54 protein-coding genes (2 of these 54 cut by a window edge) are annotated in these 56,225 nt (G+C 64.2%); 26 read left to right on the forward strand and 28 right to left on the reverse strand.

Annotation, left to right across the window (positions count from 1 at the left end; all coding sequences use genetic code 11):
- Positions 1-14, forward strand: the 3' portion of a protein-coding gene (locus EGJ86_RS03705) for a MetQ/NlpA family ABC transporter substrate-binding protein (RefSeq protein ID WP_100546623.1). The gene continues 757 nt to the left of window position 1, outside the view; 14 of the gene's 771 nt are visible here — the last part of the coding sequence; its start codon lies beyond the left edge, outside the window; it ends in the stop codon at positions 12-14.
- A gap of 86 nt (positions 15-100) precedes the next feature.
- On the opposite strand, the gene EGJ86_RS03710 is transcribed toward EGJ86_RS03705, so the two are convergent.
- Positions 101-529 carry a GFA family protein gene (locus EGJ86_RS03710; RefSeq protein WP_125834102.1) on the reverse strand — a complete coding sequence of 143 codons (429 nt, stop codon included), beginning with the start codon at positions 527-529 and terminating at the stop codon, positions 101-103.
- A gap of 3 nt (positions 530-532) precedes the next feature.
- Entirely contained in the window at positions 533-1,423 is an 891-nt protein-coding gene (locus EGJ86_RS03715; RefSeq protein ID WP_125834103.1) for a LysR substrate-binding domain-containing protein, read from the reverse strand.
- A gap of 112 nt (positions 1,424-1,535) precedes the next feature.
- Here EGJ86_RS03715 and EGJ86_RS03720 point away from each other — a divergent pair, with 112 nt between their 5' ends.
- On the forward strand, positions 1,536-1,961 hold the full coding sequence (locus EGJ86_RS03720; protein ID WP_084341967.1) for a VOC family protein: 426 nt from the start codon (positions 1,536-1,538) through the stop codon (positions 1,959-1,961).
- 33 nt (positions 1,962-1,994) lie between these two features.
- Here the strand turns inward: EGJ86_RS03720 and EGJ86_RS03725 are convergent, their stop codons facing one another.
- Entirely contained in the window at positions 1,995-4,877 is a 2,883-nt protein-coding gene (locus tag EGJ86_RS03725; RefSeq protein WP_125834104.1) for a GGDEF and EAL domain-containing protein, read from the reverse strand.
- A 291-nt stretch (positions 4,878-5,168) separates the two neighbouring features.
- On the opposite strand from EGJ86_RS03725, the gene uvrD reads away from it, so the two are divergent.
- The 5 genes from uvrD (at position 5,169) to EGJ86_RS03750 (ending at position 11,368) form a co-directional block, all read left to right on the forward strand.
- Positions 5,169-7,352 carry a DNA helicase II gene (gene uvrD, locus EGJ86_RS03730; RefSeq protein ID WP_125834105.1) on the forward strand — a complete coding sequence of 728 codons (2,184 nt, stop codon included), beginning with the start codon at positions 5,169-5,171 and terminating at the stop codon, positions 7,350-7,352.
- Positions 7,353-7,375: 23 nt separating this feature from the next.
- Entirely contained in the window at positions 7,376-8,470 is a 1,095-nt protein-coding gene (locus tag EGJ86_RS03735) for a TRAP transporter substrate-binding protein (RefSeq protein WP_125834106.1), read from the forward strand.
- A gap of 49 nt (positions 8,471-8,519) precedes the next feature.
- Positions 8,520-9,602, forward strand: a complete 1,083-nt coding sequence (locus EGJ86_RS03740; protein ID WP_125834107.1) for a TRAP transporter substrate-binding protein — start codon at positions 8,520-8,522, stop codon at positions 9,600-9,602.
- Positions 9,603-9,775: 173 nt separating this feature from the next.
- Positions 9,776-10,357 (forward strand): TetR/AcrR family transcriptional regulator, encoded by a 582-nt coding sequence (locus tag EGJ86_RS03745; protein ID WP_125834108.1) that lies wholly within the window; start codon positions 9,776-9,778, stop codon positions 10,355-10,357.
- Between the two features lie 156 nt (positions 10,358-10,513).
- Entirely contained in the window at positions 10,514-11,368 is an 855-nt protein-coding gene (locus EGJ86_RS03750; protein WP_074855775.1) for a Tim44 domain-containing protein, read from the forward strand.
- Between the two features lie 122 nt (positions 11,369-11,490).
- Here the strand turns inward: EGJ86_RS03750 and EGJ86_RS03755 are convergent, their stop codons facing one another.
- Positions 11,491-11,961 (reverse strand): GNAT family N-acetyltransferase, encoded by a 471-nt coding sequence (locus EGJ86_RS03755; protein WP_125834109.1) that lies wholly within the window; start codon positions 11,959-11,961, stop codon positions 11,491-11,493.
- 104 nt (positions 11,962-12,065) lie between these two features.
- Here EGJ86_RS03755 and EGJ86_RS03760 point away from each other — a divergent pair, with 104 nt between their 5' ends.
- Positions 12,066-12,473 carry an SMI1/KNR4 family protein gene (locus EGJ86_RS03760; RefSeq protein WP_037005543.1) on the forward strand — a complete coding sequence of 136 codons (408 nt, stop codon included), beginning with the start codon at positions 12,066-12,068 and terminating at the stop codon, positions 12,471-12,473.
- 153 nt (positions 12,474-12,626) lie between these two features.
- On the opposite strand, the gene EGJ86_RS03765 is transcribed toward EGJ86_RS03760, so the two are convergent.
- Complete coding sequence (locus tag EGJ86_RS03765; protein WP_106734143.1) at positions 12,627-13,280, reverse strand: GntR family transcriptional regulator; 654 nt, start codon at positions 13,278-13,280, stop codon at positions 12,627-12,629.
- Between the two features lie 247 nt (positions 13,281-13,527).
- On the opposite strand from EGJ86_RS03765, the gene EGJ86_RS03770 reads away from it, so the two are divergent.
- Both EGJ86_RS03770 and EGJ86_RS03775 read left to right on the forward strand, forming a co-directional pair.
- Positions 13,528-14,922 (forward strand): aspartate aminotransferase family protein, encoded by a 1,395-nt coding sequence (locus EGJ86_RS03770; RefSeq protein ID WP_125834110.1) that lies wholly within the window; start codon positions 13,528-13,530, stop codon positions 14,920-14,922.
- 90 nt (positions 14,923-15,012) lie between these two features.
- Positions 15,013-16,380, forward strand: a complete 1,368-nt coding sequence (locus tag EGJ86_RS03775) for a glutamine synthetase family protein (protein ID WP_125834111.1) — start codon at positions 15,013-15,015, stop codon at positions 16,378-16,380.
- A 47-nt stretch (positions 16,381-16,427) separates the two neighbouring features.
- Here EGJ86_RS03775 and EGJ86_RS03780 read toward each other — a convergent pair whose 3' ends face one another.
- Both EGJ86_RS03780 and EGJ86_RS03785 read right to left on the reverse strand, forming a co-directional pair.
- Positions 16,428-17,690 (reverse strand): hypothetical protein, encoded by a 1,263-nt coding sequence (locus tag EGJ86_RS03780; RefSeq protein ID WP_125834112.1) that lies wholly within the window; start codon positions 17,688-17,690, stop codon positions 16,428-16,430.
- Positions 17,687-18,394 (reverse strand): tetratricopeptide repeat protein, encoded by a 708-nt coding sequence (locus tag EGJ86_RS03785; protein ID WP_125834113.1) that lies wholly within the window; start codon positions 18,392-18,394, stop codon positions 17,687-17,689. Before EGJ86_RS03785 ends, EGJ86_RS03780 begins: the two co-directional genes overlap by 4 nt.
- Positions 18,395-18,482: 88 nt before the next feature.
- Here EGJ86_RS03785 and EGJ86_RS03790 point away from each other — a divergent pair, with 88 nt between their 5' ends.
- Positions 18,483-18,977: an acyl-CoA thioesterase gene (locus tag EGJ86_RS03790; RefSeq protein WP_092378887.1), complete on the forward strand. Its 495-nt coding sequence runs from the start codon at positions 18,483-18,485 to the stop codon at positions 18,975-18,977.
- A 35-nt stretch (positions 18,978-19,012) separates the two neighbouring features.
- Here EGJ86_RS03790 and EGJ86_RS03795 read toward each other — a convergent pair whose 3' ends face one another.
- Positions 19,013-19,546, reverse strand: a complete 534-nt coding sequence (locus EGJ86_RS03795; RefSeq protein ID WP_125834114.1) for a zf-TFIIB domain-containing protein — start codon at positions 19,544-19,546, stop codon at positions 19,013-19,015.
- A 122-nt stretch (positions 19,547-19,668) separates the two neighbouring features.
- Here EGJ86_RS03795 and EGJ86_RS03800 point away from each other — a divergent pair, with 122 nt between their 5' ends.
- Positions 19,669-20,064, forward strand: coding sequence for a DUF3301 domain-containing protein (locus tag EGJ86_RS03800; RefSeq protein WP_099525138.1), 396 nt, complete (start codon positions 19,669-19,671; stop codon positions 20,062-20,064).
- A gap of 12 nt (positions 20,065-20,076) precedes the next feature.
- Here the strand turns inward: EGJ86_RS03800 and EGJ86_RS03805 are convergent, their stop codons facing one another.
- Complete coding sequence (locus tag EGJ86_RS03805; protein WP_125834115.1) at positions 20,077-20,955, reverse strand: alpha/beta fold hydrolase; 879 nt, start codon at positions 20,953-20,955, stop codon at positions 20,077-20,079.
- Positions 20,956-20,992: 37 nt separating this feature from the next.
- Positions 20,993-21,970, reverse strand: a complete 978-nt coding sequence (locus tag EGJ86_RS03810) for a GTP-binding protein (RefSeq protein ID WP_125834116.1) — start codon at positions 21,968-21,970, stop codon at positions 20,993-20,995.
- A gap of 95 nt (positions 21,971-22,065) precedes the next feature.
- On the opposite strand from EGJ86_RS03810, the gene EGJ86_RS03815 reads away from it, so the two are divergent.
- On the forward strand, positions 22,066-22,416 hold the full coding sequence (locus EGJ86_RS03815) for an NADH:ubiquinone oxidoreductase (RefSeq protein WP_125834117.1): 351 nt from the start codon (positions 22,066-22,068) through the stop codon (positions 22,414-22,416).
- A gap of 204 nt (positions 22,417-22,620) precedes the next feature.
- Here EGJ86_RS03815 and EGJ86_RS03820 read toward each other — a convergent pair whose 3' ends face one another.
- From EGJ86_RS03820 to dksA, 3 genes are read right to left on the reverse strand one after another with little or no spacing between them, the layout of a single operon-like run.
- Positions 22,621-23,265 carry a DUF1826 domain-containing protein gene (locus EGJ86_RS03820; RefSeq protein ID WP_125834118.1) on the reverse strand — a complete coding sequence of 215 codons (645 nt, stop codon included), beginning with the start codon at positions 23,263-23,265 and terminating at the stop codon, positions 22,621-22,623.
- Entirely contained in the window at positions 23,265-24,470 is a 1,206-nt protein-coding gene (zigA, locus tag EGJ86_RS03825) for a zinc metallochaperone GTPase ZigA (RefSeq protein ID WP_125834119.1), read from the reverse strand. Before zigA ends, EGJ86_RS03820 begins: the two co-directional genes overlap by 1 nt.
- Before the next feature lie 14 nt (positions 24,471-24,484).
- Complete coding sequence (dksA, locus tag EGJ86_RS03830) at positions 24,485-24,907, reverse strand: RNA polymerase-binding protein DksA (RefSeq protein WP_099525132.1); 423 nt, start codon at positions 24,905-24,907, stop codon at positions 24,485-24,487.
- 71 nt (positions 24,908-24,978) lie between these two features.
- On the opposite strand from dksA, the gene folE2 reads away from it, so the two are divergent.
- From folE2 to EGJ86_RS03855, 5 genes are read left to right on the forward strand one after another with little or no spacing between them, the layout of a single operon-like run.
- Positions 24,979-25,869, forward strand: coding sequence for a GTP cyclohydrolase FolE2 (folE2, locus tag EGJ86_RS03835; RefSeq protein WP_125834120.1), 891 nt, complete (start codon positions 24,979-24,981; stop codon positions 25,867-25,869).
- A 3-nt stretch (positions 25,870-25,872) separates the two neighbouring features.
- Positions 25,873-26,292: a phosphoribosyl-AMP cyclohydrolase gene (gene hisI / locus EGJ86_RS03840; RefSeq protein ID WP_099525130.1), complete on the forward strand. Its 420-nt coding sequence runs from the start codon at positions 25,873-25,875 to the stop codon at positions 26,290-26,292.
- Entirely contained in the window at positions 26,289-26,522 is a 234-nt protein-coding gene (gene yidD, locus EGJ86_RS03845) for a membrane protein insertion efficiency factor YidD (protein ID WP_125834121.1), read from the forward strand. Before hisI ends, yidD begins: the two co-directional genes overlap by 4 nt.
- Positions 26,519-27,079 carry a carbonate dehydratase gene (locus tag EGJ86_RS03850; RefSeq protein ID WP_074938559.1) on the forward strand — a complete coding sequence of 187 codons (561 nt, stop codon included), beginning with the start codon at positions 26,519-26,521 and terminating at the stop codon, positions 27,077-27,079. The genes yidD and EGJ86_RS03850 overlap by 4 nt, the downstream gene beginning before the upstream one ends.
- Positions 27,076-28,413: a dihydroorotase gene (locus EGJ86_RS03855; protein WP_125834122.1), complete on the forward strand. Its 1,338-nt coding sequence runs from the start codon at positions 27,076-27,078 to the stop codon at positions 28,411-28,413. Before EGJ86_RS03850 ends, EGJ86_RS03855 begins: the two co-directional genes overlap by 4 nt.
- Positions 28,414-28,420: 7 nt before the next feature.
- Here the strand turns inward: EGJ86_RS03855 and EGJ86_RS03860 are convergent, their stop codons facing one another.
- Together EGJ86_RS03860 and EGJ86_RS03865 are read right to left on the reverse strand one after the other, a co-directional pair.
- A complete protein-coding gene (locus EGJ86_RS03860) occupies positions 28,421-30,358 on the reverse strand; it encodes a DUF2207 domain-containing protein (RefSeq protein ID WP_125834123.1) in 1,938 nt (645 codons plus the stop codon).
- Between the two features lie 2 nt (positions 30,359-30,360).
- Positions 30,361-30,927: a LemA family protein gene (locus EGJ86_RS03865; protein ID WP_125834124.1), complete on the reverse strand. Its 567-nt coding sequence runs from the start codon at positions 30,925-30,927 to the stop codon at positions 30,361-30,363.
- 91 nt (positions 30,928-31,018) lie between these two features.
- Here EGJ86_RS03865 and EGJ86_RS03870 point away from each other — a divergent pair, with 91 nt between their 5' ends.
- The 5 genes from EGJ86_RS03870 to EGJ86_RS03890 all read left to right on the forward strand — a co-directional run bounded on the left by EGJ86_RS03870 (position 31,019) and on the right by EGJ86_RS03890 (position 35,151).
- On the forward strand, positions 31,019-32,938 hold the full coding sequence (locus EGJ86_RS03870; RefSeq protein ID WP_125834125.1) for a DUF294 nucleotidyltransferase-like domain-containing protein: 1,920 nt from the start codon (positions 31,019-31,021) through the stop codon (positions 32,936-32,938).
- A complete protein-coding gene (locus EGJ86_RS03875; RefSeq protein WP_125834126.1) occupies positions 32,935-33,642 on the forward strand; it encodes a 3'-5' exonuclease in 708 nt (235 codons plus the stop codon). The genes EGJ86_RS03870 and EGJ86_RS03875 overlap by 4 nt, the downstream gene beginning before the upstream one ends.
- Before the next feature lie 168 nt (positions 33,643-33,810).
- Entirely contained in the window at positions 33,811-34,260 is a 450-nt protein-coding gene (locus EGJ86_RS03880; RefSeq protein ID WP_125834127.1) for a hypothetical protein, read from the forward strand.
- Between the two features lie 104 nt (positions 34,261-34,364).
- Positions 34,365-34,949, forward strand: coding sequence for a DUF3267 domain-containing protein (locus EGJ86_RS03885; RefSeq protein WP_125834128.1), 585 nt, complete (start codon positions 34,365-34,367; stop codon positions 34,947-34,949).
- Positions 34,950-34,989: 40 nt separating this feature from the next.
- Entirely contained in the window at positions 34,990-35,151 is a 162-nt protein-coding gene (locus EGJ86_RS03890; protein WP_125834129.1) for a DUF2986 domain-containing protein, read from the forward strand.
- A 91-nt stretch (positions 35,152-35,242) separates the two neighbouring features.
- Here EGJ86_RS03890 and EGJ86_RS03895 read toward each other — a convergent pair whose 3' ends face one another.
- The gene (locus tag EGJ86_RS03895; protein WP_125834130.1) at positions 35,243-36,145 is read right to left on the reverse strand and encodes a LysR family transcriptional regulator; all 903 of its coding nucleotides are present in this window, start codon (positions 36,143-36,145) and stop codon (positions 35,243-35,245) included.
- 183 nt (positions 36,146-36,328) lie between these two features.
- On the opposite strand from EGJ86_RS03895, the gene EGJ86_RS03900 reads away from it, so the two are divergent.
- Complete coding sequence (locus tag EGJ86_RS03900) at positions 36,329-37,717, forward strand: L-serine ammonia-lyase (protein ID WP_125834131.1); 1,389 nt, start codon at positions 36,329-36,331, stop codon at positions 37,715-37,717.
- A gap of 109 nt (positions 37,718-37,826) precedes the next feature.
- Here the strand turns inward: EGJ86_RS03900 and EGJ86_RS03905 are convergent, their stop codons facing one another.
- Positions 37,827-39,494: a BCCT family transporter gene (locus EGJ86_RS03905; protein ID WP_125834132.1), complete on the reverse strand. Its 1,668-nt coding sequence runs from the start codon at positions 39,492-39,494 to the stop codon at positions 37,827-37,829.
- A 282-nt stretch (positions 39,495-39,776) separates the two neighbouring features.
- Between EGJ86_RS03905 and cls the strand changes: the two genes are divergently transcribed.
- Positions 39,777-41,222, forward strand: coding sequence for a cardiolipin synthase (cls, locus tag EGJ86_RS03910; RefSeq protein ID WP_125834133.1), 1,446 nt, complete (start codon positions 39,777-39,779; stop codon positions 41,220-41,222).
- Between the two features lie 58 nt (positions 41,223-41,280).
- On the forward strand, positions 41,281-42,006 hold the full coding sequence (locus EGJ86_RS03915; RefSeq protein ID WP_125834134.1) for an ABC transporter substrate-binding protein: 726 nt from the start codon (positions 41,281-41,283) through the stop codon (positions 42,004-42,006).
- Here the strand turns inward: EGJ86_RS03915 and EGJ86_RS03920 are convergent.
- The 11 genes from EGJ86_RS03920 to EGJ86_RS03970 all read right to left on the reverse strand — a co-directional run.
- Positions 41,989-43,200, reverse strand: a complete 1,212-nt coding sequence (locus tag EGJ86_RS03920) for a PepSY domain-containing protein (protein ID WP_125834135.1) — start codon at positions 43,198-43,200, stop codon at positions 41,989-41,991. The genes EGJ86_RS03915 and EGJ86_RS03920 overlap by 18 nt on opposite strands.
- A 55-nt stretch (positions 43,201-43,255) precedes the next feature.
- Entirely contained in the window at positions 43,256-45,391 is a 2,136-nt protein-coding gene (locus EGJ86_RS03925; protein WP_125834136.1) for a TonB-dependent siderophore receptor, read from the reverse strand.
- A 166-nt stretch (positions 45,392-45,557) separates the two neighbouring features.
- Positions 45,558-46,073 carry a DUF3617 domain-containing protein gene (locus EGJ86_RS03930; RefSeq protein ID WP_125834137.1) on the reverse strand — a complete coding sequence of 172 codons (516 nt, stop codon included), beginning with the start codon at positions 46,071-46,073 and terminating at the stop codon, positions 45,558-45,560.
- A gap of 138 nt (positions 46,074-46,211) precedes the next feature.
- Positions 46,212-46,619 carry a DUF1850 domain-containing protein gene (locus tag EGJ86_RS03935; protein ID WP_125834138.1) on the reverse strand — a complete coding sequence of 136 codons (408 nt, stop codon included), beginning with the start codon at positions 46,617-46,619 and terminating at the stop codon, positions 46,212-46,214.
- Entirely contained in the window at positions 46,616-48,643 is a 2,028-nt protein-coding gene (locus EGJ86_RS03940; RefSeq protein ID WP_125834139.1) for a TRAP transporter permease, read from the reverse strand. Before EGJ86_RS03940 ends, EGJ86_RS03935 begins: the two co-directional genes overlap by 4 nt.
- Before the next feature lie 133 nt (positions 48,644-48,776).
- Positions 48,777-49,730 carry a TAXI family TRAP transporter solute-binding subunit gene (locus tag EGJ86_RS03945; RefSeq protein WP_125834140.1) on the reverse strand — a complete coding sequence of 318 codons (954 nt, stop codon included), beginning with the start codon at positions 49,728-49,730 and terminating at the stop codon, positions 48,777-48,779.
- A 535-nt stretch (positions 49,731-50,265) separates the two neighbouring features.
- Positions 50,266-51,606 carry a sigma-54 dependent transcriptional regulator gene (locus EGJ86_RS03950; RefSeq protein ID WP_099525112.1) on the reverse strand — a complete coding sequence of 447 codons (1,341 nt, stop codon included), beginning with the start codon at positions 51,604-51,606 and terminating at the stop codon, positions 50,266-50,268.
- 147 nt (positions 51,607-51,753) lie between these two features.
- Positions 51,754-53,511 carry an ATP-binding protein gene (locus EGJ86_RS03955; RefSeq protein WP_125834141.1) on the reverse strand — a complete coding sequence of 586 codons (1,758 nt, stop codon included), beginning with the start codon at positions 53,509-53,511 and terminating at the stop codon, positions 51,754-51,756.
- A gap of 40 nt (positions 53,512-53,551) precedes the next feature.
- Complete coding sequence (gene cfaB, locus EGJ86_RS03960; RefSeq protein ID WP_125834142.1) at positions 53,552-54,736, reverse strand: C17 cyclopropane fatty acid synthase CfaB; 1,185 nt, start codon at positions 54,734-54,736, stop codon at positions 53,552-53,554.
- 147 nt (positions 54,737-54,883) lie between these two features.
- On the reverse strand, positions 54,884-55,678 hold the full coding sequence (locus EGJ86_RS03965; protein ID WP_125834143.1) for a DUF2063 domain-containing protein: 795 nt from the start codon (positions 55,676-55,678) through the stop codon (positions 54,884-54,886).
- On the reverse strand, positions 55,669-56,225 hold the 3' portion of the coding sequence (locus EGJ86_RS03970; RefSeq protein ID WP_125834144.1) for a DUF692 domain-containing protein. It continues 289 nt past the right edge of the window; only the last 557 of its 846 coding nucleotides appear in the window; its start codon lies beyond the right edge, outside the window; its stop codon occupies positions 55,669-55,671. Before EGJ86_RS03970 ends, EGJ86_RS03965 begins: the two co-directional genes overlap by 10 nt.

Below are 56,225 nucleotides of genomic sequence, written 5' to 3' on the forward strand. Positions count from 1 at the left end.
TCCCGGCGTTCTGATCGCCGCTGACACCCTGAGCAGTACCCGATGCCGCGCCGCTGCAAAGCCGCGCGGCATTTTCATGTCTGCGCGATGAGCGGCGTGCTCACGACGGGATAAAGCGCAGCACGCCGGCTTGCCGCGGCCCGGCGCCACTAGGGTCGTCACTGGGATGGGCGATGCCGTCGCTGACCGGCACCTCAGCGAAGTCGAACGGGCTGATGCCCTCCAGGCAGGCGACATTGACGCCGTACTGATGGGGATTGGAACGGCGCTGGTGGTGGGTGTAGATGCCGCAGCGTGAACAGAAGAAGTGCGCGGCGCTCTGGGTGTTGAAACGATAAGTGGTGAGCAGGTCTTCACCCTGCAGAATACGAAAGCCAGCCAGCTCGGCCGAGACCGCCACCGCCCCGCGCATGCGGCAGTAGGAGCAGTTGCAGCGCCGTGCGCTGTGCAGGCCATCGCTCAAGGTCACGTGAAAGCGCACACCGCCGCAATGGCAGGCGCCGTTGATTTCGCCGATATCCTTGTTCATCCGTCAGACCTCCGCTCGACAGGAAACCTCATCATAGGTTGGATCAGCCAGGCACTGCAGCAACCAGTCCAACGCCGGCTGGCGCTGGGCGCGGCGCAGGGTCGCGACCAACTCGCGGTGGAAGGTGAGCTCACCCAGTTCCAGTACGCGTAGCGCCTGGGGTCGGTTACACCACAAGCCGGCACGGGGTATCAGCGATACACCCAGCCCACACTCGACCATACGCACAATGGCCTCCAGCTCATCCAGCTCCAGCGCCTCGCGGGGCGTCAGCCGTTGTTCGCGGAGGAAACGCTCGACCTGGCGACCGCCGAAGGAACGGCGGTCATAACGCACGAAGGGCTGCTCGCGCAGCAGTTGCAGCGGATCGTCCCCCGGCAGGCCTGGCGGTACGATCAGCACGAAGGGTTCGCGAGCCAGGGGGACCTGCATCAGTTCCTTGGGCAACTCGAAGGGCGGGCGGATCAGTACCGCCAGATCCAGTTCACCGGCATCCACCTGCCCCAGCAGATCGAGCGAGACACCCGGCACCAGCTTCAGCTCGACCCGTGCGGCCTGAGTACGAAAGCGCACCAGGGCCTCGGGCAACAGCCCTGTCTGGACACTGGCGATGGCACCAATTTTGAGTTCGCCCTGCCATTCGGCCAGCGCCGTCGGCATCGCCATCTGCGCGTAAAGACCCAGTATCTGTTCTGCCAACGGTAAGGCGTGGCGTCCACCGGCACTGAGCACCGCGCTGCGGCCGCTGCGATCGAACAGGCGTACGCCAAGGTTCTGCTCCAGCACGCGCATCTGCGCGCTGACGGCAGATTGGGTCAGCCCTACGCGCTGCCCCGCAGCAGCGAAGGTGCCATGCCGGGCTACGGTGACGAAGGTTTTCAGCTCACGCAGCATGGACGCCTCGATTGATCAAAATTATTTGAGCTTGCGAGTAAGGATATTCGCTTTCAATCGATTTGGCTGTTGCTAGGCTAGCCCGACAGACAATAACCAGAGGTATTCCGTGATGTCCCTTGCGCCCTTCCACCTGGCAATTCCCGTTCATGACCTGGCTGCCGCGCGACATTTTTATGGCGAGGTGTTCGGCTGTGCCGAGGGTCGCAGCAGCGACCACTGGGTGGACTTCGATTTCTTCGGCCACCAGTTGGTGATCCATGAAGCGCCGAAGATGGCCTACCAGGAATCGGCCGCCAGCAACCCCGTGGACGGCCACGACGTGCCGGTGCCGCACTTCGGCGTGGTGCTCGGCTGGGCCGACTGGGAAGCGCTGGCCGAGCGCCTGCGCAGCCGCGAGACGAAGTTCGTCATCGAGCCCTACGTACGCTTCAAGGGCCAGGTCGGCGAGCAGGCCACCATGTTCCTCCTCGACCCCTGCGGCAACGCGCTGGAGTTCAAGGCGTTCAAGGACATCGGCCAGCTGTTCGCCAAGTGAACGCAGGCTACTTGGTTAGCGAGCAAATGCCGTTCAATCCAGTGGATTATCGATCTGCGCACGCAGCAGCTCGGCGAAGGCGCTTGCCTCCACCGGGCGGCTGATCAGAAAGCCCTGGATCTCATCGCAGTTCTGGCTCTTGAGAAAGTCCATCTGCGCCTGGGTTTCCACGCCCTCGGCCACCACTTTCAGCTCCAGGCTGTGGGCCATGGCGATGATCGCGCGGGTGATCGCTGCGTCCTCGCCACCGGGCGAAAGATCGCGGATGAAGGTCTGGTCGATCTTGACGTAGTGCACCGGGAAGCGCTTGAGGTAGCTGAGTGAGGAGTAGCCGGTGCCAAAGTCGTCGATGGCCAGTTTGACCCCCAGCTCCCGTAACTGGCGGAAGGTGACGATGACGCTGTCGACGTTGTCCAGCAGTTGGCTTTCGGTCAGTTCCAGCTCCAGGTACTGCGGCGCCAGGCCGGTTTCTTCGAGCACCTGGCGCACCAGGCTGGTGAGGTTGCCCTGGCGCAACTGATACACCGAGATATTCACCGACACCCGTATCTGCGCCAGCCCTTGCTGCTGCCACTGGCACGCCTGGCGGCAAGCCTGACGCAGCACGAACTCGCCAATCGGCGCGATCAGCCCGGTCTCTTCGGCCAAACCGATGAACTCGCCAGGCGCCACCATGCCCTGCTGCGGATGGCGCCAGCGCACCAGCGCTTCGGCGGCGTTGAGCTGGTCATCGGCGAGGTTCAGCTTGGGCTGGTAGAACACCTCCAGCTGGCCTTCGTCGATGGCCTTGCGCAGCTGATTCTCCAGTTGCAGGCGCTCCAGGGTGCAGGCCTGGAGGTTGTCGGTGAAGAACTGGAAGGTGTTGCCGCCCAGGTGCTTGGCATGTTGCACGGCCATGTTGGCCTGACTGATCAGTGCGCTGATCTCGCGCGCATAGTCCGGCAGCAGGCTGATGCCCAGCGAGGCGCTGACCACCAGCTCGTGGCCACCCACAGTCATCGGCACACGCAGCTTGGCCAGCAGTCGGCTGGCCACCCGCGCCAAGCTGGAGAGGCTGCCGTAGGCATCGAGGATGATGGCGAACTCATCACCCGACAGCCGTGCAATGCAGTCAGCTTCCGGCACGGCCTGGGTCAGGCGACGGCTCATCTGCCGCAGCAACTGGTCAGCCACTTCATGACCGAGGCTGTCGTTGAGCAGCTTGAAACGGTCCAAGTCGATGTGCACCAAGGCGATGCTGCGACCGCTCTGCCGTGCGCGCTGGCTGGCCTCGTGCAGACGCTCCTTGAACAGGCTGCGGTTGGCCAGGCCGGTCAGATCGTCGTAGTGCGACAGGTAGCGCAAGCGCTCCTCTGCCTCGCGTCGCGCGCTGAGGTCGGCGAAGAAGCCGACGATTTGGCTGGGCCGGCCGCTGGCGTCGCGCACCAGATTGAGCTGCAACCATTGCGGGTAAAGCTCGCCACTCTTGCGAGTCTCGATCAACTCGCCCTGCCAGGTGCCGCTGCTGTCCAGCTCCTGGCGGATCATCTGGTATTGCCGGCGCATCTCGCGGCTGCCGATCAGGCTGGTCACCGTGCGTCCGAGCACTTCCTCGCGGTTGTAGCCGGTCACCGCGCTGAACGCGCGGTTGACTGCCAGCACGCGGTAGTCGGGGTCGAGAATGAAGATGCCTTCGCTGGCCGCCTCGAATACGGTCGCCGCCAGGCGCTGCTGCTGCTCCTGCTGACGTCGCGCGCTGACATCGCGTCGCGTGCCGAGCATGCGCCGCACACGGCCGGCGGCGTCGCGCTCGACTGCACGGCCTCGGTCTTCGACCCAGACCCAGTGACCATCGACATGGCGCACGCGGTACTCGATCTGATAATCCTCGCTACGTCCCTTGAGGTGCCGGACCAGCGCCCGACGCAGCCCCGGCAGGTCATCCGGGTGCAGGCGCGGCGTCAGGTCACGCAGCATCACTTGTACCTGGCCCGGCTCCAGGCCAAACAGCTCGCGCAGGTGCGAGTGGTGTACCTGGTCGCTATCCAGGTCCCAATCCCACAGCCCCAGCTCGCTGGCTTCCAGGGCCAGGGCCAGACGCGCCTGGCTCTTGCCCAGGGCATGGGTCGCTTCGTCCAGTTCCAGGGTGCGCTCGGCCACACGCATTTCCAGCTCGCCATGGGCGCCGCGCAATTCGCGCTCGGCGCGGCGGCGCTGTTCCACTTCGCGCGCCAGTTCTTCGTTGAGCCCTTCGGCACACTGTTTGGCACGCTCCAGGTTGCTGATCAGCGCCAGGTTGTGAAAGCGCTGCAACAAGCTGCGCTGCACCAAACGATTGACCTGCCAAGCCACCACCAGCAGGGCAAGAAACAGGATCACGCTGAGCAGCCCCCAGCCGCGTTGCAGGCCGCTGCCTGAGAGCAGCAGGTAGCCGGCCGACGGCAGCAAGCAGGGCAAGGCGAAAGTGAGGAAGGCAGGCAGGCTGACGGCATAGGCCACGCTGGCCGAGAGAATGGCAGCGGCGATCAGGCCATAGACCAGCGCCTGCTGGTAGAACACATCGGTAGGCACCAGCACGATCACGGCGAAGGCGAGGGTCAGCCCGGAAGCACCGGCGCCGAAGAGGAAAATGCGTCGCCAATAGGGCTCGGCCTGACGACTGGGCAGCGCCTCGTTGAAGGCATTCACCTGGGTCAGGCGCAACAGCGCCAGCAGCACCACCCAAGCCAGCCAGGCAGCGAGCATCGGTGCATTCTGGTTATTCCACAGCAATAGGCTGCAGGCCAGGCCGACCAGCAGCATGAGCAACGTGGGCAAGCGCGAGCCCTGGAACAACAGACGGGTACGCTCAACGGCAATATCCGTGGCGAACTGACGCTCAGCCTGATGCGAGTCCAGCGTCACCTCTTGAACTACGGCGCTAGTCGTGGCGGTCATAGGCGATTTTCTTGTAATGGTTGCCTAAGGGTATTGGACGCTTTTTGTGGCGCTCCCAACCCTGACGTCGCGGGAGAATACCCGAGACAGACGCTGTGCCCAACAACGATGTGGCCCCTTTCACAGCTTGACGCCCAACTTTTGGCGGGCGCTGACGCCCCATGATGGCCTTTGGCCTTCTATCCATGCACATCTGCGCCCTGACCCACCAGTCGTCGGTTGCGTCCGGCTCGTTTCACCGCGCCTGGCTGACGGTTTGCCCTCCCCTGTCCGGCCCCCTAGAATGCCGCGATGCAAAATGACCTCGACCACAGACTCACTACCCTCAATCCCGCCCAGCACCATGCGGTCACCACGCCGCCTGGCCATCAGCTGGTGCTGGCCGGTGCCGGCTCGGGCAAGACCCGCGTGCTGGTGCATCGCATCGCCTTCCTGATCCAGCGCCTGGACGTCTCGGCGCACAGCATCCTGTCGGTGACCTTCACCAACAAAGCCGCCGCCGAGATGCGTCACCGCATCGAAGATGTGCTGGGCCATGCCCCTGCTGGCATGTGGGTCGGCACCTTCCATGGTCTGGCCCACCGCCTGCTGCGTGCACACTGGAAAGAGGCGGGCCTGGCCGAGAACTTCCAGATTCTCGACTCCGACGATCAACAGCGCCTGATCAAGCGGGTGATCCGTGAGCTGGGCCTGGACGAACAACGCTGGCCGGCCAAGCAGGCGCAGTGGTTCATCAACGGGCAAAAGGACGAGGGCATCCGCCCGCAAGGTATCCAGGCCAGCGGCGACCTGTTCCTGGCCACCATGCGCAGCATCTATGAAGCCTACGAGGCGGCCTGCGCGCGCACCGGTGTCATCGACTTCGCCGAACTGCTGTTGCGTGCCCTCGACCTCTGGCGCGACAACGCCGGGCTGCTGGAGCACTACCAGCGTCGCTTCCGCCATATCCTGGTCGACGAGTTCCAGGACACCAACGCCGTGCAGTACGCCTGGCTGCGCTTTTTGGCCAAGGGCGGCGAAAGTCTGATGGTGGTGGGCGATGACGATCAGTCGATCTATGGCTGGCGTGGCGCGAAAATCGAGAATATCCAACAGTTCGACAGCGATTTCGCCGATGCCGAGATCATTCGCCTGGAGCAGAACTACCGCTCCACCGCCAATATCCTCAATGCCGCCAACGCGCTGATCGCCAACAACCAGGGCCGCCTCGGCAAGGAGTTGCGCACCGACGTTGGCGATGGCGAGCCGCTGGCCCTGTATGCAGCTTTCAACGAGCACGACGAAGCGCGCTACGTGGTCGAGACCATCGAGGACGCCCTGCGCAAGGACGGCCTCAAGCGCAGCGAGATCGCCATTCTCTATCGCTCCAACGCCCAGTCGCGCGTGCTGGAAGAGGCGCTGCTGCGCGAGAAGATCCCCTACCGCATCTACGGTGGTCAGCGCTTCTTCGAGCGTGCCGAAATCAAGAACGCTATGGCCTATCTGCGCCTGCTCGACGGGCGCGGCAACGATGCGGCGCTGGAACGCATCATCAACGTGCCGGCGCGCGGCATCGGCGAGAAGACCATCGAGACCATCCGCGAATACGCCCGCGCCCATGACGTGCACATGTGGGAGGCGATCCGCCTGATGCTCGCGGTCAAGGCCCTGCCGGGCCGGGCCTCCGGCGCGCTGGCCAGCTTCATCGAGTTGATCGAGGGCCTGGCCGAGAAGGTGCTGCCCATGCCCCTGCACCAGATGACTCAGGTGGTCGTCGAGAAAAGCGGCCTGCTCGCCTATCACGAAGCGGAAAAGGGCGAGAAAGGCCAGGCTCGGGTAGAGAACCTGGAGGAACTGGTCAGCGCCGCGCGCGCCTTCGAGAACGATGAAGACGACGAGCTGACCCCGCTGCAGGCCTTCCTCACCCACGCCTCGCTGGAGGCCGGGGACACCCAGGCCGCCGAAAACGAAGACAGCATTCAACTGATGACCCTGCACAGCGCCAAGGGCCTGGAATTCCCCCTGGTGTTCCTGGTGGGCATGGAAGAGGGTCTGTTCCCGCACAAGATGAGCCTGGAAGAACCGGGCCGATTGGAAGAAGAACGCCGCCTGGCCTATGTCGGCATTACCCGTGCCATGCAGAAGCTGGTGATCAGCTACGCCGAAACCCGGCGTCTCTACGGTAGCGAGACCTATAACAAGGTGTCGCGCTTCGTCCGCGAAATCCCCGCACCGCTGATTCAGGAAGTACGCCTGAGCAACAGCGTCAGCCGCCCGGTGAGCACCAGCTCGATGGGTGGCGGCAGTCTGTTCGCCGGCAGCGCCGTACCGCAAACGCCCTTCAGCTTGGGCCAACGCGTACACCACAGCCTGTTCGGCGAGGGCACCATCCTCAATTTCGAGGGTGCTGGCGCCCAGGCGCGGGTCCAAGTGAATTTCGAAAACGAAGGCAGTAAGTGGCTGATGCTGGCGTACGCCAAGCTCGAAGCCTATTAGTACACCGTACCTGGAGATAATCGATGAATCGCCGCAATCTGTTCGGCACCGCTCTGGCGCTGATCGCCGCAATCGGCCTGGTTGGCTGCAAAGAAGACAAGGCTGCCAGCGAGCAAGCCGCTGCCAAGCCGGCAGAAATCATCCACTGGAAGATGGTCACGTCCTGGCCGAAGAACTTCCCTGGCCTGGGCACCGCAGCCGAGCGTCTGGCCGAGCGCATCAACGCCATGAGCGCCGGGCGCCTGACCGTCAAGGTCTACGCCGCTGGTGAGCTGGTACCGGCGCTGGAAGTGTTCGACGCCGTTTCCCGCGGCACCGCCGAGATGGGCCATGGCACCCCGTACTATTGGAAAGGCAAGGTCCCGGCTGCGCAGTTCTTCAGCAGCGTGCCTTTCGGCCTCTCCACCCTGGAAATGAACGCCTGGCTCAGCCACGGCGGTGGCCAGGCGCTGTGGGACGAAACCTACGCTCCCTACGGTGTGAAGCCGCTGTCGGCGGGCAACACCACCATGCAGATGGGCGGCTGGTTCAACAAGGAAATCAACAGCCTGAATGACATCAAGGGCCTGAAGATCCGCATGCCGGGCCTCGGTGGCGAAGTCTGGAGCAAGCTCGGCGCGATCACCGTCAACCTGCCTGGCGGTGAGATCTTCACCTCCCTGCAGACCGGTGCCATCGATGCCACCGACTGGGTCGGCCCTTACAACGACCTGGCCTTCGGCCTGCACAAGGCGGCCAAGTACTACTACTTCCCGGGCTGGCAGGAACCGCAGGCCGTGGTCGAATCCATGGTCAACCAGAAGGCCTTCGACGCCCTGCCCGCCGACCTGCAGGCCATCGTCGTCGAAGCCGCGCGTGCCGCGACCCTGGACATGATGGACGACTACGTGTTCAACAACGCCAAGGCGCTGCAGAGCCTCAAGAGCGAAGGCGTGCAGTTCAAGCGCCTGCCGGACGAGGTGCTGCAAGCCATGCGCGAGCAATCCGACGCGGTGCTCGAGTCCCTGGCTGCCGAGAACGATCTCAACGGCCGCATCTGGGCCTCGCAGAAGGCCTTCCTCGAAGAGGCCAGCGCCATGCAGGCACTGACCGAGAAAGAGCTGTACAACTGGCGTTGAGCCAACTGAACGGGGCTGAAAAGCCCCGTTTTTCTTAGGGATTGCGCCCATGCATCTTCGTTCGCTGCTTCTACTGCCCCTGCTCGCCTTCAGCCTGATCGGCTGCAAGGAAGACTCCGCACCGGCCAATCCGGCCACCGCCCCCGCTCAGACCTTCCACTGGAAGATGGTCACTACCTGGCCGAAGAACGCGCCCGGCACCGGCACCGCCGCCGAACGCCTGGCCGAGCGCGTCAACGCCATGAGCGCCGGGCGCCTGACCATCAAGGTCTACGCCGCTGGCGAGCTGGTGCCAGCGCTGGAAGTGTTCGACGCCGTCTCCCGCGGCACGGCCGCGCTCGGCCACGGCACACCCTATTACTGGAAGGGCAAGGTGCCAGCGGCGCAGTTCTTCGGTGCGGTGCCTTTCGGTTTGTCCACCCTGGAAATGAACGCCTGGCTCAGCAAGGGCGGTGGTCAGGCGCTGTGGGACGAGGCCTATGCACCGTTCGGCCTCAAGCCGCTGACCGCGGGCAACAGCACCATGCAGATGGGCGGCTGGTTCAACAAGGAAATCAACAGCCTGGCTGATATCAGGGGCCTGAAAATCCGCATGCCGGGCCTCGGCGGCGAAGTCTGGAGCCGCCGGGGTGCGACCACCGTGGTGATGCCGGGCGGCGAAATCTTCACCTCGCTGCAAAGCGGCGCCATCGACGCCACCGACTGGGTCAGCCCTTACAACGACCTGGCCTTCGGCCTGCACAAAGCCGCCAAGTACTATTACTACCCGGGCTGGCAGGAGCCGCAGTCGGTGCTCGAACTGCTGATCAACCAGAAAGCCTTCGACGCCCTGCCCGCCGACCTGCAGGCCATCGTCACCGAAGCGGCGCGTGCGGCGACCCAGGACATGATGGACGACTACGTCTACCACAACGCCCTGGCGCTGGATGAACTGAAGAAGAGCGGCACGCTGCTCAAACGCTTCCCCGACGAAGTGCTGCAGGCGATGCAACACGAGAGCGAACAGGTGCTGGGCGAGCTGGCCGCACAAAGCGAACTCAATGGTCGCATCTGGGCCTCGATGCAGGCGTTCCAGGCGCTGGCCATCCCCATGCATGCACTCTCGGAAAAAGAGCTGTACGACTGGCGCTGAGCCGCTCAGCGCTATAGCACTTGCCCTTGTGGGAGCCCCGCCCCGGGGCGAAGCTTTAACCCAGCTTCGCGGCGGGGCGCCGCTCCTACCCATGCGGCGCGGCCACATCTACCTATCTGGCTCCGTTTGTCGCTCCAGGCGCCACCTCAAGCCCTGGCGGCCATACTTCAGGGATGAAGAAAAAGCCGACCGACCCTGCCCACATTCTTGATAACGCTCTGCAACTGGCCGACGTCTGTGGCTGGGAGCGCCTGCACCTGTTCGACGTCGCCGCCGCGCTCGATATCGGCCTGGATGATATCGCCCGCCATTACCGCGACAAGGATGACCTTGTGGAAGCCTGGTTCGACCGAGCCGACCTGGCCATGCTCGGTCACGCGAAAAATCCCGGCCTGCTGGGGCTGAACGCCGAACAGCGTCTGGAAAGTTGCCTGCTGGCCTGGCTCGACAGCCTCGCCGCACATCGGGCCGTCACCGGGCAGATGCTGCTGTACAAGCTCGAGCCCGGCCATATTCACCTGCAGCTGCTCGGCCTGATGCGCGTCAGCCGCACCGTGCAGTGGTGGCGCGAAGCAGCCGGACGGCAAAGCCTGCACCTGCGCCGTATCGCCGAAGAAACCCTGCTCACCAGTGCCTACCTGCGCAGCTTCGTGCATTGGCTGCGTCATCCCGAAGAGGACGCAGCAACCTTCCGCGCCTTTCTGCGTGCTCAACTACGCTGCGGCCCGCTGCCTCTGCTGCTACAACGCCCCTAGGGTGAGCCATGCGCACCAGGGGCCGCTTCGGTACCAAGCCGGGCAGTCACGGCGCCATCCAGTGCAGGCAAAAGCCAGAAACATTCTGTCACTGGTCATGCCCCCCTATGACGGGCAAGATGCCGGCCAAGCTTTTCCATAAGAGAGAAAACCGTGATGCAGCGTTTCCTCAGTATCGCCATGGTTCTGTGCCTGGCACTGACCTTCAGTTTCGAAGCCCACGCCAAGCGTTTTGGCGGTGGCAAATCCTTCGGCTCCGCACCCAGCCACCAGACCCGCCAGGCCACGCCGCCGGCGCAATCGGCTGCCCAGGCACCCGGTCGTCAGCAGCCTGCCGCTGCCGCCAGCGGTGCTTCGCGCTGGCTCGGCCCGCTGGCCGGTCTGGCCGCCGGTGGCCTGCTGGCCTCGATGTTCATGGGTGATGGTTTCGAAGGCCTGCAGATCATGGACATGCTGATCTTCGGCCTGATCGCTTTCCTGCTGTTCCGCTTCCTCGCCGCCCGTCGCGCTCGCCAACAGCCGCAAATGGCCGCTGCCGGTGCGCCGTACCAGCGTGAAATGCCGAACGCCGACAACGCGCCGGCCGCTGGCAGCAATATCTTCGGTGGTCGTCTGGCCTCGGCCGCTCCGGTGATCAACGCACCGGCCTGGTTCAATGAGCAGAGCTTCATCGCCGCCGGTCGCGAGCACTTCATGAACCTGCAGCAGCACTGGGACGCCGACGAGATGGACAAGATCGCCGAGTTCGTCACCCCGCAACTGCTGGACTTCCTCAAGCGCGAGCGCGCCGAGCTGGGTGACGGCTTCCAGTCCACCTACGTCGACAACCTCGACGTGCAACTCGATGGTGTCGACGACAACGCCGAAAAGACCATCGCCACCCTGACCTTCAGCGGCGTGTCGAAGACCTCGCGCTTCGACCAGGGCGAACCGTTCAGCGAAAGCTGGCGCCTGGAACGCGCCCAAGGCGACAACCAGCCCTGGCTGATCGCTGGCATTCGCCAGAACTGATCGCGACGACGCAGAAAAAACCCGGGCAAGCCCGGGTTTTTTATTGCGGCATTTGCCGGTTATCGCGGCTGAAGCCGCTCCTACGACGTGGGAGGCGCTTTAGCGGCGACGTCCCGTCCCCATCACGACAGATCCGTAGCAGCCCGGCGCATGCCAATATGCGGGATGTCGTCCTCCAGATACACCTCGCTCACCGCCTCGAAGCCATAACGCCCGTAGTAGCCCTGCAGGTGCGCCTGTGCCGACAGATAAACCGGCACCCCCGACCAACGCTGACCACACTCGACCAGCGCCCGCTCCATCAGCCGGTGGCCCAGCCCGCTGCCGCGCGCCCGCTCGGCGATCACTACCCGACCGATCACCACCTCGCCGTCCATGCGCTGCGGATCGAGCAAGCGCAGATAACCCACCAGCCCAGATTCATCACGCGCCAGCAGGTGGCAGGTGTCACCGACCAGGTCCTGGCCATCGGTTTCCAGATAGGGGCAGTTCTGCTCGACCACGAACACCTGGGTGCGCAGTGCCAGCAGTTCATAGAGGGTCGCAGCATCGAGTTCGCTGTGGTGCAGGCAGTGCCAGGTAAGAGATGACATGAAAGGCTCCGCAAAAGCGCCAGTATGCAGTGACAACGACATGTTTTCATTCTGCCGGCCAGCTACTGTATAAAGCCGATCCCCCAAGATGAGGAGCCGACGCCGTGGAAGAAGTCATCGAACAGTTGCGCGAACTCAACGAGCCGGTACCGGTACCGCTGGAGCTGCCGGAAGAAGAGACCCTGGTGGAGATTCAGGAGCAGATCCTCATCCACTTGCCCTTCGAGCTGCGCGAATACCTGCTCAAGGTCAGTGATGTGGTTTACGGCCGCCTGGAGCCGGTGACCGCCAGTGATCCGCAATCACACACCTACCTGCCGGAAGTCGCCTCGGTGGCCTGGGATCTTGGCCTGCCGCGCGATCTGGTTCCGCTGTGCCAGGACGGCCGCGATTACTACGCAGTGGACGTGGAAGGCCAGGTCTGGCTGTGGGATGGCGACGAAGGCGAGCTGACCGACGAAAGCTGGGACTCGGTCTGGCACTGGTGCCGTGACGTCTGGCTGGAAAGCTGATCAAGCCTTCGCCCTGGGGTGCGCCCTACGGACTATCGGCTTCTCGAACGCCGTCGCCGCTGAAGCGCCTCCCACGATGTGTGGCCGCGACTCAGCCCCGTGGGAGGGGCTTCAGCCGCGAGCCTCATCAAGCGAGTTACGCGAGCAGCGCCCTCACACCTCGCCCTGCTCCAACGCCAGCAGGTTGAGCAGAAAGCGCGCGAAGTAAAGCAGATCCTGCTCCATTGCCTGGCGAGCGCCCTTGGCGTCGCCGGCTTCGATAGCGGCAAAGGCGTCTTCATGAAAGTCATTGAGCCGCAGCGACAGGTCGGCGCCGGTGAACAGCCGGTTGAAGAAGGGGCCGATCTGCAGCCATAGCGACTCGATCGAACGCAGCAACACCGGGTTGCCACATGCACCGTACAAATGCAGGTGAAACTGGCTGTTGGCGTTGAGGTAGTCCTGCACCTGGCGCTGCTCGATGGCGGCGTCCATGCGCTGCACACAGTCACGCAGCAGGGCCAGGTCGCTGCTGTCCAGACGCGGCGTGGCCAGCTCCACTGCCAGGCCTTCCAGCGCCAGGCGCACCTGAAAGATGTTTTCGTAGCGCTCGCGGGTCATCGACGGGACGCGCACCGAGCGCTGCTGCTCGCCCTCCAGCGCGCCCTCGGCCACCAGCCGCTGCAGGGCCGCGCGAACCGGCATCGGGCTGGTGCCCCATTCGGTGGCCAAGTCGCGGATCTTCAACCGCTCCCCAGGTTGGAAACGTCCGACCAGCAAGCCTGAGCGGATGTTCTGATACAGCTGCTCCTGCAGATTGTCAGCCATGTGCCACCTCCATCGGTGGCGCCGGCAGTTGGGCAAGGGTCAGGCTACAGTCACGCATGGGAAGCTCCGATTGAAGATGCGGCGAGTCTACGACAGGAACTGATTTTGTGTGAAAAATGGCTGAATATGAAATTTTTCGTGATCACAAATAGAGTTTTAAAGCCGAAATAATCGATCCTGATCTAAGCATTTACTATTTTGTGATCACAAAATATCATGCCAGCAGCATTCAATCGAGGTATGCCCCATGACCACCGCCAGTGGCATCAGCCAAGTCGCCGTTGACCGTTTCGTCGCCGCCGAGCGCGAGCGGTTCCTGTCCCGCAATCCGAAGTCCGTGGCCCTGGCCGAGCGCGCCCGCCATTCACTGTACGGCGGCGTGCCGATGCACTGGATGGCCGACTGGTCGACACCGGTACCGCTGTTCGTCGAGCGTGCCAAGGGTGCACGTTTCTTCGATGTGGACGGTCACGAGTACATCGACTTCTGCCTGGGTGACACCGGCACCATGTTCGGCCACTCCCCCGATCCGGTGGCCCGCGCCCTCGCCGAACAAGCGAATAACGGCCTGACCACCATGCTGCCGGGCGAGGACGCAGTGGTTTGCGGCGAGCTGCTGGCCCAGCGCTTCGGCCTGCCCTACTGGCAGGTGACCGCCACCGCCACCGACTCCAACCGCTACGTGCTGCGCTGGGCGCGCGCCATCACTCAGCGCAAGACCCTGCTGGTGTTCGACGGCTGCTACCACGGCACCGTCGACGACGTGATGGTGCGCGAACGCGATGGCCAGACCGTGCACCGCTCCGGTCTGGTCGGCCAGGCCTACGACCTGACCGAGCACAGCCGCGCCATTCCCTTCAACGATGTCGCTGCGCTGGAAGCCGCATTGGCTCAGGGCGACGTCTGCGCCCTGCTCTGCGAACCGGCGATGACCAACATCGGCATGGTCCTGCCCGATCCAGGCTTCATGCAGAAATGCCGCGAGTTGACGCGTAAGTACGGCAGCCTGCTGATCATCGACGAAACCCACACCATCTCCACCGACATCGGCGGCTGCACGCGCCTGTGGGGCCTGGACCCGGACTTCTTCGTGGTCGGCAAGCCGATCGCCGGCGGCGTGCCTTGCGGCATCTTCGGTTGCAGCGCAGAGATGGCAGGCGCCATGACCCAGGCGCGTCAGCGCGCCAGCGAGGCAAGCCACGGTCACGGCCACAGCGGCATGGGCACCACCCTGTCGGCCAACGCCCTGGCCATGCACTGCATGCGCGCCAACCTGGAACAGGTGATGACCCAGACGGCCTACGACCACATGCTGCCGCTGGCGGCGCGTCTGGCAGAGGGCTTCCGTCAGCTGATCGACAAGCACGGCCTCAAGTGGTCGGTGACCGAGCTGGGCGCGCGTTGCGAGTTCCAGTTCTGCGCCACGCCACCACGCACCGGCGCCGAGGCCGAAGCGGCGTTCCATGACGAGCTGCAAATGGCCCTGCACCTGTACCTGATCAACCGCGGCATTCTGATCACGCCATTCCACAACATGACCCTGTGCTGCCCGAGCACCACAGCGCAGGATGTGGACAAGCTGATCACCATGCTCGATCAAGCCCTCACCGAGCTGCTGGCCATCCCCGGCGCCCGCGAGTAATTCATCGATCAGCCTGTGGGAGGGGCTTTAGCCGCGACAGTCGCCGCTAAAGCGCCTCCCACGAGATAACGACTCACTGTGAGAATCACCATGCAATTCGCCAACCCGCAGGAAGCCCGCGACTTTCTCGCCGCCCACCCCGAGGTCCGCAGCATCGAGCTGATGCTGATCGACGCCAACGGCATCCCGCGCGGCAAGCTGCTGCATCGCGACGAGCTGCTGGCCATCTACGAAACTGGCCGACCGCTGCCCAGCTCGATCCTGTCGCTGACCATCCAGGGCGAGGACGTCGAGGAAAGCGGCCTGGTCTGGGAAGTGGCCGACGCCGACTGCTGGACCTACCCGCTGCCCGGCAGCCTGACCCTGCAACCCTGGCGCGCGGTGCCTACCGGCCAGCTACAGGTGAGCATGCACCCGACCCAGGGTCTGCCGGCCACGCCGGGCGACCCACGCCACGTGCTGGTGCGTGCCATCGAGGCGCTCAAGGCCGATGGTTATCACCCGGTGATGGCGGTGGAGCTGGAGTTCTACCTGCTGGACAAGCAGCGTGACGCCAATGGACGCCCACAGCCGGCCTTACAGATGAACGGCGTGCGCCCACAGGCGCCGCAGGTCTATGGCGTGTACGAGCTGGAACAGGTGCAGCCATTCCTCGACGATCTCTACGCCGCCTGCGAGGCGCAGGGCCTGCCGGTGCGCACGGCAATCTCCGAGTACGCCCCGGGCCAACTGGAGCTGACCCTGGAGCACCGTTTCGATGCCCTGCAGGCGGTGGACGAAGGCGTGCGCTACAAGCGCCTGGTCAAGGGCGTGGCCAACAAGCATGGGCTGCAGGCCTGCTTCATGGCCAAGCCATTCGGCGACCTGGCCGGTAGCGGCATGCACATGCACGTGTCGCTGGCCGATGCCGAGGGCAACAACCTGATGGCCAGCGAAGATCCACAAGGTACGCCGCTGCTGCGCCATGCCATCGGCGGCATGATGGCCACCCTAAACGATGCCCTGGCGATCTTCTGCCCCAATGCCAACTCCTTCCGCCGCTTCCAGGCCAACAGCTACGCGCCGCTGGCCAAGAGCTGGGGGGTAAACAACCGCACCGTGTCGTTCCGCGTGCCGGGCGGGCCAGCCAACAGTCGCCATGTCGAACACCGCATCTGCGGCGCCGACGCCAACCCGTATCTGGCTGCGGCGGCGATCCTCGCCGGTATCCACAAGGGCATCCGCGAGCAGATCGATCCGGGGGCGGCCATCGTCGGCAACGGCTACGAACAGGCACGCGAAACCCTGCCCACCGACTGGCTCACTGCACTGCGCAATCTTGAGGATTCGAGCTGGGCACGCGAAGCGCTCGGCGAGGATTTCCTCAAGGTGTTCCTGGCGATCAAATGGGCCGAGTACCGCCAGTTCATGGGAGAGGTGGGCGAGCAGGACTGGCGCTGGTATCTGACTCACGCCTGATCGTCGCGGACGATGAGTTGGCGGCGAACCCTGCCGCATATCCTTATCTACAGCGGCATGCAGCGCCCATTGAATCCCGCGTCGTGCGGGCCGTCGAAACACAGCTGGCCGCGTCCATCGGGCTCGGCCAGCTGTGTCGGATGGTAGGGGTTGCGGACATCCGGCATGTTGGCCAGCTGCTCGGCATCGAAAGGCCCCGGAGGCAGGCTTACCACCACGGCCAACAAGCGGCGCTTCGCCTCCAGGTCATGCAAGCGCCCGGCATACAGGCGCATGTCCGGGCCGGCGATAGCCAGCAAGATGTTGCCAGCCCGGTTGCGCATGCCGCCAACCGAGGCCGGTCCGGGAGCCGGCTCCTGCAGCGCGGCGGCGAACGCATGCGGCTCCAGCTGCGACAACTCCACGGCCCGCACATAAGGCGTCAGGCTGGCGTTGATGGTCATCTGCGGTCGGAAAAACAGTAGCAGCCCAAGGTATTCCCGGCCGGAGACGCTCTCTGGCAGCTGCGCATACATCTGCGCGATACCGTAGAACTCGCGCTGCATGGGCTTGAGCAGCGAGCGCTCGGCCGCGCTGAAGGGCTCCGGAACCGACGGGCGCGGGATCAGCCCATGGCGATAGAGACGAACCTGCCACTCCAGGTTGTCGCTGATCAGCCGCCCCAGCAGCATCTTCAGAACCAGGTTGTCCGCGCGCACCAGTTGCTGGCGCAGTAGCCTGAGCTCCTCGCGCAACCCTCCCTGCGCCACATCGCTTTGGCCATCGCGGGCCATTTTCAGCATGAGCAGATCGTGCACCCGCTGGCCCGCGTAGATATAAGTCAGGCGCGGTAGCGGCTCGGCGAGGCTCACCGAGGTCAGCGTGCGGTAGTCATCCATGTTGAGAAAATTCCAATAGCGCCGCTGCAGAGCGAACCACTCCGGGGCGATACGGCTCCCCAGGTCGGCCTGTGCCAGCAGGCTGTCGAAGCAGCCGGGCGCCTCGACTCGGCAGAACAGTCGCCCTTCTGGAAACTGCAGGCTGGCAACGGTCGGCCCCGAATAATCGCTATCGGTCACGCCGCGCCCGGCGTACCAGCGCTCATAGTGCTGCAGACGGTCCGCACCCAGTGCCTCGGGCTGCTCATCGAAAGGGGCATCGATTCCGTTGAGGAAAAGGTACGCACGGCTTTCGCCCGTTGCCGCCTGCACCTGCTGCTGCCAGTCCTGCACCTGGGCGCCAGGCGGCTCGTCACGCAGCCAGGCGTAGCCGCCCACGAAAAGCAGCGCCGACAAGCACACGATCAGGACAGCAGCCTGCCCAGGCCTCATGGGCTGACCTTGATGTAACGCCCACCGACGCTGATGCCCATGCCGCCGTAATCCTGGCAGCCCTCGGCGAATACCTCCTGCACGCGCAGCTCGATGCCTTCACGCAGCAGTTGCACTGCGCAATCGTTGCCCAAGCCGGCGTCCTGCAGGCGCATCTGCACCTCGTCGCCGACCAACTTGCCATCCAGCTCGCCAATCGCAGCCGGGCCGTACTCTTCGACCCGACCGCCGGCGCGTACGGGCGAGAAACTGGCAAGATAGCCGCCATTGCTGTCTTCGCTGATCAGCAGCTCGCTCCATACCGCCTGGCCGCCGTAACGCAGGTAGCGTCCGGTCGGGCTGGCGGCGAGTGTCGGGTAATCCAGCGCCTCGGCTACCTTGGTCAGGTGCAGGCGAGTCGAGGAGCCGCTGAGGTTGTTGTCCAGCGCCACGCCTAACCAGGCGCGCGCCATGCCGGTCTGGCCGGAGCGCAGGTTAGTTAGGATGAGATTGTTCAGTGCCAACTCCAACTGTGCCGTATCGCCATCCTCGACGCGTCGTAACTGACGTTCGAACGCTTCGATGGCTTGCTTGAAGCGGCCGTCCTGATAGGCCGCGCTGCCGACCTGGTTGCACTGCACCGCTGTGGCGCATTCTTCGGTCGCCTGCACGGCACCGGCGAGCCCTAGCAGAGCCAGGAGCAGAAATTTCGAGCGAATCAGCATGGATGGCATCCTTGCAATAGTGAGTGTGTATCTTGCATAGCACCAGCAGGCCTTACTCTCATAAGCCCCACACGTACTCGGAGCGACGATGGAAGCCGGAACCGCGCAACTGACGATGACCGTACTGATGACACCGGATATGGCCAATTTCTCCGGAAATGTCCACGGCGGTACGCTGCTCAAGTACCTCGACGAAGTCGCCTACGCCTGTGCCAGCCGCTACGCCGGCTGCTACGTGGTGACCCTATCGGTGGATCAGGTGATGTTCCGTGAACCGGTGCACGTCGGCGAACTGGTCACCTTCCTCGCCTCGGTCAACCACACCGGGCGCACGTCAATGGAAATCGGCATCAAGGTGATCACCGAGAACATCCGCGAGCGTTCGGTGCGCCACACCAACAGCTGCTTCTTCACCATGGTTGCGGTCGATGCCAATGGCCGCCCGGCACCGATTCCCGAACTGCAACCGGACACCGCCGACGGCCTGCGCCGCCAGCGCCAGGCCAAACAGCGCCGACAGATTCGCGAGGAGTTGCAACAGCGCTACCAGGCGTTGAGCGAAGAGAAGAACGCCGAAGCGTAGGGCGGTGCAACCGGCCGCAGATGGCGCCTCGCGCCTCAATCGTGACCGATATAGAACAACAGCTCACGGCGCTGCGGGTGATCCTTGAGCCAGGTACGAATCTCGTCGGCGCGAGCGATGGCTTCTTCGCCGGCAATGCGGCTGAAGCGCTCGCGCCGAGCCTGTTCGCTGGCCTCCTGCCGTACCTGGCGCTGCCAGCCATCGGTGAAGATCGCCGGCATGCGCTGGCTCAGCTCCAGGGCCTTGAGCAGTTGCCATTCGCCGCTGTCCAGCCAGGCTTCATCGCACGTGCCGCACAGGTCGAGACGATTGGCGCGGGTGCCGCTTATCTGAAACTTGCTCATCAGCTTGGCGCACTTGGGGCAACTCAAGGCATGACTGGTTTCGCCCACTTCAGCCTCGGCGGCCAGTTCGCTTGATGTCTCTTGTGCTGGTTGACGCTCGGCCCAGTCGCGGTAGTGCAGCAGGCTGACCAGCGTGCCTTGGCACTGTGCGCAGCCATGGCCGAGCAGGCCATCTTCGAGTTTTGCCGGTTGCAGGCGAGTGGTGCGGCAGGCGGGGCAATGCATGGTGACGTCCTTTTCATCTGAAGAGAGCGAACGCTAATGCAGAGCCGACGCATGGGCAAGCCACTGTGCTGAGAAGCACGTGGCAGATAAGCTAAGCTCTGTCTCCCGAAGCTGGAGTCACCATGATCAACCTGTTCGATGTGTTCTTGCTGATGCTGTTCGCCGCTGCCTGCGCCTGGCTATGGCGCGGCCACGGTATTCGCGAGCGTGCGCTGGCCTTCGCCAAGCAGCACTGCGCCAAGCTCGACGTGGAGCTGCTCGATGGCGCCGTGGCATTGCGTCGTCTGGCCATCCAGCGTGATGCCAAAGGCCATCGTCGCCTGGCGCGACTCTATGACTTCGAGTTCACCGTCACCGGCGAGCAACGACTGCGCGGGCATATCAGCATGTTCGGCCCGCACCTTGGCCGCATCGAACTGCAGCCCCACCCGATATTGGAACCGCAGCCCGAGCCGGTTGCGGTGCAGCAGCCAGGCAATGTCATCCGCCTGGAAGACTGGCGGCGCAAGGCGCAATAGCGCCTGCCCGATTCAACCGCGCTGCAGCAGGAAAGCGGCTACACGCTCGGCGCTGTCCGCCGGCTGCTCCTGCATGAAGCAGTGCCCGCCCGGCACCACCTGACTGCGCACGTGGGCGTTGCTCGCGCACCAGCGCGCCACGGACTTGGCAACGAAGGGATAGGTGTGCGCACCGTGAATCACCTCGGTCGGCGTCGTCACCTTGGCCAGCGACGGCCACAAGCGCCGCGGGAAGGAGCCGAAGATATCCGCCTCACGGCTTGGCCGGCACTTGAGCTCGACACCGCCCTCGACATCCTTCAGCGCATGCTCGATATAGGCGTCGAACGCTGCCTCGTCCCAACCACGGAACATGCCACGGCCATGTAACGCGGCGTGCGCACTGGCGCGGTCAGTCCATTGCCGGCGGCGCTTGTGCGCCTTCTTCGCCATGCCGGTGCGCTGCGCCAGGCCGACCACGTCGGACAATGCCATCACCCCGATCATCGCCGGGCTGAACAGCACCGGGTCAAGCAGCACGGCACGCCGGAACAGCTCGGGATGGCGCGCCAGAATCAGGCTGGTGAGCACGCCGCCGAAGCTGTGCCCGAGGGCGAAGCGCGGTACGTCGCCGAATGGCCCACGCAAGGTGTCGAAGGCCTCCACCGCCAGCTCAGCGCTGCGATTCCAGCCATGGAAGCGGCCGCCATGATCGCTGTCACCATGGCCCTGTACATCGCACAGCCAGAGGTCGAAGTCCTCGGCCAACGCGGCCAGCATCGGCGTATAGACGCGCCCGCAATAGCCATTGCCGTGCAGGAAATGCAGCAACGGCTTGCCCGACGGCGGCGTGTGCCAGCCGCGCAGGGTGAAGCCGGCAGAGGTGTCGTGAGACCAGGGCAGCAGTTGCATGAAGGTTATCCACAGCGACGAGAGCGCGGCGAGTTTATCAGCCCACCGCCGGGATTCGGCACGCAGCGAACGAAGCGCTTAGCGTTTTGGCGTCCTGCGCCTGATCGAAGATCAATTCCAGCCGCGAGTCCTTGCGCCATTCGCTCGGAGTCCAGGCCTGTAGCGCTTGCCCCTGCAAGGCATTCAGCGAGTGCCAACCTTCGTCGCCGTGCAGCACGGCCTTGGCCCTGCGCCAATCAATACGCCGCAGCCACTGGCTGACCTGCGCGAGATCGAAACGCTGGCTGGGGTGCCAGCGCCAGCCAATGCTCCAGCCCTCTGCCTGATCCTGCACCTGGCAGATCGGCTCCGCGACATTGCGCCAGATCTGCGCCAGGCCCGCTGCAGCTGCGGGTAACTCGGCACTCGCCTCGACGGGCGAAGCCTGCGCCGCCAGGCCCGGCAGCAAGGCCAGGTCGAGCCGGCCCTGCACGCTCCAGTACAGCGGCACGGGCGGCAGGCTCGCGGCAATTCTCGCCCGGCTCGCCTCGTCCAGAGACTCGCTCTTGTTCAACAACACCAGACCCGCCTCATCCAGCGCCTGACGCTGCACGTCCGGCAACGGCTGACCGCTAGCCAGTGCGGCAGCATCAAGCACCATCAGTGCCGGTTGCACGGCCAATACGCCTAGCCAGGGCGGCTGACGCAGTTGCGCCAGCAACTGCACCGGATGCCCCAAGCCGGATGGCTCGATCAGCAAGCGATCAGGCTTCGCTTTGCGCAGCAGGCGGCCGAGGCCGACCTGAAATGGCGCGCCATTGACGCAGCACAGGCAACCACCGGCCACTTCGGCCATGGCGATACCGTCGTCGCCCTGCTCGAGCAAGGCAGCGTCCAGGCCGATCTGGCCGAATTCGTTGATCAGTACCGCCCAGCGCTCGCCCGCCGGTTTTTGCGCCAGCAGGTGACGGATCAGCGTGGTCTTGCCGGCGCCGAGCGGGCCGGCGATGAGGTGGGTAGGGATTTGACTGAGCATGAATTGATGTTCGGTGGTTCGCCAGACAAGTGCCAGCACAGACTGCAAAAAAACAGCATGTTAGATTCGCCGGCAGTTTTTCGGGAGTCGAAACGATGCGTGCATGGCTGTTGCTGTTTTCCCTGCTGCCGGGCCTGGCCCTGGCCGAAGCTTGCGTGGTGCACAGCCAGGCCGAACGCCTGGACGTGAAGGTCTGCCAGGAGAATCGCAACATCCCCACCACGCTATTTCGCGACGGTTTCTGCCAGCCGCAGCTGCAAGGCCAGACGGTCGAGGTGGAGTTTGTCGAGCAGTGCCCCAAGGGTGCCCACGGCGTCTGCCAGAACGCCCGCGCCGGTAGCGGTATGTACCTGCAGGATATCCACTACTACGGCGTGGCCAGCGACGCGTTGTACCTTGAACCGGCTTGCAAGACGCAATATCAGGGCACATGGATCAAGCCCTGACATCAAAGCGTCATCCAACAAGCGCCTAATGGCTGCGGGTACCTCACGTAACCCTCATGTCGAGTCACGCGTCGACATGATCTCTTGGTGCTTAAGGCCGGGGCAGTCGCTCCGGCCTATTTTTTAAGGGCTTGCCTCTATCCGTAGGGTGTCGCGGGGCCGCCTAGGCTGTGCGCACCCCACGCAACTGCGGTTTCGCACGACTCAAGCCAGCCAATCCAGGGTCAACAACAGACGTCGCTCACCCACCGGCGGCTGCGGCGAGCGGTGGATCAATCCGCGCCCTTCGTTGCCGTGCCATTTCTCTCCCTTGGCCAACGCCACATGTCCGCTTTCGAGGCGCTGGATCAACGCCTCGTCCTGCGGCTCGGCACCCGGCTGACCGAGCTTGCTGCGCGGCATCACGCCCTCCTCCAGCCAATCGCTGCCGACACCGGCATAGCTGGTGATCAGCCTCAGCGGCACGTGGTCGACGTGAAAACGCGGGCACATGGCCTTGTCCAGCGCGCGCAGGCGCAGGCCGATGCGCTGGGCGTCGAGCAGGCAGGCATAGGCCCGCACCAGCCAGGCCACATCGGCGAGAAAGGCCGCCTGACCCGGCAGATCGGCGTACTGCGCCACCAGGCCATCGAGATTTGGCTCGCTGTCCGCACGCGACAGCTCCAGGGTCATGGACTGCGCCAGCGGCTCACCTTGCGCCAGCAGCGCGTCGGTGAAGTCGGCGATCGGCGCCGGCAGGCGACGCTGCCAGACGGCCAGATTGACGCCGTCTTGCAGCACCTCACCCAGCACCTGGATGTCCTCGCCCAGCACCTGCCGAGCCGGGTTCGGCAACTGCAAGGCGAACATCAGGCGGCCTCCTGTTGCCAGGCACCGAACGGGTCGGCGAGCAAACGCCAGGCATCCGGGCCGCCGGCCATTTCCTCATCGGTCAGCAGACAGTCGTCCAGCTCACGTACCAACTGCGGGAAGTCGATGTTCTGGCCAATGAACACCAGCTCCTGGCGGCAATCACCGACTTCAGCGCTCCAGTGCTTCATGATCGTCTGCAGACCTTCCTCGTCCTGCGGCCAGTGCTGCTTGGGCACGAAGCGCCACCAGCGCCCGGCCAGGCCGTGACGCATCAGCCCGCCAGCCTGCGACCAACTGCCGGCCTCCTGGTATTTGCTGGCCAGCCAGAAAAAGCCCTTGGAGCGCAGCAGACGACCGTTGCGCCATTCCTGAGAGAGGAAGTCGAAGAAGCGCTGCGGATGGAACGGCCGGCGCGCGCGGTAAGCGCTGGAGGCGATGCCGTATTCCTCGGTTTCCGGCACGTGCGCGCCGCGCAGCTCCTTGCGCCAGCCCGGCGCCTGCGAGGCGCGGTCGAAGTCGAAGCGGCCGGTGTCGAGGATCTTGTCCAAGGCGATCTGGCCCATGCTCATGGCCTGGATGTCGGCGTGGGTGTTGAGCCCACTCAGGATAGCCATCAGCTCCTCGCGCTCGGCCTGGCTGATCAGGTCGATCTTGCTGATGAGGATGACGTCAGCGAACTCCACCTGCTCGATCAGCAGGTCGGTGATCGAACGCTCGTCCTCCTCGCCCAGGGTTTCGCCCCGGCTGGCCAGGCTGTCTGCCTCATGGAAATCGCGCAGGAAGTTCACTCCGTCGACCACCGTGACCATGGTGTCCAGCCGCGCCAGGTCGGACAGGCTGCGTCCCTGCTCGTCGCGGAAGGTGAAGGTTTCGGCCACCGGCAGCGGCTCGCTGATGCCGGTGGACTCGATCAGCAGGTAGTCGAAGCGGCCTTCGCTGGCCAGGCGACTGACCTCGTCGAGCAGGTCTTCGCGCAGGGTGCAGCAGATGCAGCCGTTGCTCATCTCCACCAGCTTCTCTTCGGCGCGGTTGAGGCTGACGTCCTGCTGGACGGTGGCGCCGTCGATGTTGATTTCGCTCATGTCGTTGACGATCACCGCGACCTTGCGGCCTTCACGGTTCTTCAGCACATGGTTGAGCAGGGTGCTCTTGCCGGCGCCAAGAAAGCCGGACAGCACGGTAACGGGTAGACGCTGATTCATGGGGTGTTCCTCGTTCAGTCACGGTCACGCTGATGTTTTTCGCGCTGCTCCTGACGCTCCTTGGCTTCGATGCTCAGGGTCGCGGTCGGGCGCAGCAGCAGGCGTTTCAGGCCGATGGGTTCGCCGGTCTCGGCGCACCAGCCGTATTCGCCACGCGCCAGGCGTTCGAGCGCCTGGTCGATCTTGTCCAGCAGCTTCTTTTCCCGCTCCAGCAGGCGCAGCTGCCACTGCCGCTGCTCCTCGGCGGCGCCGATATCGGCGACATCGCTGCTGATCTCGGGTTGGCGCAGCTCGGTGAATTCCTCCTCGATGCGCGCCTGCAACTCGGCTCGCTGGGTTAGCAGCAGCTCGCGAAAGAACTGCTGCTGGGCGTCGTTCATGTAGTCGTCGGCTGGCTGAGCCAGCAGTTCGGCTTCGGTAGTCGCGGTCAAGGTCATGGCAAATCGGCTGGCTTGTTTTAATTGTTATAACATAACATTTATTTCTGATCGCCACCCACGGATTTACGATGAACGAACAGCCTCTGCCGGATATTGCCGCCCAAGCCACCCACCATGACCTGCCGCTGGACTGGGTCGGCATGGCCGGCATCGCCCTGCCCATTCGTTTGGCGGACGCCGCCGTGACCGCCAGCGTCGATATCGGCGTGAGCCTCGACGATGCCGGCGCGCGCGGCATCCACATGTCGCGCCTGTACCTGGCGGCGCAGCGTCTAGTGCATCAGCCATTGAACGTGCCGGCAGTGCTGCAGGTGCTGGACGACTGCCTGAGCAGCCACCAGGAGCTGTCCGACAGCGCCACCCTGACGCTGCGCGGCGAGGTGCCACTCAAGCGTCCGGCGCTGGTCAGCCCGTTGAGTGGTTGGAAGGGCTACCCCTTCGAACTGCGCGCCCGGCAGGACGGCCGTGGCGTGAACATCGAATTGCAGGTCGAGGTCAGCTACTCGTCCACCTGCCCTTGCTCGGCAGCGCTGGCACGGCAGTTGATCCAGCAACGCTTCGCCTGGGACTTTCCCGATCAGCAGGTGGATTACTCCAGCGTGCTCGACTGGCTCGGTTCGACTCAGGGTATCGTCGCCACCCCGCACAGCCAGCGCAGCACGGCGACCCTGCAATTGCGCCTGGCACCGGGCTGCGTCGAACTGCCCGTACTGGAGTTGATCGACAGCGCCGAACAGGCCCTCGGCACGCCGGTACAGACCGCGGTGAAGCGCGCTGACGAACAGGCCTTCGCCCTCGCCAACGGGCAGAACCTGATGTTCTGCGAAGACGCCGCACGCCGCCTGCACCGCGCCCTGTGCCAATTGCCGCAAGCCAGCGGCTTCCACCTCAAGGTCGTACACGCGGAAAGCCTGCACGCCCACGACGCAGTGGCACAAAGCCGCTGGAACTGGAGCTGAGCTATGACTGCCGACGCCTTCTGGTTGCAGCTGGAATCCGCCGACGCCGGCCACACCGTGGCGCTGAGTGAGGCCCTGGAGGCCATCGCCTGGAACGACGCCGGGCTGATCCCGGTGATCGCCCAGCGCCACGACAGCGGCGAGGTGCTGATGCTGGCCTGGATGAATCGCAGCGCGCTGCAGGAAACCCTGGCCAGCGGCCAGGTCTGCTACTGGTCGCGCTCGCGCCAACAACTGTGGCGCAAGGGCGAAACCAGCGGCCATCGCCAGCGCTTGCTCAGCGCGCACCTCGATTGCGACGGCGACGCCCTGCTGATCAAGGTCGAGCAACTCGGCCCGGCCTGCCATACCGGCCGACCCAACTGTTTCTACAACGATCTCGACGGCGAACAGCTGCGCGTGGCCGTGAGCGGCCCAGCATGAAGCGTCTGGCCATCGCCCTGGTGCGTTTCTACAAGTATCTGATCAGCCCGCTACTCGGGCCGCGCTGCCGCTTTCACCCCAGTTGCTCGCACTACGCCGTCGAGGCACTGGAAAAGCATGGCCTGCTACGCGGCCTTTGGCTGAGCCTGTGCCGGCTGCTGCGCTGTCACCCCTGGCATCCGGGCGGCTACGACCCGGTGCCCGAACCCTCGCCCAAGGAGCGACCATGATCCGCAAGAATCCGTCCGGCCACCTGCCGGTCATCGCCGAATCCGCCTATGTCGACAAGACCGCCATCATCTGCGGCAAGGTGATCATCCATGACAACGTCTTCGTCGGCCCCTACGCGGTGATCCGCGCCGACGAGGTGGACGCCAGCGGCGACATGCAGCCCATCGTCATCGGCGCCAACTCCAACATCCAGGACGGCGTGGTGATTCACTCCAAGTCCGGCGCGGCGGTGACTATCGGCGAGCACACATCCATCGCCCACCGCTCGATCATCCACGGCCCGTGCAGCGTCGGTAACCGCGTGTTCATCGGTTTCAACAGCGTGCTGTTCAACTGCGCCGTCGGCGACGGCTGCGTGGTGCGGCACAACGCCGTGGTCGACGGTTGCGACCTGCCGGCAGGCTTCCACGTCACCTCCACCCAACGCATCGGGCCGAAGACTGACCTGGCCAGCCTGCCGCGCGTCAGCGTCTCGGCCAGCGAGTTCTCCGAGGACGTGGCCCGCACCAACATCGACCTGGTGCGGGGCTACAAAGCCCTGCAGAACGAGTTCTGAGCGTGCTGATCCGTAACGCCCGCCTGGTCAACGAGGGCCGCGTGTTCGAGGCCGACCTGCGCATCCGCCACGGGCGCATCGACGCCATCGCCGGCAGCCTCGCCCACCAGCCCGGCGAGGACCTGCTCGACGCCGCCGGGCACTACCTGCTGCCGGGCATGATCGATGACCAGGTGCACTTTCGCGCCCCCGGCGCGCCGCACAAGGGCAGCTTCGCCAGCGAGTCGCAGGCGGCAGTGGCCGGCGGTATCACCAGCGTCATGGACATGCCCAACACCAACCCGCCGACCCTGACGCTGGAAGCCCTGGCGGCCAAGGAACAACGCGCCGCCAGCTGCTCGAAGGTCAACTACGGCTTTCACTTCGGCGTCAGCCACGACAACCTCGACACCGTCGCCGCGCTCGACCCTAACCGCGTGGCGGCGGTGAAAGTGTTCATGGGCGCCAGCACCGGCAACATGCTGGTCGACGACCTGCCAGCGCTGGAACGGCTGTTCCGCGACTGCCCGACCATTTTGCTCACCCACTGCGAATACACCCCGCGCATCCGCGAACGCGAGGCGCAGTGGCAGGCGCAATATGGCGATGACATCCCGGCCGGCGAACACCCAGCGATCCGCGACGCCGAAGCCTGCTACCAGTCCTCTAGCCTGGCCGTGAGTCTGGCGCGCCGCTACGGCACCCAACTGCATGTGCTGCACCTGACCACGGCCCACGAGCTGAGCCTGTTCCAGTCTGGCCCGCTAGCCGGCAAGCAGATCACCGCGGAGGTTTGTGCCCATCATCTGTACTTCGATGAGCGCGACTACGCGCAGCTCGGCCACCTGATCAAGTGCAACCCGGCGATCAAGACCCAGGCCGACCGCGACGCCCTGCGCCAGGCGCTGCTCTGCGGGCGCCTGGACATCATCGGCACCGATCATGCGCCGCATACCTGGGAGGAAAAGCAGCGCCCCTATATGCAGGCGCCATCCGGCCTGCCGCTGGTGCAGCACGCCCTGCCGTCATTGCTGGAGCTGGTGGCCGACGACCTACTGCCCCTGCCCATGCTGGTGGAAAAGACCAGCCACGCCGTAGCCGAACGTTTCGCCATCGAGCAGCGCGGCTACCTGCGCGAAGGCTACTGGGCCGACCTGACCCTGGTCGAACGCCTGACCGAGCCACGCCCGGTGGCGGCCGACCCGATCCTCGCCCACTGCGGCTGGACGCCGTTCCAAGGGCGAGCCTTCCGCCATGCCGTGCGCAGCACCTTCGTCTCCGGGCAACTGGCCTGGCACGCCGGCCAGGTGCAGGACGACTGCCAGGGCTTGCCACTGCGATATCGGCGCGATTGAGGCTGTACTACCACCCCCCGCCGCCGCCTCCTCCGCCACCACCGCCGGAAGAGCCGCCACCGGAAGATCCACCACCACCGCCGCCCGAAGAGCTGCTCGACTGCGGGGGCGTCGACGCCAACGCCGTAGCGCTGCTGAGGCCGGCCGCCAGGGCACTGCTCATCGCTTGCGGGGAACTGTAGCTACTGCGACTGTGATACCAGGTCGGCTGATAATCGCGCTGCTCGGGGTCGATCAGGCCGCTGGCCAGTGCCGCGCTGAAGCGCGCGCTCCACTTGTCCTCGCCGCCCAGGGCCATGGCGAAGGGCAGATGGCGTTCGTACAGGGCGATGCTCATCGCCGGCGCATCACCCGCCAGCGCCAGAACGTCGCTCTCGGCCAGTTGCAGGTAGTCGCGATAGCCTTCCAGCGCATCGAGCAGGTGTCGCCCCTCCGGGGTTGGCGCCGGCAACAGGTAATAGAACGCCAGCACCAGTGCGACATAGGCGACGATCAGCAGCAACGCTGGTACGGACACCGACGCTGAGATCATCATCAGCCCTACCGGCACTGGCCAGCCGAACATCAGCGCGACCAGATACAGCCCCATCTGCTTACCGAAGCTGGGCTGATGGCGGGCCATGTTGAACACGACCAGTGCCGGCACGCCAAAACCCAGGCTGAACACCAGTCCGGCCAGACCTGTGGCCCACTCATCTTCGCCCTGGCCACTCAAGAGCACCGTTGCGGCACATGCCAATGCGGCCCACACCAACCCCAAAGCCCAGATGCCACGGTTGTTGGCAAACCAGGCCTTGCCCTGCTCGCCAAGCTGGCTGCTCAGCCCGGCCACCGCATCCGCCAGACGGGGCTCGTACTGAGTGCCGATGATCAGAGCAATACCAATCTTGTTGGCCGGAAACAGACGTTTGCGCAGGTCGCGATCCGGCTCGCTCATGTCACTGCCCGCGCCCTGGTCGCGGGCCAGGCTGAAGCCGCCGCCGTGCGGCTTGTCCTCGATATGCAGATGCTTGCGGATGGCCATGTCGGTGAGCCACACGCTGAAGGCCGGTGCCTCGCCGAAAGCGCCGCGCAACCCGCGATGCCAGAGATAGCCCGCCTGCACCGCGCTCATACCCTGCGGCCCCTCGAACAGCGGGATGATCACGCCCTTCTGCGGATCGCGGCCGACGCGCTTCCAGGCGCGCAGGTAGAACAGCAACAGACCGATCAGCAACACGCCGCCGATGCCAACCCCCAGATTGTCCAGCACGGCGCGGCTGGCGTTCTGCACCAAGCCTGGACGTGGCACCAGTCCGGCCTGCCAGTCCACGGCCACGGTCAGGCCGTGATAGGCCGGCAGCGTCTCGGTGGTGGCCAGGCGCAGGTAGTCATCGCGCCGTTCGAGTATCCGGAAGTCCTGGCCCCGATCGCCCTGGGCCCCGGTATACGCAGCCAACTGACCGATGCGCGCCCCCGCCGGCAGGCGCACCTCCACCGTGGCCTGGCGAATGGGGAAAAGCCAACCGTTGCCGGTGACGTTCCAGTACAGCTCGTCCGTATCGGCGTGATGCAACAGGGCGCGGCCAACCCGATAACGCAGCTCGTAGCGATAGCGCCCCGGCTCCAGCAGGATGTTCGGCGAGCCCAGGTAGAAGCGCACCCAGGCGCCGTTGCGCTCGCGGCGTACCGACTCGGGCCGGCCATCGCGGGTCACGCCCAGCAGGGTGATCGGGCTGCTTTGCTCCAGCCCCATCGGCAACGCATAGCTGACCGGCAGATCGCGATAGATGCCACGGCGAATGTCCCGACCTGCGGCACGCACGGTAATGCGCTCGGTCACCAGCAGGTTGCCGTCCGCCTCGACCTGCAGGCTCACGGCAAAATCCTCGATGGCCTCCTGCGCCAGCGTCACGCCAGGCAAAAGAACCAATAGCAGCAACAGGCCACGCAGCCATCCGTGCATGTTCAGAACTCCATCTTCGGCGACTGACCGTCAAGCGGATCATCCAGCGTGAAGTATTCGGCCGGGGTAAAGGAAAACAGGCGCGCCACCAGATTGCTCGGCACCGACTCGACCAGCACGTTCAGCTCACGCACCGCGCCGTTGTAGTAACGCCGCGCCATCTGGATATGGTTCTCGACCTCGCTGATGTTGCCCTGCAACTCGCGAAACTGGTCGTCGGCCTTGAGCTCGGGGTAAGCCTCGACCAGGGCGAAGAGCTGGCGCAATTGGCTGCCCAGTTGCGCCTCCACTGGCGCGCGCTGGCCCAGCGGCGAGTCGGCCAGTTGCACCGCACGCATGCGCTCCTGCACCAGCGCCTGCAGCGTGCTCTGCTCGTAACTCATGTACTGCCGTACGCATTCCACCAGCGCCGGAATCAGGCTGGCGCGGCGCTTGAGTTGCACATCGATGCCGCTGCCGGCCTCGGCCACGCGGTGACGGTTGAATACCAGGCGGTTGTAGTAGAAAACCGTGGCGCCGCCGAGCACCAGCAGCGCGCCCACCAGCCACCCTAATCCTGAAACCTGCATAGCCTCTCCTTGATTGGCCGATGACCACTCACTTTGCGCTGACATCGTGGCAGCCCGTATCCTGTAGTGCCAGCCAGTCAGCGAGGCCCGCATGCAGATCGAGTTGATCGAGATCCGCGACCACCTGAATCGCTTCGCCCCTTTCGACAATCTGCCGGAGCAGACTCTCGACGAGATCGCCCGCCAGGTGCAAGTGGGCTACTTCAAGGCCGGTAGCGAAATCCTCGCCGTCGGTGCGCCGATCCACGAGCTGCACTACGTACGCAGCGGCGCTGTGGAAATCCACAGGCGTGGCGGCGAGCTGCACAACCGCCTGACCGAGGGCGACATCTTCGGCCAGGCCGGCCTGCTGCGCGGCAACAAGGTGCGCCTGGGCGCCACCGCGCTGGAAGATAGCCTGATTTACTTCATCCCCGGCGTGTTGTTCCAGCAACTGTGCGAGCAGTTCGACAGTTTCGCCGACTTCGTCGAGGCCGAAGGTCAGTCACGGCTCAAGTCCGCGCAGGAAGACAGCCACGGCAAGGCTAGCGAGCTGATGAAGATCAAGGTGCGCAAGCTGATCTCGCGCGGAGCGGTCAGCGTGCCGCTGGACACGCCGATCCAGCAGGTGGCGCAGGTGATGACCGAGCACAGTGTGTCCTCGGTGATCGTCGTCGATCCCGGCACGCGCTGGCCCGACCCGCACCAGGTGGACGTGGCCGAGCAACAGACCCAGGTGATGGCCGGCATCCTTACCGACCGCGACCTGCGTACCCGCGTGGTTGCCGCTGGCCTGCCCAGCGACACCCCGGTCAGCCAGATCATGACGCCCAACCCCATCACCCTGCAGGCCGACGACTCGGTGTTCGAGGCCATGCTGTGCATGCTGCGCAACAACATCCACCATCTACCGGTGCTGCATCGCCGCCGCCCGGTGGGCGTGGTGGCGCTGGCCGACATCATCCGCTACGAGTCGCGCAGCAGCCTGTATCTGGTCAACGGCATCTTCAACAAGACGTCGGTGGAGGGGCTCAAGAGCCTGCTGCCTGACCTGCGCGCCACCTTCGTGCGCATGGTCGCCGACGACGCCAGCGCGCACATGGTCGGCAGCGCCATGAGCGGCATCGGCCGCGCCTTCAGCCAGCGCCTGCTGGAGCTGGCCGAACAGAAACTTGGCCCGCCGCCAGTGCCTTACTGCTTCATGGTCGCCGGCTCCATGGCTCGCGACGAGCAACTGCTGCTCACCGACCAGGACAACGCCCTGGTGCTCGACGACCGCTTCGATGCGGACGAACACGACGCCTACTTCGCCGAACTGGCGCAGTTCGTCAGCGACGGCCTGGCCGCCTGCGGCTACAGCTACTGCAAGGGCGGCATCATGGCCACCAACCCCAAGTGGCGGCAGCCGCTGAAGGTGTGGCGGCAGTACTTCAGCGAATGGATCGAGCGGCCCAACCCGGAAACCCTGCTCAACGCCAGCATCTTCTTCGACCTCGACGGCCTCTATGGCGAAACCGAGCTGGTGGAGAACCTCAAGGACCTGCTCGCCGCAAAAGCCAGTGCCAGCCCCGCCTTCCTCGCCGCGCTGGCGCGCAACGCGCTCAACCGCACGCCACCGCTGGGCTTCTTCCGCACCTTCGTGATGGAAACCGATGGCCGCCACCGCAACATCATCAACCTCAAGGGCCGCGGCACCGCGCCGCTCACCGACCTGATCCGCGTGCACGCCCTGGCCTGTGGCTCCAAGGCGCAGAACTCGCTGGATCGTCTCGACGCCATCGCCGCCACCAAGCTGCTGCCCAAGGAGGCGCTGGAACACCTGCGTTACGCCTTCGAGTTCCTCAGCCTGGTACGTGTGCGCCACCAGGCCCGTGAAGTAGAGGCCGGCAACGCGCCGAGCAACTACATCGAGCCGGAACAGTTCAGCGCCAGCGAACGCCAGCACCTCAAGGAAGCCTTCCAGGTGATCAGCAACGCGCAGAAATTCCTGCGCTTTCGCTACCCGGCGCAACCGGCGAGCCGACCGCGATGAGCGAACGCGCAGCCCAGGACTGGCCGCAACTGTTCGCCAGCCTCGCCGAAAGCAGCCGCGACCCGCGCCTGCGCGCCTTCTACGGCGCCGGCTGCGTCGCCGCCGATACGCCATTGGCGGAAGTGCCGCTGGTAGCACTGGACGTGGAAACCACCGGCCTCGACCCGCGTGAACACGCCATCGTCAGCCTTGGCCTGGTGCCGCTGAGCCTGCAGCGTATCCGCTGCGCAGAAGCCCGTTATTGGGTGGTCAAACCCACCAGCGAGTTGAGTGCCGAATCGGTCACCTTCCACCACATCACCCACAGCGACATCCGCCACGCCCCGCGCCTGGCCAACGTGCTCGAAGAGCTGCTCGAAACCCTGGCCGGCAAGGTGGTGGTGGCGCACTACCGTAATATCGAGCGCAGCTTCCTCGACCAGGCCGTGCGCCAGCACCTGGGCGAAGGCCTGGTCTTCCCGATCATCGACACCATGGAACTGGAAGCCCGCCTGCACCCCAAGCGCACCGTAAGCTGGTGGGACCGCCTGCGCGGCCGCCAGCCCACCTCCATCCGCCTGGCCGACAGTCGCCTGCGCTACGGTCTGCCGCTGTACTCGGCACACCATGCGCTGACCGACGCGCTGGCCTGTGGCGAGCTGCTACAGGCGCAGGTAGCGAGGCACTATCCGGCGCATACGCCAGTGGGGGCGGTCTGGGGCTGATAGCCCCGGCGCGGCGCTTCTATTCGCGCATGCCGGGCGCTGCCGGCGCACGGGCCGATCTCATCGCATGGACACGTCAGGGCAAATGCTCTAGCGTTTGCCCCGGCTGAAGCGCAGCTCGAATGCTGCGCCAAGTGCTGCCACAGGACTGCTCATCAAAGGGACTTCATGAAAGAAACCTTGCCCGTCATCATCCTCGCGTCTTTTCTCCTGGCCGCCTGCGCATCGCTCTCCAACCTGCCAAAGCCGGAACAAAGCGAATATTTCACGACCCTCGGCGGTGGGTTCGTGATCACGCTGGGCAATCCGCCCACCTATCGCTACGGGGTAAACCTGGTCATCACCAAGACCCTGCCGGAAAGTGCCTACGCGGTGGTCGAGTTCCAGAACCCAGCCGACAGCTCGCAGCCGTTTGTCCTGGCGGGCCCTCTCGAAGACCTGAAGAAAATGACGCCATCGCCCTACCCCAACGTGTGGGTGCTGACCTCACCTGCCGTACAGGGCATCGCTGCACACACGAATTACGCCGTGATCGCCAGCATCTATTCCGATAGCAGCCGGCAGACGCTGACCGCGAGGCACACGCAGTTGGTCAACTCCGAATACATCGAGAACTGACGGAAGGCCTTGAGTGCTCGAAGACGGCGGCCGATGCAGTTTCCCTGTCGCCGTCAGCCCGGGCAACACTGCGCCCCGTGTTCATTTCGCTGCAGGCACGCGTCATGGTGAAATTCAGAATTGGCTCGATACCGGTGAACGAGGATTTCGATCCTCTCGCCGGCAACTGGACCCCGTGTAAGGAACCCAAGCCATGGGTATCGACCTGGCTCATTGCGGTTCCCCTGAGCCTTCTGCTGGCGGTCAGCTTTGCCGTGATGCTATTCAAGCTCACCCCCATCGATCTTCAGGGCCTGACGCTTTACAAGCTGCTGTTGCTCTATGCAGGGCTTGTCATCACTCACGAGACAATACACGCCATGATGCAACCCGACCGAGGTACATCTGCGCGAACCACGCTGGGCTTCTGGCCGTCTCATCTGGTCTTCTACGCCCACTATGACGGTGAACGAAGCCGCGCCAATTTCCTGTTCGGCCTGGTCAGCCCTTTCCTGCTACTTTCGGTAGTTCCCATGTTCCTGGCAATCGCCTGCCAGACGAGTGCATGGTGGGTTGGAGCGCTGATCTTGGGGAATGCGGTCGCGTCCGGCGTCGATCTGTTCGGTTTTTTCGCGGTGCTGCTGGGAACCCCGAAGAACAGCCAGGTCATCAACAACGGCTGGTACACCTATTGGCGCTTGCGCAGCTAGAGTGAGCGCCATTCATTCACGGCAGCACAGGCACACGCCCATGAACCGCCGCAAAAAGATCAAACAACTGCTCGAAGCTCACGCCAAGAAGGCCAATGCCAAGCTAGCGCCCAAAAGCAGCAAACCCAAGTACATCAGCAAGGCTGACAGGGCGAAGTTGGAGGCTGAAGCGGCTCAAGAGGCTCTCGCGCCCGTGGAGTAAAAGTCGGCTAGACGGATGATGCCCACGATGTGCGTCGGCCCCATCGAAAAGCCAAGAGCATCGCGGCAAAAGCCCCTATCACACGAACGGGCTAACCCAGCACCTTGTCCGCCGTATAAACCGCCTCATCAAGAAACACGTTGACCGCCGGGTGATCGCGCTCGCCCTTGCGGTAGGCGAGAAAGACGCCGCGCTGGATAGCCGGCAGCAGCGGCACGGCGGTGACGCCGGGTAGCGTTCGCACCAGGCGCAGGCCGGAAACAATGGAGATGGAGTTGCCTGAGGCGACCATGGCCGCGACCATCTCGAAGCCGGCGCAGTGGGCATTGATGCGCGGCGCATAACCCGAACGGCGGCACAGGTTGGTGATGAATTCGCCGAACGAGCTGCCGGTGGAATCCAGCGCCCAGGCTTCGTCGCGCAGCTCGGCGATGGTCAGGCTGTCGCGCCGGGCCAGGGCATGGTCGATGGGCAGCAGCACGTGCAGCTGGTCCTGAGTCAGGGGAATCAGCGCGTAGTTCTCGCGGTTTTCGTCGGGCTGCACGGCGAGGTCGTCGATCACCGCCACGTCGATCTGCCAGGCGCCGAGGGCGCTGAGGCTTTCCTGCGGTTCCAGTTCCAATACCACCACGTTCAGCCGCGGGTAGGCGCTGCGCAACGCACGCACGGTTTCCGCGATTACCGCCACGGCAATCGAGGGGAAAGCCGCCACACGTAGCACACCGGCGATTTCGCCGCGTAGCAGCGCCAGCTCCGAGCGCGCTTCGTCGAGCACCATGAGAATGCGCTCGGCGTGCGCCACCAGGCGCTCGCCGGCCGGGGTCAACACCACGCCGCGCCCGCGCCGTTCGATCAGCGCCATGTCCGCTTCGCGTTCGAGCTGGGACACCTGCTGCGAAACCGCCGAGGGCGTCAGGTGCAGCGACTCGGCAGCGGCGGCCATGGTGCGGCAACGGGCCAGTTCACGCAGGGTGCGCAGGCGGGTGATGTCCATGACGCGATCTCAATAGTTAAGGGTCGCTAACGAATAGGTTAAAAATAAATCAGTATACATAATGATATGGCCGGCCTTAGATAGAGATATCCACACGCGCTGAACCGGGCGCGTGGTTCACCCACATACAGGCATCGCTGAAAACCGGGTTTTCAGCCGTGCCCACAGAAGAAGAATCTCGCCATGGCTATCAGCGTTTTCGACCTGTTCAAAGTCGGTATCGGCCCCTCCAGTTCCCACACCGTCGGCCCGATGCGGGCGGCCGCGCTGTTCACCCATGCGCTGGAAAACCACGATCACATGCCGCAGGTGACCCGCGTCGCCGCCGAGCTGTACGGCTCGCTGGGCGCCACCGGCAAGGGCCACGGCAGTGACAAGGCGGTGCTGCTCGGCCTCAGCGGCCATGAGCCGGATACCGTCGACGTGGACCAGGTTCCGGGCTACATCGAGGCCATCCGCCGCGACAAGCGCATCGTTCTGGCCGGCAAGCACTCTGTCGCCTTCGACGAGAAGGCCGACCTGAAGATGTTCCGCAAGGCGCTGCCGCTGCATGCCAACGGCCTGCGCTTCGCCGCCTTCGATGCCGCCGGCATTCAGGTGCACGAAGCCACCTATTACTCGGTGGGTGGCGGCTTCGTGGTCAGCGAGGCGATCCTCGCCGACGGCTCCAAGCACAAGGTCATCGCCCCGGATGCCACCAGCCTGCCGCTGCCGTTCACCAGTGGTGCCGACCTGCTGCGCCTGGCGCGCGAGAACGGCATCGGCATTGCCGAGGTGATGCGCCGCAATGAACGTCACTGGCGCAGCGACGAAGAGACCGATGCCGGCCTGCTGGAAATCTGGAAGGTGATGCAGGCCTGCGTCGACCGTGGCTGCCGCACCGAAGGTATTCTGCCGGGCGGCTTCAAGGTACGTCGCCGTGCCGCGATCCTGGCGCGCAAGCTGGGCGGCTTCCAGCGCAGCTACCTGGAAGACCCGCTGCGCATGCTCGACTGGGTCAACCTCTGGGCCCTGGCGGTGAACGAGGAAAACGCCGCCGGTGGCCGCGTGGTGACGGCTCCAACCAACGGCGCCGCCGGCATCATCCCGGCCGTGCTGCACTACTACGCCAACGCCATTTCCGGCGCCAGCGAGCGCGGCATCATCGATTTCCTGCTCACCGCTGGCGCCATCGGCATCCTGTACAAGGAAAACGCCTCGATCAGCGGCGCCGAAGTCGGCTGTCAGGGTGAAGTGGGCGTGGCCTGTTCGATGGCGGCCGGTGCGCTGTGTGCGGTGCTGGGCGGCACCCCGGAGCAGGTCGAGAACGCGGCGGAAATCGGCATGGAGCACCACCTGGGCCTGACCTGCGACCCGGTCGGCGGCCTGGTGCAGATCCCCTGCATCGAGCGCAACGCCATCGCCTCGGTGAAGGCCATCAACGCCGCGCGCATGGCGCTGTACGGCGACGGCTCGCACTACGTGAGCCTGGACAAGGTAATCAAGACCATGCGCGAGACCGGCGCGGACATGCTGACCAAGTACAAGGAAACCGCCCGTGGCGGCCTGGCGGTAAATATCATCGAGTGCTGATGCACGACCGCCAGATACGAAAACGCCGCGGCCCCTGACAGGTTCGCGGCGTTTTCATTTATGGCCGGAACGACCCGCTCCCGTCCATGGGAGAGGGGTCGTTCATCGCTTAACGCGGCTCGCTCATCAGACCTTTGACGATGGAAATACAGCCCACCAGCAGCACGATGGTGAACGGCAGGCCCGTCGACACGGCCATGGCCTGCAGCGCCACCAGACCGCCGCCGAGCAGCAGGGCGATGGCGATCACGCCTTCGATGCTGGCCCAGAACACGCGCTGCGGTACCGGTGCGTTGACCTTGCCGCCGGCGGTGATGGTGTCGATCACCAGGGAGCCCGAGTCCGACGAGGTGATGAAGAACACCACCACCAGCACGATGCCGATGAACGAGGTGATACCGGTCAGCGGCATTTCACCGAGCATGCTGAACAGCTTCAGCTCCAGGCCGGCTTCCTGCGCACCGGTGAAACCATCGACCAGCAGCTGGTTGATGGCGGTACCACCGAAGGCGGTCATCCACAGCACCGACACCAGCGACGGCACCAGCAGCACGGCGACGAGGAACTCACGCACGCTGCGACCACGGCTGACGCGGGCGATGAACATGCCGACGAACGGCGACCAGCTGATCCACCATGCCCAGTAGAAGGCGGTCCAGCCCTGGCTGAAGTTGGCATCTTCACGACCGACCGGGTTGGACAGCGCCGGCAGGTACTGCAGGTAAGCACCGAGGTTCTTGAAGAAGTCGGTGAAGATCACCAGGGTCGGCCCGGCGATGATGATGAACAACAACAGGGCCATGGCCAGGCCCATGTTGATCTCCGACAGGCGCTTGACGCCCTTGTCGAGACCGGCGACTACCGAAGCCAGTGCGATCAGGGTGATGGCGATGATCAGCAGCACCTTGGTGGTGTCCGTCGCCGGGATACCGAACAGGTACTCCACACCCGCAGCCGCCTGCTCCGCGCCAAGCCCCAGCGAGGTGACCAGACCGAACAGGGTGGCGAACACCGCGAGGATGTCGACGATATGCCCCGGCCAGCCCCAGACGCGCTCACCGAGAATCGGGTAGAAGATCGAACGGATCGACAGCGGCAGGCCCTTGTTGAACGAGAACAGCGCCAGGGCCAGGGCGACGATGGCGTAGATCGCCCAGGGGTGCAGGCCCCAGTGGAAGATGGTCGCAGCCATGCCCAGACGCACGGCTTCTTCTGCGTTGCCGGCAGCGCCGCCAAGCGGTGCCCAGTCGGTACGCACGCCATCTTCACCGACGGTGATCCCACCCATCGCCGCGCTGTAGTGCGACATTGGCTCGGACACGCCGTAGAACATCAGGCCGATACCCATACCGGCGGCGAACAGCATGGAGAACCAGCCCATGTAGGTGTAGTCGGGCGTCGCGTCCTTGCCGCCGAGGCGTACCTTGCCCAGTGGCGACAGGATCAGCCCGATACAGAGGACGACGAAAATGTTGGCGGCGCCGATGAAGAACCAGGCCATGTGGTGGGTGAGCCAGTCGCGCAGGCCACTGAACAGCGGCTCGATCTGGTTCTGCAGAGCCAGGGCGAGGATCACGAAGATCACCGCGACGATCGCGGAGATGGTGAAGACCTTGCCATGGATGTCGAGGGCGAAAACGAATTGCCCTCTGATGTTGTCCTGACCGATGACGTAATCGGTGTCGATCAGGTTGGCCTCACCGGACGGTGCCGGGATGCCTTCGTGGGTTTCCGCTGCGGATGGCGGGGTCGTGTCATGCGAAGGGACGTTTCCCATACGTGGCGTGCTCCTTGATGCGTTTGACTCGCTAGACGAGCGTGAACAGGACGGATGCCCTCCTCCAATTAAAGACGACCCACAGACGGGTCGAACCAGAAAGAGTAACACATGAATTCCGCTCACTCAGACTCACAGACACATGAGAGTCCCGAATAATTCCCTGTAAGGTGGCAATTTGCCCGGCACTGCCACACCAGGAAACACCGTGGCAGGATGTACGCAGAACGCCCTGCAACCGCCGTAGTCAGTTGCACACAGCCTGTGAAAGGAAGAACCTGCATGCCTGCCGATTTCGGCATTCCCCACCTGTTCGCCTACCTGATCGCCACCATTCACGCCCTCGGCGTACTGGCCGCGATCCACGCCGTGCTGACCGTGCGCACCGCCCAGGGTGCGCTGGCCTGGGGGCTGTCGCTGTTCTTCATGCCCTACCTGACGCTGCTGCCATATCTGGTGTTCGGGCGCAGTCGCTTCGATGCCTACGTCAAGGCACGGCGCCAGGCCGACCAGGAAATGCACCACGCCATGGCCGAACAGGACTGGCGCCCCTGGGTCGAGGAAGCCGAGGCCGCGCACCTGTCGCCCGCCTACGACCGCGTACGTGCCCTGCCACGCCTGTCGCACTTGCCCGGCCTGACCGGCAACCGCGTCGAATTGCTGATCGATGGCGAGGCCACCTTCGCGGCGATCTTCAACGCCCTGGCCGGCGCCCAGCAGGTGATCCTGCTGCAGTTCTTCATCATTCGCGACGACCGCCTCGGCCGCCGCCTGCAAGACGTACTGCTGGAACGCGCCGCCGCTGGCGTACAGGTGCATGTGCTGTATGACGGCGTCGGCAGCCATTCGTTATCTTCCGCCTTCATCGACCGCCTGCGCCGCGGCAACGTGCAGATACACGCCTTCCCCACGCGCTCTGGGCTGCTCAATCGCTTTCAGCTGAATTTTCGCAACCACCGCAAGATCGTCGTGGTCGACGGTGAGATCGGCTTTCTCGGCGGACTCAACGTCGGCATCGAATACCTCGGGCAGAAGCCGCCGCTGGCGCCCTGGCGCGACACCCATGTCGAGGTGCGCGGACCGGTGGTGGCCAGCCTGCAGGAAGCTTTCGCCGAAGACTGGTACTGGGCCTGCAAACGCTTGCCACCGCTGCTGATGCCGAGCAAGCAGGACGAACCCGGCCTGCTCTGCCAGGTGGTCGCCAGCGGCCCGGCCGACCCGCAGGAGACCTGCTCGCTGCTGTTCGTCGAGGCGATTCATGCGGCACGCGAGCGGATCTGGCTGAGCAGCCCCTACTTCGTGCCCGACGAAGCGCTGTTCGCCGCACTGCGCCTGGCAGTGATGCGTGGCGTCGACGTGCGCCTGCTGCTGCCGGCACGCCCGGACCATCGCATCGTCTACGCCGCCTCCAGCCTGTATGCCTTCGAAGCCTTGCGCGCGGGCGTGCGCATCTTTCGCTACCAGCCGGGCTTCCTGCATCAGAAGGCTTTGCTGATCGATCACGATGTCAGCATGCTGGGCAGCGCCAACCTGGATAACCGCTCCTTCCGCCTGAATTTCGAGGTCAGCCTGCTGACCTTCGACGACGGTTTCAACGCTCAGGTCGCCGCCATGCTGGAAGACGACTTCAGCCGCTCGCGCGAGCTGGTCAACGCCGACCGGCGCAACCTGCACCGCCTGCAGCAACTGGGCATGCGCGTAGCAAGGCTGATCTCGCCGATTCTCTGAGGCACAGCTATGGTTAGGGTGCCAGCCGCTGTTAGCTGTCAGCGAGACCCTGCCTACCATGACCAAGTGCTTTGCCCTGCTGCTCTGCCTGCTCGCCCTGCCCGTCGCCGCGCAGGAGGACATTCGCGTCGGCGTCGAACTTCAGCCCTATCAACCGTATTCCGACGTGGAGAACGGTGAGTACCGCGGCTACGCCCGCGACCTGCTGGACGCCTTCGCCGCCGAGTATGGCTATCGCTTCGTCTACACGCCGCTGCCGGTCAGACGGCTGCTCGGCGATTTCCTGTCCGGCCGGGTCGACCTCAAGTTCCCCGATCACCCGCAATGGAATGCCGACCAGAAAGCCGGCCGCGACATCCACTACAGCCACCCGGCAGCGCCTTATGTCGACGGCATGCTGGTCAAGCCGCGGTACCTCGGGCAGGGCCAGCAACGCATCGAACTGCTCGGCACACAGAACGGCTTTACGCCCTGGCCCTACCTGGCGGACATTCGCGCCGGAAAAATCCGCCTGATCCAGGCCAACCAGATCGACTCGTTGCTGCGCATGGCCGCCAGTGACCGCGTTGACGCGGTCTACCTCAACCCCAAGGTAGTCGCTCACCAACTCCGGCAAATGCGCATGGCGCCCGACAGCCTGGTGTTCGACCCGGAGCTGCCGCATGTGGAGGATCACTACTACCTGTCGAGCATCAACCACCCCGAGCTGATCAAGGCGTTCAATCGCTTCCTCACGGAGCGAGCCGATCAGGTCGCAGCGCTGCGTTTACGCCACGGCCTGTGAGCCGCCGCGCAGACGCTGTTCGGCGAACACGCGCGAACGACGTTTCCTGGCCCAGATCACCATGCCGGTCACGGACAGGCCAGCAACGGCCAGGCCCAGCAACGACACCAGAATCCGCCCCGGCAATCCGATGATGCGCCCGGAGTGCAGCGGGAACTGCGCCTGCAGGAAGATATCCCCGGCACTACCTGTGCCGGGTACGTGCGCACCGGCCAATTCGCCACTGCGGCTGTCGACGTAGATCCAGGGATTGCCCAACCCGGCATCGCCATGGTCATCGCCCAGCTCGTAGAAGCCGACGCCGTAAACACCGAACTCCGCCGAGTGGAACAACCCGGCGGCAGGCGCCTGCCACCCCAGCCGCCGCGCTTCTGCGTCGGCAATGGCGATGGCCTGGCGGCGGTCGATCTGCGGCACGATCTGCTCATCCAGGGTCACCGGTGTACGACTGGCGAAAGGGCTTGGCGTCAGCGGCGAGAACAGCTCCACCAGCGGACGCACCACCTGGCGTTCGAGATTCATCGATACCGAGGTGACGGCGAGGATCAACAACAGCAGCCAGATCCACACGCCGCCGGAGCGGTGCAGGTCGAAGTTGAGCTTGTAGCCGCCCTGGCGCCAGCGAAAGGCGAACGACTTGCGCCAGCTACGCAGGTTGGGGAACGACAGCCACAGCGCGACCAGGCAATCGAGGCACCAGACGATGGCGACGATGCCGAAGAACAGCACGCCCAGCTCGATGCCGAAGCCATCCGGGATGTGCAGGCTGTAGTGCAACTTGTAGAGAAACGGCAGCAGGTTCTCCCGGCTCAGGGAGATCGCCCCCCACTCGCGCTGCCCCTGGATATCGCCGTTCACCGGGTCGATGCCGAGCTGATTGAAGCCCAGATCAAAGGCCTTGCCGGTGGCCGGATCGATACGCGGGTCGACGAAGATCCCCAGTGCATGGCCAGGCTCCAGCGCCAGCGGCATAAAGCTCACCTGCAAACGTGGGTCGCGTGCTTCCAGGGCATCGACCAGCTGCAGCGGGTCCTGCGCCGGCCCTGCGCTTTGCGCGTCGAACAGGTGCGGGTTGAGCCATTCGTCCAGTTCGTGATCCCAGGAAATGACAGCGCCGGTCAAGCCGGCGGTGAACAGGAACAGGGCGATGAACAGGCCGCACCAGCGGTGCAGCAGTACCAGAATCGGGCGCATCGAAATCTCTCATCGACGACAGGGCCGCCCACACGGGCGGCCCTGGCTGTCAGTATTAGTATTTCCAGGTCAGGGTAGCGCTGACGTTACGTGGGGCACCGTAGTAGGCCTGGGACCAGTACAGGCTGTTCAGGTACTTCTCGTCGGTGAGGTTGTTGAGGTTGGCCGACACGCTCCAGTTCGGGTCGATGTCGTAGCTGGCCATCAGGTCGACCACGGCGTAGGCCTTTTGCTTGGCGTCGGCAGTGCCAATCGAAGTGAAACCGTCATCGGCCGTCAGTGGCACGGCGATCTTGATATCGTCCTGCCAACGCACGGCGGCGCCGACCTTGAGCTTCTCCATACCCGGGATGCGGTAAGTAGCAGCCGTCTTGATCATGTGCTTGGGCGAGTAGGTCACCGCATGCGAGCCATCGGCATTGGTGATATCGACAAAGGTGTAGCCGGCGCTGAGCTGCAGACCCTCCAGCGGTTCGCCGGAGAACTCCAGCTCGTAGCCTTCGCTGGTCAGGCCTTCGATAGCGCGGTAGTAAGCCACCGAACCATTCATGCCGGCCTGCTCGGCGAAGTTGTCCTGCTCGGTACGGAACACAGCCAGGGAAACGTTGACCTTATCGTCGAACAGTTCACCCTTGATACCGGCTTCGTAGTTCACGCCCTCCAGGGGAGCCAGACGCGAGCCACTCACATCGTTCTTGGTTTGCGGGGTGAAGATCTCGGTATAGCTGGCGTAGACCGAGGACTGATCGGTGATGTCGTAAACGATGCCCGCGTAAGGTACGACCTTGCCGCTGTTCTTCGACGACTTGGCCAGGCCATAGTTGGTGCCATCGCTCTTCACGTCGACCACGCGAGCGCCAGTGATCAGGCTCAAATCATCGGTCAGGCTCCAACGTGCTGCACCGTAGACACTCTTCATGCGGTCGGTGAAGTCACTGCCATTGCTGCCGTTGTCGTTGAGGGGCTTCGGATAATTGCCGGTCCACTGCTCCAGCGGCGGCAGCATGGTGCCGGTACTGGAGTCGTACCAGGACAGATCCTCAAGTTCGGAGCGCGACCAGCTGCCACCCAAGGCCGCTTCGTGCTGACGACCGCCCAGATTGAAAGGGCCACTGGCCTGCAGATCGACGATCAGCTGCTTGTTCTTTTCGTTGTATTCGGACGGATAGGAATACAGGCCTGCACCCGTCTGGCGGTTCGGCGTGCCGTAGACATAGAACATCGAGCCATCGCTCTTCTTCTCGACACGGGTGACCACTGTCTTGGCCTGCCAGCCATTGTCGAAGGTGTGCGCCAGCTCGGCAAAGGTGCGATTTTCCTGGTTGTCCCAGTAGGCCCAATCGGTCGCGGTGCTGGTAGAGCGCGAATAGTCGGTCTTGCCACCGTCCTGATAGACCAGCGGCAACGCCCCCCACATCGGCGAGTTGGCGTCGCTGGTCTGCAGGGTGTGGCCGAGGGTGAAGAGAGTACGGTCATCCAGATCGAACTCCAGCACACCATGGAACACGTTCTTCTCACGCGAGTAGCGGTCGAGGTAGGAGTTCTTGTTTTCGTTGGCATACACCACGCGGCCGCGGATGTTGCCGGCATCGGTCAGCGCACCGGATACGTCGGTATCGATACGCCGCTTGTCCCAGGAGCCGGCCGTCAGGTCGACGCGCGCCTGCGGTGCCAGCGTGGGCCGTTTGCGCACGAAATTGACCGTCGCCGAGGGATTGCCGGTGCCGGACATCAGGCCGTTGGCGCCGCGAATCACCTCCACTCGTTCGTACATGGCGGTGTCCAGGTCGCCTTCGACGTTGCCGTAGACGAAGGGTACGGCGATGCCGTCGTACTGGAAGTTGGTAATGTCGAAGCCGCGAGCGGTGTAGTAGGTACGATCGGTTTCAACTTCCTGCACCTGCACGCCCGGCACGGCCTTGAGCGCATCGTTGACGCTGGTGAGCTTGAAATCGCGCAGCTGGGCGCTGCTCAGGGTGGAAATCGACTGCGGCGTCTGCCGCGGGGTCAGGTCGAGCTTGGTCGCAGCACTGCTGGGCGTGGACTTGTAGCTGTCGACCTCGGCCGCTGCACTGTCGCCGACCACGGTCTGGGCATCGAGCTCGAGCTGCTCCTGCTCGCTGGCCACGGCATGGTTGAAACTGCAGGCGGCCGCAATCGCCACGGCCAGGTGGGTTTTTCTGCTGAACAAGGGAGGATCTCCTGATGCGCTGTCGATAACCGCTGGCAGTCCCTTCGCAGCCGAATGCCTCCCTGGCAGACATTTGCCAATCGCAAATGCTAATAATTAGCGACAAAATTCTCGCAGCAGGCTCCCCACCAAGTCAATACGAATAATTTACATCTTCAGCTGTATCTCAGTTGCCTTTGAGAGTGGCGCAATCCGCCCCAATCCAGCGGGCTTGGCTCTCCATGCTGCTCGGCTGGCCCTTGTAGGTGCCGTTGACCTGGGTGGTGAACTCCTTGTCGCTGACGAAGCGGGTTTCCCCCTCGCCTTGCGCATCCGGGCAGGTGAAGCGGAATTTCCACAGGTTGCCGCTGCGTTCGGTGATCTGCTGGTTACAACCAGAGTTAGGGTCCTGCAGGGGAATGTCCTGCGACTTGATCTGCGCTTCGGTCAGGCAGATTTGCACCCCACCGGCACCGAGTTTCACACCGCGCTCGGCCATCATGCCTTCCATCATCTGGCGCTGCGCCGGCGGCAGGTTCTGCATCTGCGCAAGGATCTGATCCATGCCCGGCATAGCCTGACCGCCGACTTGCATGTTGTGCGCGCTGACCTCCCAGACACCGGGCTGCAGCTCTACGGCGCTAGCCAGCACTGGGGCCAGAGCAAAGGTGAGAAACAAGGCGCAACGAGTGTGACGACGCATGGTGGTGCTCCAGTGCAATGGTCTGAAAAAGCTTAGACAGCATAAAGAACAAAACCCCCACAGACTCACACCATGTGGGGGTTCTCTTCTTTTTCAGCCAACGCTTATGGCATCGGGAGCATGGGGCGAATAATCGACCTAACCCGCGTCAACCGAGGGGGAGCTCAGCTCACAGCTCCAGAGTTCCAACGCCGGCTGGCTTGCTTTTGGCGGGCCGAGCCAGTCGCTCATCGGGCGACAACGCTGGTTGAAACACAGTTGGTAATCCCCGGCCTCGGGCGTACGCCCGACTCGCAGGGGTTGCAAAGGCGGTAGCTGACGCTGGTAGTGCCAGCTGCCATTGCGCAGTTCGGCGCCGTCGGGAATTTCCATTCCGGCGCCGGAACCCTTGACCCGCGCCTCATCGAGAACCAGGCCCTCGGCGGTGACGCGGTAATCCTCTTCCCAGCGAATCTTCTCGATGGTGTGCGTCCAGGCCAGGGTGAAGGCGGGCGTGGGCAACTCTGCCCACACCGCGCCGGCCAACCCCAGGCACAGGCCGATCACGCCGTCGCTGCCTCGGCGCGACGGGCGCGCCAGAAGTGCTGAGCGATGAAGATAGCACTGAGGGCAAAGCCGATTTCGTCACTGATCGGGGTAGCGAGAATCAGGCTGGCACCAGCGGCGAAGCCCAGCAGGCGCTCCCACCAGCTCAGTTTGGCCTGCAGGTAACCGGTGAAGATCGCACCGAGCAGACCGATCGCCAGCATCGCCTTGAACACGACGTAGACCGTCGCCAGCAAGCTATCGCCCTGCAGCATCAGCGCTGGCGAGTAGACCGCCATGAACGGCACGACGAAGCCTGCGACAGCGATGCGCACCGCCCAGAAGCTGATCTTCAGACCACGCTCCTTGGCGATCGGCGCTGCGGCGAAGCAGGCCAGCGCTACCGGCGGCGTGAGGTCGGCCATGATGCCGAAGTAGAAGACGAACATGTGCGAGACGATCAGCGGTACACCTAGTTCCAGCAGTGCCGGTGCGGCAATCGAGCTGGTGATGATGTAGTTGGGGATGGTCGGAATGCCCATGCCCAGCACCAGGCAGGTGAGCATGGTCAGCACCAGCGACAGGAACAGGTTGTCCTGGCCGATGGCGAGGATGTAGCCGGCGAAGGTGGACGCCACCCCGGTCAGCGACACCACACCGATGATCACACCGACCAGGGCGCAGGCGATACCAACCGGTACGGCATGACGCGCACCTTCGACCAACGCGTGCAGGCAAAGGGTCAGGGTTTCACGGCCGCCTTTGACGAACCAGCAGATCGCCACCAGCGCGGCGATGACGCCGAACACCACGCCAATACCCAGCTGGAAGAAGCCGGCGCAGAGCACGCCAAGGGCGATCCAGAAGGCGAAGCGCATGGCCTTGGACGAGACCCGCAGGATGATCGCCGAGCCGAGGATGACCATGGCGGTCAGCGCCAGGCCGACGGTACCGGAGAACAGCGGAGTACGGCCGGAGAACAGCAGGTAGATGAGGATGAACAGCGGGATCAGCAGGAACCAGCGTTCACGCACGGCCTTCCACGGGTTCGGGCATTCGTCCTTGGGCAGACCGCGCAGGTTGGCGCGCTTGGCCTCCAGGTGAACCATCCAGAACACCGAACCGAAGTACAGCAGCGCCGGGATCAGCGCGGCCTTGGCCACTTCGAAGAAGGGTACGTTGATGGTCTCGGCCATGATGAAGGCCACCGCGCCCATGATCGGCGGCATGATCTGGCTGCCCATCGACGAGGTCGCCTCGACGCCACCGGCGAAAGCCGGGCGATAACCGAAACGCTTCATCAGCGGAATGGTGAACTGGCCGGTGGTAACTACGTTGGCCACGCCGGAACCGGTGATGGTGCCCATCAGCGCCGAGGACACGACCGACACCTTGGCCGGGCCGCCGACCTTGTGGCCGAACAGACCCATGGCGAAGTCAGTGAACAGCTTGATCATCCCGGCCTGCTCGAGGAAGGCGCCAAACAGGATGAACAGGAAGATGTAGGTGGCCGACACGTAGGTCGGGGTGCCATACAGACCTTCGGTGCCGAACGACAGCTGGTTGACGATCTGGTCGAGGCCATAGCCACGGTGCATCAGGTCGCCCGGCAGGTACTGGCCGAGCATGCCGTAGGCAAGGAACAGCGCGCAGATGATCGGCAGGGCGATACCCATGACGCGGCGCGCAGCTTCGAACACCAGCACGATCAGGGTCAGGCCGATGATCATGTCGCTGGTGGTCAGGTCACCGGAACGCTGAATCAGGTCCGCCTCGAAGTACCACTGGTAGATCGCTGTGGCCATGCCGGCCAGGCCCAGCAGCCAGGCCAACGGTTGCCACGGACGGCCCTTGCCGAGTGCCGGGAAGCTGATGAACACCAGCAGCAGCAGAAAGCCGACGTGCACCGCACGCAGCACCTGGGTCGACACCGGGTGAAACGCTGCGGTGACGATCTGGAAGATGGAAAACAGCAGGGCGACGGCAAAAAGCGCCTTCGGCCAGTCGGACGGGCTGGCAGCCAGGCCGTTGTCTTGTTCACTCATGGAGTGCAAACCTCATGACTACTTCGATACGGAGACAGAGTCGCCAACAAAACCTACCGCCTACAGGCGCCGGTTTTATTCGCGATTCTGTGAAGACCGGACCGCGGCGGGCTCGCCGCGGTCCGAGCCGTCATTACAGCGCGCCGGCTTCCTTGTAGAAGCGCTCGGCACCTGGGTGCAGCGGGATCGGCAGGTTCTTGGCAGCGGTTTCCAGCTTGATGTCCTTGGCCGCAGAGTGAGCGGTGCCCAGACGGCCGAGGTTGTCGAACATCAGCTTGGTCATCTGGTAGGCGACTTCGTCGGAAACGCCTTCATGGCTGACCAGGATGTTGGTGATGGCAACGGTGGGCACGTCAGCGTCCTGACCGTCGTAGGTGCCGGCCGGGATGGTGGCAGCCTCGTAAGCGGCGTTGTCGATCTTCGCGGTCACTTCGGCCGGGATGGCGACGAAGCTGATCTTCATGGTCGAAGCCAGGTCACGAATGGCGGCCATACCCAGACCGGAGGACTGCAGGGTGGCGTCCAGCTGACGGTTCTTGATCAGCTCGACCGACTCGGCGTACGGCAGGAACTCGACCTTGCCCATGTCCTTGTAGGTCAGGCCAGCGGCTTCGAAGATGGCGCGGGCGTTGAGCTCGGTGCCGGACTTCGGTGCGCCGACGGAGATGCGCTTGCCCTTGAGGTCTTCCAGGGTCCTGATGCCGGATTCAGCGTTGGCAACGATCTGGATGTAGTTCGGGTAGGTACCGGCGATGGCACGGATCTTCTTCAGCGGCGCTTTGAAGCCAGCGTCTTCGACGCCGTTCCAGGCATCGGCGACCGAGTCACCGAGGGCGAAGGCCAGCTCACCGCGACCGGCTTCGAGCAGGTTGAGGTTTTCCACCGACGCCTTGGTCGCCTGGACCGAGGTCTTGGAGCCTTCGATGCCGTTGCTGTACAGCTGCGAAAGGGCCACGCCAATCGGGTAGTACACACCGCTGGTACCGCCGGTGAGCACGTTGATGAAGGTCGGGGCAGCGAGCACTGCGGTGCTGGCAGTGATGGCCGCGGCAGCGGCGAACAGGCTGATTTTCTTGGTCAGTCGCATGGAAGTATCTCCGTCGTTGTTATTGGCTATATGCAGAGTTTCACTCTAGACGACGCCACACAGGCGGCGTCGACGGTGCGCGATCAGCAGCGCAGGGTGCAGCGTCGGACAAGAGCCGCGGCGGGCGCGGTAGGAAGGCGGCCCATGCACGGCAGCGAGTGCGGCATGGCGCGAGGGGCATGGCAGTTCATGGGCTGACCTCTTGTCGTTTTTATGGTCGCCGCGTCGGCAAGATGCTGCACGGCTGCAACTGTCATAGCAGATGCCGTGCCAGGGCCTGAAAAGCCCGATTTAGAGAGGTTTAATATAAGGACCGATGGGTCACTGAGCGGTAAACCGCTTACCCTCACGAGGGCATAGGCAGAATTCCGCCTACCAGGGGAGCGAGATACAGTCGGGCGATGAGGTGAGCGCTACTTGCCGGATTGCATCCGGGTGACGGCTGGCCGCCAAACCGTAGGGTGCGCCATGCGCACCGGTTGGCTCGAGATCATGACACCAGGTGCGCACGGCGCACCCTACATGCCCGCGTGCCCTACTCTTCGCCGCCTGGCAGGTATTCACCACGCGCCAGGCCGTGTCGCTGCATTTTCTCGTTGAGGGTACGCCGAGGCAGCTGCAGCATTTCCATCACTGCGGCGATATTGCCCTGGCATTGCAGCAGGGCGTTATGCAGGCACTGCGCCTCGAAGGCCTCCATCTGCTGCGCCAGGGCCTGGCCGGCAAAGCGCTCGGCCGGCGGTGGGCTGGAAAGCCCCAGCGCATGGCGCTCGGCGGCGTTGATCAGCTCACGCACGTTGCCCGGCCAGTCATGCCCGAGCAGCCGCGCCAGTTCGCTCGGCGCCAGCGGCGGCGCTTCGCGACCATGACGCAGCGCCGCCTCGTGGGCGAAATGCTCGAACAGCAGCGGAATGTCCTCACGGCGCTCGCGCAGCGGCGGAATATGCAGGGTGGCGACGTTCAGGCGATACACCAGGTCTTCGCGGAAACGCCCGGCCTTGACCTCGTCGAGCAGGTCCGGCTTGGCCGCGCTGATCACCCGCAGGTCGACCTGAATGCTCTTGTTCGAACCGAGGCGTTCCAGGGTTTTTTCCTGCAGCACGCGCAGCAACTTGACCTGTTGCGCCAGCGGCAGACTCTCCACCTCGTCGAGGAACAGCGTGCCGCCGTCGGCATGCTCGATGCGGCCGATGCGCTTGGCCTGGGCGCCGGTGAAGGCGCCGCTCTCGTGACCGAACAGCTCGCTCTCGAAGATGGTCTCCGGAATCGCCGCACAGTTGAGCGCGGCGAAGGCCTTGCTGGCCCGTGAGCTGAAGTCGTGCAGGCTACGCGCTACACGCTCCTTGCCGCTGCCGGTTTCACCACGAATCAGCACGTTGACCGAGGTACCGGCCAGTTCGAGGATTTGCCGACGCAGGTTTTCCATCGGCCGCGAAATTCCGATCAGCTGGCTTTCGATACGGCCCTTGTCGGCCACCTGCTGGCGTAGCTGGCGGTTCTCACAGACCAACCGACGCTTGTCCAAAGCACGGCGTACGCTGTCGAGCAGACGCTCTGGGGTGAAGGGCTTTTCGATGAAGTCATAGGCGCCCTGGCGCAGTGCCTGCACCGCCATGGGCACGTCGCCATGGCCAGTAACCAGGATCACCGGAAGGTCGCTATCGATCTGCAGCAGCTTGTCGAGCAGTTGCAGCCCGTCACTGCCGGGCATTCGAACATCGCTGACGACAATGCCGGGGAAGTCGCGGTCGACCAGGGCCAGGGCCTCGGTCGCACTGGCGCAGGCGCGTACCTCGAAACCGGACAGTTCCAGCCACTGCTGCACCGCCTCGCGAATCGCCGCTTCATCGTCGACCACTATGACCTGAGCGCTCATGGCACCTCCTCTTGAGAACGGCGGGCAGTGTAGCCCGACGAATGCAATCCGGGGCAACGACCGGTTCGCACGGCGCACACTGGGATCGGGCGCGCAACTCGCAGGGTGTACCGCGCGCCCCGGCCGCAACAGCGCTGTGAATAGTTTCTACGGCGCAACCGGCAGCCTCATGCTGAACACCGCACCCAGCTTGCCGTTGTGCGCCTCCAGCGTGCCGCCGAGATCGCGCACGATACCGTAGGACACCGCCAGCCCGAGCCCCAGCCCCTGCCCCACAGGCTTGGTGGTGAAGAAGGGTTCGAACACCCGCCCGAGGGTCTCCTCGGCGATACCACCGCCGCTGTCTTCGACGCTGAGCAGGCAGCCGTCGCCTTCGCGGGCGATATGCACCAGAAGAATCCGCGGCTCGCTCTCGGCCATGGCATCGAGGGCGTTGTGCAGCAGGTTGAGAATCACCTGCTCGATGCGAATGGCATCGCCGAGCACTTCGGCGTCATCGTCGATTTGCGTGCGCAGTTCGATCTGCTCGTTGCGTATGCGCGGCGCGAGCAGCTGCAAGGCCTGCTCCAGCACGTCACCGAGGCACAGGCGCTCGCTGAGACCAGCCGGCGTCTTGCGGGCGAATGTCTTGAGGTGGCCGGTAAGCGCGGCCATGCGCTGCAGCAGGCCGTCGATGCGCTGCAGACCGTCGCGCACCGCTTCCGGTCGACCACTGTCGAGCAGCAGGCGCAGGCTGCCGAGCTGCATCTGCAGGGCGGTCAGCGGCTGGTTGATCTCGTGCGCCAGGGCCGCCGACATCTGTCCCAACGCGGCCATCTTGGCGGCATGCACCAGGCCGTCCTGGGCCTCGCGCAGCTCGGCGGTGCGCAGCGCTACCTCGCGCTCCAGGCGCTCGCGGATGCCGGCCTGCAAGCGCTGGTTCTTGCGCCGCTGGAAGAGGAACAGCAACAGAAAGGCTAAGGTCATCCACACCCCGGCAGCGGCCAGGCGGTAGCCACGCACACTGTCGGCCAGGCCGATCGGCTCGCTGAGCAGGTGCAAGGTCCAACCTTCTTCGGGCATGTACAGGCGCTGCCAGAGGTAATCGCGATTGCCGTCGGGGCCGTCGACCCGCGCCCAATCCGCATCCTTGTCGATTTGCCGATGTACCTCATGGGCGAGCGGCTGCAACGCCTGCTCGGCGTAGCGACGCACCTCAACGAGCTCGGCACGCGCCTGTTCGTCGAGTGGTTGCAGGGCGCGAAAGCGCCAGATCGGCTTGTTGCTGAGGATCACCACCTGATAGCTGTCGGCGACCATCAGCACGCCCGGCTGGCCGACCCATTCGCGCTGCAGGTCTTCCAGCTCAAGCTTGACCACCAGCACGCCGAGCAGCTCGCCCTTGTCATCGCGCACCACATGAGAAAGGAAGTAGCCGGGAATACCGGTGGTCACCCCCACCGCGAAGTAGCGCGCACCGCCATCACGCACGGCGTTCTGGAAGTACGGGCGGAAGGCATAGTTGTTGCCGACGAAGCTGCTCCAGTCGCGCCAGTTGCTGGCCACCAGGGTTTCGCCCTGGGCATCGAGCAAGTACAGGACGGTGGAACCAGCGGCGGCGTTGAGGCGCTCCAGGCGCTGGTTCAGGGCCAGCCGTAACTGGCGATCATGTGGCGCGCGCAGCAGGCTGCGGATGTCACTGTCCAGCGCCAGCACCTCGGGCACCGAGCTGAAACGTTCGACCAGGGTGCGAATGGATTGGGCATAAAGCTGCAACTGCCCGCGCGCCTCGACGCTGCGCTCGTCCCAGGCCCGATGCTCGGCATAACGACCGCCCAGCCACAGGCTCACCAGCAAGCCGGCGGCAATCGCCAGAACGGTGAGCAGAACGCGGTAGCGATAGCGGGGGCGCTGCGGCAAGGGCATGGGCGGCTCGCGGAATCAAGACGAGCCGCATGTTACCCCATCATGAATAAAGGTCGGCGCGCGTCCACGGCAGATCGTGGCTGCCGTCGTCGCGTGACTTCACCGCCAGGATCTGATGCAGGTTCATCCAGCCATGCTGGAAGCCGTAAGCGCAGCCGGCCAGGTATAGGCGCCAGATACGCAGAGACTTTTCCGGTACCCACTGCGCGGCGCTCTGCAGCTGCCGCTCCAGGCCTTGGCTCCACAGGTGCAGCGTGCGCGCATAGTGCAGACGCAGACTCTCCACGTCGACGATCTCCAGCCCCGCCTCGCTGAGCGCCTTGCTGATGGTCACCAGGTGCGGCAGCTCGCCCTGCGGGAACACGTAGCGATCGATGAACTCACCCGCACCACGGCCGACCGGACGACCATCGGTAAAACGCGAGGTGATGCCATGGTTCATCACCAGACCGCCGGGCCGGACCGCACCGAACAGGCGCTGGGCGTACAGCGGCAGATTGGCGTGACCAACGTGCTCGAACATGCCGACGCTGACCACCTTGGCGAAACGGCCGTCCTGCGGCAGGTCGCGGTAGTCGAGCAGCTCCAGGGTCACCCGCTCGCCCAGCCCCTCCTCGGCCACGCGCTGACGCGCCAGCTCCAACTGCGCCTGGCTAAGGGTGATGCCATAGACCTCGGCGCCGAACTCGCGCGCGGCGAAACGCGCCAGCCCGCCCCAGCCACAACCGACGTCGAGCAGCCTGTCGCCCGGCTGCAGGCGCAACTTGCGGCACAGATGGCGCAGCTTGGCCTGCTGGGCTTGGTCGAGATCTTCCTGGCCGGTTTCGAAGTAGGCGCAGGAATAGACCATATCGCGATCCAGCCACAGGCGGTAGAAGTCGTTGGACAGGTCGTAGTGGTAGCTGATGGCTTCGGCATCGCTGTGCTTGTCGTGGCGGGTGACGAGCTCCACCGCGGCGGATTCATCACCGAGCAGCGCCAAACTCAGCGCATCGCCGACCTCGATGGCGTCTTCGATGGAGCCTTCCAGCTCCACCCGGCCTTCGACGTAGGCGGCGCCCAGGGCATCCAGGCTGGGATGCGCCAGTTGCGTGACCAGGCTGGGATCTTTCACCACCAGCGTCACCCGGGGTTTCGGCCCCAGGTCGAACTGTTTGCCGTCCCAGAGTTTCAGGCGCAGCGGTAGCTGGAGATCACGAAGTGCGGTAGGCAATTGCGCAAACATGATTGTCCCTCCCGGCCAGGCGTGTTTTGCAGGGGCCTGATGCAGATGACCTGGCCCCTCTCACCGGGTTCGATTGCGGCGACTAACGGCGTGCGTGGCACGGACACGCCTGAATCCACGGCCAGATTGCACAGCCGATGACAGCCGTCAGGACTGGGCGCTATCGACCCGCTGCAGCAGGCCGTCAGTCAGCCACTGGCGCAACCAGCCTACCGCCTGAGCTGGCGCCTGTTCACCGAGATGCGCCAGCTCGCCGCACAGTTCGGCGAAGCTCCAGCCGTGCACGGTCATGCCCTGCAATGCCGCCGCTTCATCGGCCGCCAGACTGCGATAGCGGGTAATCAGCTGATCGCGCCAGATCACGCAGGTCTCAACCTCCTCCAGCGGCTGACTGCCAGGGAAATCGCCCTGCTCCTTGCACGCGCGCCAGAGTGCCAGGCTGTTTTGCCGACAAACCAGCCACTGCACGCTCGGCAGCAGGCGGACCTGCAGTGTCGGCCAGTCTTCGGCCGGCAGTTCGGCCATTTGCATCAGACTCAGGGGCAGGCCATCAGGCGCATCGAAGGCCAGGGTAAAGGCCCATTCCAGCCGCGCCAGTTCGCTGAGCGGCGCAGCCTGGGCCGGTACCAGATAGCCGTCGATAAAGTCAGCCAGCTGCGCACCGAGCCAGCGCAAGCTGAAATGCTGCGAGGGGTGCGCATCGAGATAGGCCAGCGCCAGTGCATCGAACTCCTCATCACCGAGCCAGCCGTGCACCGCCGGATAATCACCCCGTAACGCTTCCAGCAGACGCGCGCGGTAGGCGTTGTGGTAAATCGCCAGGCCCTGTTCAGCACTTAGCGCCGCGCTGCTTAGCAGACTGGACTGCAACACCGGATTGGGCCGTGCATCGCGGCTGAGCAAATAGGCCTGCACCTGCGCCTGCCATTCACTCAGGCGCATTGCGGCGTGCCTTGTAGCGCCTGGGCGGCAAATCGACGCGCAGTGTTCAACTCGTCGAGCAGCACATCCAGGTCGGGAAAATGATCGTCGCGCTCCAGCAGCGTGGACACCGGCCCGAGGTGCTGCAGGGTGCGTTGATAAAGCTGCCAGACCGGATCACTGACCGGCTGATCATGGGTGTCGATCAGGTAGCTGCCGTAATCGCTGTGGCCGGCCAGATGCAGCTGACGGATACGCTGCTTGGGCAGGCTGCTGATGAAGGTCCAGGCATCGAAGCCGTGGTTGCGCGCGCTGACGTAGACATTGTTGACGTCCAGCAACAGCTCGCAGCCGCTCAGTTCGCTGAGCGCGGCGAGAAACTGCCATTCGCTGAACTGATCATCGGCGCAGCGCAAATAGCTGGAGACGTTTTCCAGCACCAGCGGCCGTTCGATCACGTCCTGCACCTGGCGCACCCGTGCGGCCACATGCTGCAGGCTTTCCTCGGTGTAAGGCAGCGGCAGCAGGTCATGCAACTGGTGGGCATTGCCCTGGCTCCAGCACAGAT

This window comes from Pseudomonas sp. o96-267, assembly GCF_003935465.1.
Lineage (GTDB): Bacteria > Pseudomonadota > Gammaproteobacteria > Pseudomonadales > Pseudomonadaceae > Aquipseudomonas > Aquipseudomonas sediminis.

Coding starts and splice junctions, on each gene's coding strand:
- EGJ86_RS03805 (WP_125834115.1), bottom strand. CDS start 20,955: ATGCAACTGCTGCCCTGGTCTCACGACACCTCTGCCGGCTTCACCCTG.
- cfaB (WP_125834142.1), bottom strand. CDS start 54,736: ATGTTTGCGCAATTGCCTACCGCACTTCGTGATCTCCAGCTACCGCTG.
- EGJ86_RS03715 (WP_125834103.1), bottom strand. CDS start 1,423: ATGCTGCGTGAGCTGAAAACCTTCGTCACCGTAGCCCGGCATGGCACC.
- EGJ86_RS03885 (WP_125834128.1), top strand. CDS start 34,365: ATGGTGAAATTCAGAATTGGCTCGATACCGGTGAACGAGGATTTCGAT.
- EGJ86_RS03880 (WP_125834127.1), top strand. CDS start 33,811: ATGAAAGAAACCTTGCCCGTCATCATCCTCGCGTCTTTTCTCCTGGCC.
- EGJ86_RS03890 (WP_125834129.1), top strand. CDS start 34,990: ATGAACCGCCGCAAAAAGATCAAACAACTGCTCGAAGCTCACGCCAAG.
- EGJ86_RS03810 (WP_125834116.1), bottom strand. CDS start 21,970: ATGCTCAGTCAAATCCCTACCCACCTCATCGCCGGCCCGCTCGGCGCC.
- dksA (WP_099525132.1), bottom strand. CDS start 24,907: ATGACCTTGACCGCGACTACCGAAGCCGAACTGCTGGCTCAGCCAGCC.
- EGJ86_RS03755 (WP_125834109.1), bottom strand. CDS start 11,961: ATGTCATCTCTTACCTGGCACTGCCTGCACCACAGCGAACTCGATGCT.
- yidD (WP_125834121.1), top strand. CDS start 26,289: ATGAAGCGTCTGGCCATCGCCCTGGTGCGTTTCTACAAGTATCTGATC.
- EGJ86_RS03800 (WP_099525138.1), top strand. CDS start 19,669: ATGATCAACCTGTTCGATGTGTTCTTGCTGATGCTGTTCGCCGCTGCC.
- EGJ86_RS03775 (WP_125834111.1), top strand. CDS start 15,013: ATGCAATTCGCCAACCCGCAGGAAGCCCGCGACTTTCTCGCCGCCCAC.
- EGJ86_RS03915 (WP_125834134.1), top strand. CDS start 41,281: ATGACCAAGTGCTTTGCCCTGCTGCTCTGCCTGCTCGCCCTGCCCGTC.
- EGJ86_RS03940 (WP_125834139.1), bottom strand. CDS start 48,643: ATGAGTGAACAAGACAACGGCCTGGCTGCCAGCCCGTCCGACTGGCCG.
- EGJ86_RS03765 (WP_106734143.1), bottom strand. CDS start 13,280: ATGGCTGACAATCTGCAGGAGCAGCTGTATCAGAACATCCGCTCAGGC.
- EGJ86_RS03850 (WP_074938559.1), top strand. CDS start 26,519: ATGATCCGCAAGAATCCGTCCGGCCACCTGCCGGTCATCGCCGAATCC.
- uvrD (WP_125834105.1), top strand. CDS start 5,169: ATGCAAAATGACCTCGACCACAGACTCACTACCCTCAATCCCGCCCAG.
- EGJ86_RS03950 (WP_099525112.1), bottom strand. CDS start 51,606: ATGAGCGCTCAGGTCATAGTGGTCGACGATGAAGCGGCGATTCGCGAG.
- EGJ86_RS03790 (WP_092378887.1), top strand. CDS start 18,483: ATGGAAGCCGGAACCGCGCAACTGACGATGACCGTACTGATGACACCG.
- EGJ86_RS03955 (WP_125834141.1), bottom strand. CDS start 53,511: ATGCCCTTGCCGCAGCGCCCCCGCTATCGCTACCGCGTTCTGCTCACC.
- EGJ86_RS03735 (WP_125834106.1), top strand. CDS start 7,376: ATGAATCGCCGCAATCTGTTCGGCACCGCTCTGGCGCTGATCGCCGCA.
- EGJ86_RS03720 (WP_084341967.1), top strand. CDS start 1,536: ATGTCCCTTGCGCCCTTCCACCTGGCAATTCCCGTTCATGACCTGGCT.
- EGJ86_RS03780 (WP_125834112.1), bottom strand. CDS start 17,690: ATGAGGCCTGGGCAGGCTGCTGTCCTGATCGTGTGCTTGTCGGCGCTG.
- EGJ86_RS03900 (WP_125834131.1), top strand. CDS start 36,329: ATGGCTATCAGCGTTTTCGACCTGTTCAAAGTCGGTATCGGCCCCTCC.
- EGJ86_RS03870 (WP_125834125.1), top strand. CDS start 31,019: ATGCAGATCGAGTTGATCGAGATCCGCGACCACCTGAATCGCTTCGCC.
- EGJ86_RS03750 (WP_074855775.1), top strand. CDS start 10,514: ATGCAGCGTTTCCTCAGTATCGCCATGGTTCTGTGCCTGGCACTGACC.
- EGJ86_RS03785 (WP_125834113.1), bottom strand. CDS start 18,394: ATGCTGATTCGCTCGAAATTTCTGCTCCTGGCTCTGCTAGGGCTCGCC.
- EGJ86_RS03815 (WP_125834117.1), top strand. CDS start 22,066: ATGCGTGCATGGCTGTTGCTGTTTTCCCTGCTGCCGGGCCTGGCCCTG.
- EGJ86_RS03930 (WP_125834137.1), bottom strand. CDS start 46,073: ATGCGTCGTCACACTCGTTGCGCCTTGTTTCTCACCTTTGCTCTGGCC.
- EGJ86_RS03740 (WP_125834107.1), top strand. CDS start 8,520: ATGCATCTTCGTTCGCTGCTTCTACTGCCCCTGCTCGCCTTCAGCCTG.
- cls (WP_125834133.1), top strand. CDS start 39,777: ATGCCTGCCGATTTCGGCATTCCCCACCTGTTCGCCTACCTGATCGCC.
- EGJ86_RS03895 (WP_125834130.1), bottom strand. CDS start 36,145: ATGGACATCACCCGCCTGCGCACCCTGCGTGAACTGGCCCGTTGCCGC.
- EGJ86_RS03710 (WP_125834102.1), bottom strand. CDS start 529: ATGAACAAGGATATCGGCGAAATCAACGGCGCCTGCCATTGCGGCGGT.
- EGJ86_RS03965 (WP_125834143.1), bottom strand. CDS start 55,678: ATGCGCCTGAGTGAATGGCAGGCGCAGGTGCAGGCCTATTTGCTCAGC.
- EGJ86_RS03820 (WP_125834118.1), bottom strand. CDS start 23,265: ATGTTCGCCTTGCAGTTGCCGAACCCGGCTCGGCAGGTGCTGGGCGAG.
- EGJ86_RS03795 (WP_125834114.1), bottom strand. CDS start 19,546: ATGCATTGCCCCGCCTGCCGCACCACTCGCCTGCAACCGGCAAAACTC.
- EGJ86_RS03945 (WP_125834140.1), bottom strand. CDS start 49,730: ATGCGACTGACCAAGAAAATCAGCCTGTTCGCCGCTGCCGCGGCCATC.
- EGJ86_RS03875 (WP_125834126.1), top strand. CDS start 32,935: ATGAGCGAACGCGCAGCCCAGGACTGGCCGCAACTGTTCGCCAGCCTC.
- zigA (WP_125834119.1), bottom strand. CDS start 24,470: ATGAATCAGCGTCTACCCGTTACCGTGCTGTCCGGCTTTCTTGGCGCC.
- EGJ86_RS03865 (WP_125834124.1), bottom strand. CDS start 30,927: ATGCAGGTTTCAGGATTAGGGTGGCTGGTGGGCGCGCTGCTGGTGCTC.
- EGJ86_RS03920 (WP_125834135.1), bottom strand. CDS start 43,200: ATGCGCCCGATTCTGGTACTGCTGCACCGCTGGTGCGGCCTGTTCATC.
- EGJ86_RS03725 (WP_125834104.1), bottom strand. CDS start 4,877: ATGACCGCCACGACTAGCGCCGTAGTTCAAGAGGTGACGCTGGACTCG.
- EGJ86_RS03905 (WP_125834132.1), bottom strand. CDS start 39,494: ATGGGAAACGTCCCTTCGCATGACACGACCCCGCCATCCGCAGCGGAA.
- EGJ86_RS03770 (WP_125834110.1), top strand. CDS start 13,528: ATGACCACCGCCAGTGGCATCAGCCAAGTCGCCGTTGACCGTTTCGTC.
- hisI (WP_099525130.1), top strand. CDS start 25,873: ATGACTGCCGACGCCTTCTGGTTGCAGCTGGAATCCGCCGACGCCGGC.
- EGJ86_RS03745 (WP_125834108.1), top strand. CDS start 9,776: ATGAAGAAAAAGCCGACCGACCCTGCCCACATTCTTGATAACGCTCTG.
- EGJ86_RS03860 (WP_125834123.1), bottom strand. CDS start 30,358: ATGCACGGATGGCTGCGTGGCCTGTTGCTGCTATTGGTTCTTTTGCCT.
- folE2 (WP_125834120.1), top strand. CDS start 24,979: ATGAACGAACAGCCTCTGCCGGATATTGCCGCCCAAGCCACCCACCAT.